Below are 57,671 nucleotides of genomic sequence, written 5' to 3' on the forward strand. Positions count from 1 at the left end.
TCGTCATGAAAAAGAGCAGCTCATGCACCAAATATAGCTATAACCGCGAGGCACAAAAAAGCGCCGCTATTATATATAGCGACGCTTTAGATACCCTAGGCTCTGCTAGCGCGGTCGGCGATCGCCTTCCAGAAAATTCGCCGTAAACACCGCCTTACCATAGGTCTCAAACGACCACCTCATGACCTCGCTCAAGGCAGCCATTACCGCATCGAACTCACCAAATACCTGCGTGCTCATACGGTTGGGGTATACCTCCAACCCCGTTGCTTCAAGGCGCTTGACCACGTCTTTTACCAGCGGTTTAACATCATTGCCCAGCGGGTAGTAGCTAAGCTGTACAGAAAGATACATAACGCCTCCTTACGCTGAGTGGGAAGGCTGCCCGGCTTTGGCTAAACGCTGCCAGGCCGCCAGAATAGCGGCACGCGTTTCATCTGGATGTTCCATAGGGAACATGTGCGTTCCGGGAACGCTGCTCACTGCCAAACCCTTGCGTTTCAAGCGTCTTATACGCGTTGGGGTCAGCAAATCCGATTCCTGCCCGGCAATGAGCGCCAGCGGCACGCCTACCCGGCGCGGCAAGCGCGAAAGGTGATCCGGCAGGTGGCGGAAAATTTCCACCTCGATACGCGGATCAAACGTCAATTCGGCGCTGCCATCCTCTAAAAGCCGGGTACCTGCTTCAATGTAGTCGTTAAGCGCCGTGGGGGTAAAGCGGCGAAACAGCCCGCGCTGTCGTAACGATTTGGCCATGACGTCACGGCTTGGCCATACGCTTCGCCGGCCTTGGGTTTTACCAGCAGGTGTTACCCGGTCAACAAACCCAAAGCGTTTGGCCGCCTTCATCGCCCAGGCGTCCCACCCAAGCATGAGGGGTGGGTCGAGCATAATCACCCCGCAAAAACGCTCGGGCTGCTTATCGGCCGCCATGGCCATCAGGACCCCACCCAGTGAATGCCCCACGCCCAGCAGCGGCCCCTGGGTATCCGGCAGGTAGCTTAATAGCTCATCGACCAGATTGGCCCAATTGTGGTTAACCGGGTAGTTCGGATGATGGCCCAATCGATCCAGTGGGTGAACCTCAAACGTCTGCGCCAGCGGTTCCAGCAGACTCTTGTAGCTTAACCCGGGAAACCCATTGGCATGGGCAAACACCAGACGGGGTCGTGAAGCGGTTATTGTTGTCATGAGGAAACTCTTGCGCCTTTAATGCAGCTAATGCAGCCGTTGTGATCGCCAGTGCAAATGGCAATACCTCTATCATACGTCTGTTTTAACGTGCGTATTGAAACGCGTCAATCGACATAGGTATTAACAGGCTAACGAAATGGCCGTGAAGCGTTTTTTAAAAACGGTAGCTTCAAAACGCCGGTTTTAAAACATTGGCTTCAAAACAGGGAGAGCTGCTCGGCAGGCGCGGCTTCTGCCAGGCGGTAGCCCACGCCCAGCAGCCGTACCGGACGCTTGCCGCGCGCCCAGCCGACGTTCAACAACGTTTCAAACTGCTCAAGATTGGGCGCCGGGTCAGCGTGCTCTACGGTGGTTTGGGTAAAATCATTGAATTTCACTTTGACCATTAACCCTCTCACCCCAGGCGGGGGGTCAAGGCGGGCATAGCGGCGCTCCAGATCCTCCAGGAGAGCGGGCAGTTCCTTCCGGCACGTCTCAAGCGTGGGTAGGTCCTTGGCATAGGTCTGCTCGGTACTCACCGATTTACGTTCACGGTGGGTTTTAACCGGCCGCTCGTCATGGCCAAAGCTCAGCTCATGCAAGCGCTTGCCAAAGCGGCCAAAGTGCTCCACCAATTCAGTCAGCGGGCGGGTGCGCAAATCCGCACAGGTATGAATATCCAGTCGTGCCATTTTTTCGGCAGTGCGTGGGCCCACCCCATGAATCTTCTTGACCGACAGCGCCTGCACAAAGTGCTCGACCTCGCCGGGGGTAATCACGCATAGGCCGTCGGGCTTGTTCCAGTCACTGGCGATCTTGGCGAGAAACTTGTTGGGTGCGACACCCGCCGATACGGTGATGCCCACCTCCCGACTGACCCGCTCACGAATCGCCTGGGCCATGCGCGTGGCGCTGCCCTGGTAGAGGGAGACATTCGAGACATCCAGAAAGGCTTCATCCAGCGACAACGGCTCGATCAGATCCGTCACCTCGCGATAGATTGCAAACACCTGGCGCGCCACGACCTTGTACTTGGCCATATCGCCACGAATAAGGGTTAGATGCGGGCAGCGCTTGAGCGCCTGGGCCATGGGCATCGCCGAGTGAATGCCGTATTCGCGAGCGGGATAGTTGCAGGTGGCGACCACCCCGCGCTGCTCGACACTCCCACCAATGGCGATGGGAATATCCTTGAGCGCCGGGTTGTCGCGCATTTCTACTGCCGCATAAAAGCAGTCACAGTCGCAGTGAATAATTTTGCGCACTGACCACCCTTCTCCACCTGTAAAAAACCACAGCTTATCACAGGCAATGAATCATCAGGTGCCGCAAAAGGTTCTCAGCACCTGTTCGCTGCTGGTCGCCGGCGCCGCCAGGCGGCGCGCATCAACTGAGTCGTCGTAGGGGTGTGTGACGACCTCTAGTAGGGTATGAAAAGGCGCATAATTACCCCCATAGGCGGCCTCGATAGCCTCCTGAACGCGGTGGTTGCGCGGAATGATGGCAGGGTTAGCCCGGCGCATGGCGTCAAGGCGCGCGCTATCCTTTCCGGCGGCCATCTCAGCCTGCCAGGTTTCCAGCCAGGTGGTTAATGTATCGGGTTGGCTTGTCAACGAAAGCAAGGCATCACGGTGCTGGGCATCACATGACGCTGCATACTGCGTCAACGCATCAAAGGTGGCGGTCATGTCCATGCCGCCTCGCGCCATCTGGGTCTCCAGCCCTTCCATCAAGCGACTGGCCTGCTCACTATTGGCGGCAAGGCCCAGCTTATCGGCCTGAAGCGTGCGCTGCTCGGTGGCAAAGATGTCGCTGAATTTACGGATCGCATCTGTCGCCTGCTCTACGGCTTCCTCGCCCTCGACCTTCATTAACGGCAACAGCGTTTCCGCAAAACGGGCCAGGTTCCACTGGGCGATGCCCGGCTGGTTTTCAAACGCGTAGCGCCCGCCCTGGTCGATAGAGCTAAACACTTTGCGAGGATCAAACTGCTCCATAAACGCGCAAGGGCCATAATCGATGGTATCGCCCGCCACGCTGGTATTATCGGTATTCATCACGCCGTGGATAAAGCCTATGCTCATCCAACGCGCAATCAGCGCCGCCTGGCGAGCTACCACCGCTTCAAGCAGCGCCAGATAAGGATCATCCGCACTGGCAGCGTCAGGGTAGTGGCGCTTGATGACATAATCCGCCAAGGCTTTCAGGATCTGTTCGTCTTGTCTCGCGGCGGCAAACTGAAAGGTGCCCACGCGCACGTGGCTGCTGGCTACTCGGGTAAAAACGGCACCCGGTTCAAGTAATTGGCGCCGAACCTGCTCGCCACTGGCAACCGCCGCCAGCGCGCGCGTGGTGGGTACGCCAATAGCAGCCATAAATTCACTGACCAGATACTCACGTAATACTGGCCCCAAGGGCGAGCGGCCATCACCCCCGCGTGAAAACGGCGTGCGCCCGCTGCCCTTGAGCTGAATATCCCGGCGCTTGCCCTGCCGGTCGATTACCTCACCCAGTAAAAGCGCACGGCCATCGCCCAGCTGGGGTACAAAGTTGCCGAACTGGTGCCCCGCATAGCCAAGGGCCACAGGCTCAGCCCCCGGTGGCAGCGTATTGCCGCCAAACCACTGGGCCAGCGTGTCGTCATCGGGTATATCGTCTGCGCCCAAGGTATGGGCCAGCGGCTGATTGAAGGCAATCAGGGTGGGTGTTTCAACCGGCGTTGGCCGACAGGCGACCCACAGCGGCTCCGGCAATGTCTTGTAGTCGTGCTCGAAGGTCAACATGGCGATCTCCCCTTTCATTCAGTGTCGTCTACCCATACCCTAGCAGTTCATCCAAGTAGTCAGCGAAATAATGTCATTACTGCCTGAACTATCCCTGCAGGAACTTTCCTTGCAAGAATTATCCTTGCCTCCCCTTTCCCGTGACTTTTATCAGCGCGATACCGTAGCCGTTGCCAACGACCTGCTGGGCTGCTGGCTCGTTCGCGAGGTAAACGGCACCTTGATGGGGGCACGTATTGTTGAAACCGAGGCGTATTGCGGCGCTCACGATACAGCCTGCCATGCGCATCGCGGGCTAACGCCTAGAACGGCAGCCATGTTCGGCGCACCGGGGCATGCTTACGTGTACTTGGTGTACGGAATGCACTGGTTGCTCAATATTGTGACCGAACCCGAGGGTTCGCCCTGTGCGGTATTAATTCGCGCCGTTGAGCCCGTGCTCAATGAACAGGCCATGCGCGAGCGGCGCAGCATGGTGGGCAAACAGCTTTGCAATGGGCCAGGCAAGCTCACCCGGGCTCTTGGGGTAGACAAGACACTCTACGGTCATGACATGACCCGCACCGAGCACTTATGGGTATCGGCAGGTAGCCATAACACACCGATTGCCAGCGGACCACGCGTGGGGATCGACTACGCAGAACCCGAGGACCGCGACGCGCCCTGGCGGTTTTGGCTGGAAGGCAACTCCTGGGTATCCAAGGTGCGATGAAGGGCTGCCAACTGCTCGACGGCATGGGTTAGCACGGGCGTTAAGGGCGCTCGCCACTGGTGGGTAAGTAATGCATCCGCCCGCGTTACCCCCAATGATAACGAGCCGATGGGCAAGCCCATGGCATGGGCCTCACGACAGAAACGGTAGCCCGAAAACACCATCAACGAGGTGCCAACGGCCAATACCGCCTGGGCATTTTTAAGCCCCACCTCAGCCGCCAACCGGCGCGGCGGCGGCACCACATCGCCGTAATAGACCACGTCGGGTTTAAGAATGCCGCCACAGCGCGGGCAATCAAATACTCGAAACGCGCTGAAATCGGCTTCCAGATCGGCATCACCGTCCGGGGCGTGGGAGGCATCCATCGCGGCAAAGGCCGGGTTCATACGCGCCATCTCGCTGTGCATGGCATGGCGCATCATTTGATAATCACAGCTCATGCACTTCACAAGATCAGCCCGGCCATGCAGGTCAATCACCCGGCGCGACCCTGCCCGCTGGTGAAGGCGATCCACATTCTGGGTTACCAACAGTTCGATAAAACCCATGGCTTCCAGCGCCGCCAGCGCTTTATGAGCGCCGCTCGGCTGGGCCTCACGCAAGGCCTTGAACCCGACCAGCGCACGCGCCCAGTAGCGCTTTCGCACCTGTTGGGATGCCATAAACTCGCCGTGCTGCACCGGCGGCGACCGCTTCCACTGGCCGCTTGCATCACGGTAATCGGGAATGCCGCTGTCAGTACTCACGCCCGCGCCGGTAATTACCCACAGCTTGGGGTGCTGCTCGATAAAGTGGGCCAGCTCAGCGCCCGCCTGAGCCACACTTTTTTGCATTTCCACGGCCTGCGTCACTTGTTCACCCTAGGCAAGTTTCCCCTATCTCGACGATACTGTAGGACATTCAGGGCACATGCAACGGTTAATGCCATGCATGACAGCGGTGCCCAACAAGCATTCAAGGAGCGCCTCATGCAGAAAGATCACGATATCATCATTGTTGGCGGTGGCATGGTGGGCGCCGCCCTGGCTGCCCGCCTGGGCAATGCGGGCTTCTCAATCGGGCTGATTGAGCGCGGCGACGCGCCTAAAGCGCCCAGCGGCGACTATGACCTGCGCATCTCCTCACTGAATGCGCGTTCGCTGGCATTTATCAAGCTAAGCGGCACCGAACTGCCCAAGGAGCGTTGTTGCCCGTTTCGGCATATCGACGTCTCCAACCAGGACGGCACCGGCCACAGCGTCTTCTCAGCGGCCGACAGCGACATGAAAGACTTTGGCCTGTTTATCGAAAACCGTACACTTCAGCACGCCCTGTGGGAGCGCTTGAAGGAGCTTCCCAGCGTCACGTGCTACACCCAAAGTGCGCCAGTCAGCACGGTGGCAGCAGGCGAAGCGCGACTGGTCGAGCTGGACGATGGCAAGATGTTGAGCACCCGGCTGGTGGTGGGCGCCGACGGCGCCCGTTCGACACTGCGCCAGCTGGCCGGTATCGAGGTGACCAGCCACGACTACCACCAGCGGGCCATGATTATCAACGTGGAAACCGAGCTTCCCCAGCAGGATGTTAGCTGGCAGGTATTCACCCCCACCGGCCCGATGGCCATGCTGCCGCTACCCGGCCATCGCGCTTCCCTGGTGTGGTATGACAGCGACAAGGCCACCAAAGCGCGCGAGGCGATGGAAGACGACATGCTGAAAATCGCTATCGAAGCGGCCTTCCCGAAGCGCCTGGGCAACCTTACCCGGGTTGTTTCCCGCGCCAGCTTCCCGATCAAGCGCCAGCATGCCCGCCGTTATATCGGCAAGCGCCTGGCTTTAATTGGCGACGCCGCTCACGTGGTGCATCCACTGGCCGGGCAAGGCCTGAACATCGGCCTGCACGACGCCGACACCCTGGCGGATATGGTCATCAAGGGGCGCGACCCAGGCGATTACCTTAACCTGCTTCGTTTTGAGTGCCAGCGCCGGGCGGCCAACCAGGCAATGATCGCCGCCACCGACAGCTTCCACCACCTGTTTACCGGCGCCAAACCGCTGCGCCAGCTGGGCGATTTAAGCCTGCACCTGGCCGAACGCTTCCCCTTCGCCAAGCGCATGATGATGCAGCAGGCCAATGGGAGGAATCCGTTCAGGATGTGGTAGTGACTGATACAACCAATTTGGTCGGTGAATAGCCGCCTGCGTATAAGAACGATCAAAACGCAGGCAGCTATTCGCTCGCCACTTCAGAAAAGTGGCCCGATTTATCTAGGGTAAATTCGAGAAAGTCCCGCGCCAGATAAAGCGAGCCCGAATAAGCGCTCTGGGCCTCTTTGCGGATATCCTCGATGGAAGGCGACGCCTGGGGGTTGAGCTGATAACGCGGGCTAAAGTGCGTCAGCACTAGGTTGGGTAGCTGTACGGTTTCGGCAAAATCAGCGACAAGCTTGGCGTAGCTATGCCCCACTTCAATCGCCTTCTGGGCCATCTCTTGGGTATAGGTGGCTTCATGCACCAGCACTTGAGCACCCGCGCATGCCTCAATCAACAACTCAGGCCGGTCATTGTCTCCCGCGATCACCACTTTCCTGGGCTTGTTCTTGAAGATCAAGAACTCATGGCTTTTTAACAGCTCCCCCGCGAACTCAATATCAAGCCCTTGCTTCAACTGCCCCCACAACGGCCCTCTCGGGATGCCCTTTTGAGTTAGCTTTTCGATATTTAAGGCGGCGTCGACGTTTTTCTCCGTAAACGTATAGGCGTAGCACGCCACCCGATGGGAAAGCGCAAACGTAGCAACCGCCACGTTTTCAAACTCAACGCTTGGCAGGTCGTCTGAGGCGATAAATTCCAGGACGAAAGGTAAGCCTAGCTGCGTAGCCTCGTAGGTAGCCTCCAACCACGCCTTGATGCCTGTGGGCGCCACAATGGTAAGCGGCGCTTTCCGGCCGTTCATTCCCGCACTCGCCAGTATGCCCGGCAGCCCATAGCAGTGGTCGCCGTGCACGTGGGTAATCAAGATGGCTTTCAATGAAGTAAACGACAGCTTCGTGCGCAAGACCTGATGCTGAGTGCCCTCTCCGCAATCGATCAGATACCAGCCCTTCCCCTTACTCTCACGCAAGGCAATGCCGGTGACGTTTCGGGCTTTGGTAGGCACGCCAGCGGAGGTTCCAAGGAATAGTAGGTTCATATCTTGTTCTCTTTTATGCACTTGCTTTGGAAGCTAGGCTACAGATTCGCTGAATAAATGGGTAATCCAGTAGCTGCGGCTTTAAGCGCAAACTTGCTGGGCGCGTACCCGTTACCAAGCGCATGATGCAGCAAGCTAGCAGATGAAATGCGTTCAAAATACGCGAGCGCTGACTATGCTGAGTAGGGTCGCAATCAGCAGCTAATAACAATCACAACCACCAGCAAAGGAAGCCCCATGCGTCGCACACAACTATCCTCTTTCATACAACAGTCCCCTTTCATGATAGCGGGCCTTGGCCTACTCATATCCTCCCCACTATGGGCGTGGGACGGCGTCGTTGAGAAGCAAACCTTTGAGATCGACAGCTTCACGACTCAAAACGGCGAGACGATTCCCAACGTGACAGTAGGCTGGGAATCCTACGGCGAACTCAACGAAGCCCGTGATAACGCCATTCTGATCACCCACTTTTTCTCCGGCACCAGCCACGCAGCGGGCCGCTACAATGCTGACGGTAAACCCACTGGCTACTGGGATGCCATCATCGGTCCCGGCAAAGCATTGGATACCGATGAGTACTACATCATCTCCTCGGATACGCTGGTGAACCTCAATGCCAATGATCCTAATGTCACTACCACCGGGCCTGCCTCAATCAACCCAGATACCGGCGAGCCGTGGGGCATGGATTTCCCCGTGGTAACCATTCGGGACTTTGTCGAAGTACAGCGCGAACTACTGGAAAGCCAAGGCATTGAATCGCTGCATGCGGTGATGGGCGCTTCCATGGGGGCCCTGCAAGCGATTGAGTGGGCCAGCGCCTACCCTGACCGGGTTGAGCGTTTGATTCCTGTTATCGGCGGCGGCGTTGCCGACCCATGGCTACTGGCAACGTTGAGCTCCTGGGCTGCGCCAATTCGCGTGGACGCCAATTGGAACGAAGGTAACTACTATGACGGCGAACCGCCTACCGATGGATTAAAAGAAGCGCTGAAACTCGTCACGCTTAATGCCAACCACTGGCAGTGGGCCAACGAAACCTTTAACCGCGACTGGGCCGATGAAGAGCGCGACCCTGCCCAGGATATCAGCGCCCGCTACGCCATTGAGCAAACGCTGGATGATATTGCCGCCGCCCGTGCGGAGCTTTCCGATGCCAACCACCTGCTCTACCTGGTACGCGCCAACCAAACCTTTATGGCGGGCCACGGCGATTCGTTAGAGGAAGGACTGGCCGCCATCGAAGCGCCCACACTGATGCTGTATAGCGAAAACGACCTGGTATTCGCCCCCCAAGGCGTGCGCCGCACCGCCGAATTGATTGAAGCGGACGGCACTGAAGTGACGCTGGAAACCCTGGAAGGCAATCGCGGCCACTTGGATGGCGTGCTATCCATTGACCAAGCGAGTGATACGTTGCGGGCGTTTTTGCAGTAAGGGATTGAGCGCTGGTTTCTCTGGGAGCCAGCGCTTGCTCTTCTAGCACCGCTCTGAGGCCTGCCTATTTCGCCACATTCTGACGATGATCAACATAACGGCAAATACGTCGAACCACCGCAAGTGCGAACGCTGCGCGAGTGACTACACTGGTGTGGCCACCCACGCTATTAGGACATAACCGTTATGCCAGTAACCAACGAGAAAGTCTTTATCAGCCCCGGCCGCTACGTGCAGGGGGAAGGCGTTACCGCACGTGCCGGTCACTATGTCTCGGCACTTGGGAAAACCGCGCTGCTTATCGCCGACGATGTGGTCTGGAAAATTGCGGGCGAGCAGCTCAGCGCTAGCCTGGAAGGTGAAGGCGTCAGTTTCGAGCGTGCGGTGTTCGAGGGGGAAGCTTCTAACCGCGAAATCGACCGCCTCGTTGAGCTCGGCCGCAAGCAGCAGGCAGACGTTATTATCGGCTTCGGCGGTGGTAAAGCTATCGACACCGCCAAGGGTGTGGCCGAAAAACTCGAAGCGGCCTGTGCCATATTGCCCACGACCGCTTCTACCGATGCGCCTACCAGCGCCCTGTCGGTCATCTACAGTGACGATGGCGAGTTCGAGTCCTACCGTTTCTACAGCAAGAACCCCGACCTGGTGCTGGTTGATACCGGCATCATCTGCAAGGCGCCGCCGCGTTTTCTGGCCTCGGGCATTGCCGATGCGCTGGCCACTTGGGTTGAGGCTCGCGCCGCCATTCGTGCTAACGCCAACAACATGGCGGGCGGTAAAGCCACGTTGCTAGGCGCGACCATTGGCGAGAAATGTGAAGACATCCTCTTCGAGCACGCCATGCTGGCCTATCAGGCCAACGAGGCGCAGATCGTCACACCCTCGTTTGAAGCCGTGGTCGAAGCCAACACACTGCTCAGCGGCTTGGGCTTTGAAAGCGGCGGCCTGGCGGCAGCGCACGCCATCCATAACGGTTTTACCGCCCTACACGGCGAGATTCACAACCTGACCCACGGCGAAAAAGTGGCGTACGGCACGGTCGCGCAGCTAATTCTCGATCAAACGCCGCAAGCAGAGCTGGAAGAGTATCTGGACCTCTACATAGCGCTGGGACTGCCGGTCACGCTGAAAGCGCTCAAGCTCGACCAGGCAAGCGAAGAAGACCTCTACCGCGTAGCCGAAGCGGCGCTTAAAGAGGGCGAATCGAGCCATAACCTGGCTTATGAGCTGACGCCCAAGCAGGTCGTTCATGCTATTAAGGCGGTGGATGCGCATGCGCGTGCGTTTATGGCTAAGGTTGGCCTGGGCGAGTAAGACCCGCCAGGCACATGGCGCCACGTGCGTGGCGCCATGTTGATCGACCAGCCCTCGCTTCAGGCCGGCGCCTCCAGGCCATTAGCGGTTAGCGTTCTCTTCAGCCAACTGACAAAGCGCATCGACCAGCACCTCGGCAGGCTGGGCGCCGGAAATCAGGTAACGGCCGTCGAGGATGATCCCCGGCACCGCATTCATCCCGGCTTCCATGAATCGCTGCTCTGCCGCACGAACGTCATTCGCGTACTGATCAGAGCGGGCGATGGCCTCAGCGGCGTCGCCATAAAGCCCTACCTCAATGGCCTTCTCACGTAGTACCTGTGGGTGGGCGGGATTTTTCGCCTCACCGAAGTAGGCATCAAACAGTGCCAGTTGCAGGGGCGTTTCTCGGTTCTGCGTGGCCGCCCAGGCCAGCACCCGGTGGGCTGCGAAGGTATTGTTTGCCCGTCGCTCAACGGCCCCCCGGAAATTCAATCCAAGTTCTTCGGCCACATGGACTTTCAAGCCGAAGGCTTCCAGCATTTGGGCAACAGGGCTGCAAACCGGGCATCCCGCAAAGAGCATTATCAAACAACTTAATGCGGCTTACGCCCAAAACAGGTAAAGCAATCGCGGCCAGTGGGACGTGCTATCCATCGACCAAGCTAGTGATGCGCTCCAGTCGTTTTGCCGAAAGTGAGAAAGCCGACAAGGAATTAACAGGTAGCGCTTTTCAAGATGGAAAAACCACCACGTCATCCCCCTCTTGCCATGGATGAAACTTGGTCATGGCCTGCAGAAAAAACGCGTGCTCCAACCAGTGCTGTAGCCACCGCTGCAGGTGCGGGTAAGGTAGGCTATAAAAAACATCGCGATCTACATGGGCGAATTGGCGGATAAAAGGCATGATGCCAATATCAGCAATGGTCGCGTTATCTCCCAGAAGATAAGGCTTTTGAGTCAGCTTCTCCTCTAAAACCTGTAAAAAAGCTTCACCCCGCTGCCGGTACTCTGCCTGGGTCATTTCGAGATGTCGGTCGGCGTATTTATAGCGATCCAACCAATGTTTAAATTCATTATCGTTTTGCTCGATCAGGGCATTGGCCTGAGTCCTAACCTTCGCATCTAACAGCCCTTGCGGATCTTGTTGCTCAAGCGCCCACACCATTATTTCTCGGCTCTCTTCGATCACAGTACCATCAAAAAGCTGTAAAACAGGCACAGTGCCTTTCGGGCTAATCGCTAGCATCTGGGCCGGTTTGTTCTTCAATGTGATCTCGCGCAGCTCCACCGGTAACTCAGCAAACAATAAGCCGAGCCGGGCACGCATGGCATAGGGGCAGCGACGAAAAGAGTAAAGGCGATGAAGTGATGACGTCATGGGCATTTTTCACAGTTGAATTGAAGTCAGTAGACTCGGCGTCTCTGGTTTCAGTGGTTACTTCATTTTACGGTTAATCTCTGTTTAAGATTACCGATCAATGGGTCGGAACATGGACCGGCGTAGAAGGGCTATTTTTGGATCTCAGCAAAAACGAGTCGGCTCGGTGACCACTAAGGCGAGACGTTAGCCGTTCGCGTTTTCTTCCGCCACCTGACGCAGCGCATCGACCAGCACGTCAGCGGGCTGGGCGCCAGAAATCAGGTAGCGGCCGTCGAGGATGAATCCCGGTACAGCGCTCACTCCTGCCTCCATAAATCGCTGTTGTGCCGCTCGAACCTCGTCCGCGTACTGATCAGACCGAGCAATGGCTTCGGCAGCGTCACCGTCAAGCCCAACCTCAATGGCCTTCTCGCGTAGAACCTCTGGGTCTGAAGGGTTTTTCGCCTCACCGAAGTAGGCATCAAACAATGCCAATTGTAGGGGCGTTTCCAGGTTCTGCGTTGCGGCCCACGCAAGCACGCGGTGGGCATCGAAGGTGTTGTTCGCCCGACGCTCCTGGGCGCCACGGAAATTTAATCCAAGCCCTTCGGCCACCTTCATAATCTCGCGCTGGGACTGCTCCATGCTGGCAGCATCCTTACCGTATTTGCGGCATAAATGCTCCAGGATCGGCTCGCCCTCGGGCGGCATGTCTCGGTTGAGCTCAAAGGGCTGCCAAAAGAGTTCGACGTCGATCTCACCATCAAGGGTTTCTAGTGCTTGTTCCAAGCGTCGGTAGCCGATCGCGCACCACGGGCAGGCAACATCGGACACCAGGTCAATTCTCAACGTCTGCATTGGGTAAACCCTCATTCGGTCAAACTGAAGAAAGCATGGTACGCGCCTATAGGGAGTAACGGCAGTACCGTCATTTAAAGGATCAAGGCGTTACTCGATAGCGGGTTCCGGTAAAACCGGCGGAGTACTGTCCATATAAGTCAGAAAATCTTGCCAGACATCGTGCGTTCGCTGTTTCGTTAACCGGGTACGGCACGTAATGCCCATGACGCCTCGAATGGTCCCGTCGCGCCACTGCGTATAGACAGAGCCGCAATGGGCAGAGGCATACGCCTGCCACTGCTTTTGAGCCACCTTGATAGCATCGACTAACACAGGGTCAACCGCGTTATGTTCAATGCTCGTTTCCAGATAGTGGGTAAGTACATCCTCGGCGGCCTCTAACTCGATAGCCGCGCACCGATTGGTATCGAGCGTGTTCCTTATGTTATTGCAATCAAGCTCCGCGTCGTCAGCAACGGCTGACAACGACAGCGTAGCGAGCGCTATGAATAGCCAATTTTTCATTTTTTCCCCAAGCGCACATAAGGTGCTGGCCAAGCGGGCACAACCGCCATGTTCTCACACTCGACGCCAAGAAGATCATCTAAACGTTGAACGACCCTGCCCGCGCATTCATGGCCCGCATGGGTGTGAGCGAATAAAGCTTAAAAGGCAAAATGCTGCGGCGGCCCGCCTTTACTTGCGCCGATAACGACAATGAGAACATCATTTGCCCTACTACTGATGGGCAGTGGCTAAGGCTTGTAGCACGTCAACGCAATGCCGCACGCGATCAGCCCGGGAACATGTGTTTGTTATAGCCCGCAGCCAATTTTATTTGGTTCTTCTGGGCATGGCGTGCTTTTCCCTGGAGTAAGAATGACGTTGTATTGGGGCTGAAAATCTTGACCACTACTCCACACTGTAGAGTGTGTTTCAAAACCTGCTTTTACTACGCACCAATTCCAAAAAAACACGTTTGAGCCTTGAATCATTAGCGATTCAGTGCGCCACTCCTTCATTTCTGGAAAGCTTGCCTCACCTCTATAACTGGTTTTATCTACCCTCCTCGTTTGTTCAAAGCCATAAGGGTATGAGCTCGATATTAAATACACCCAAGCATCCTGGATGGGGTTTCCTTCCACATCGGTTACGAGAATTTCAGCATCTGGCTGAAGCGTCTTGTTGATGGGATAAATAACGCAGCCTGATAGCAACAGAGTCATCGTTAGTATGAGCAGTTTCATGTGTGGTTCGCTATAACGCTTTGAATAAGCCGCCAATTTGGAGTGGCAGCGGAAAATTAGTCGGCTTGATTCATTCGTTATCCTAGATTTTCCGGAGTAATAAACACCGTTGAGATCCCTTGAGGATCATCGCTAACGGGAATCTCTCCGTCAAAGCCTCCATTCAAACTACCTGGGTAATCCATATTACGAGAATCGAGATATAAGTAGGTATGCTGCTTCTTGCCCCTAGCGGTCCCCCCTGAAGAGGCCAAAGTATCGTTTATTAGCACGGTTATTAACCGATCCCAGTCATTAGACATGTTGCCAAGAGCAAAATGCTTTCCCATTGCATTAATAGGTTGAGTAATCATACCGAGGATTGCTTCACCATATGTCTCTGGGTGTGAATTCGGTGGCCACATTGTTTGCCATGAAGGAATTATTGTAGGCCAGCGTTTAGCTTTAGCATCCTTGATCTGAAGGAAAGTACAGTGCTGAAGTCGTGAGGTTCCGTATGAAGGAAGCTGGAACTCGCAGTTGACCTTTGGATTTAACGGATACGGACTTCTGCCGGACGCAACAGATGTTTGACTACTGAGTAAAAACTTAGAAGCGCCACTTAGGAGCTGAAGCTCTTTTTTTGTTGATTTATTAGAAACTGAAATTCGGTTATGGCTCTTACCTTTCTTTGCTTGAACAAGGAGCGCCCTGCCAGCTTTCCTTCTGTGGTCGTCCCAGGTAACGATCAATAGATCCGCCAGTTCACAACTTGGTTTGTGCCAAGCTCCTTTTTTCTGTGTATACCAACACTGCGGAGTATGGTCGACCCACACAGATGCCACCGAAACAGCTGGATAACCTAAACGCAGAAGCTCAAGATTTAAACTAGTAGCCCACACATATAGCCCGGATGGATGATGGACCGCCCGTAAGTAGTCTCTTTCGCTGGGGGAAGAGCCGCTAAAATGCGGAGCAATGTGCCATATATATTCAAATGCAGACTCTAACGGCATATCTCTCCTTAAGGATAACGCCCCACTCACCGAAATTTTGGGAGCGCAGCGAGTAAAATTTCCGCGTTAAGTGACTTGTTATGCATACAGTTACACTTCCGTCGACAAGTATCTAAGCGATTCCTTATCAAGATCATTTTTTAGCACTGTAATTATTGATTCATAGATGTCTACAAGGCTTGCACAAAAACCAATCCAGTCGTTATAATTCTCATGAAGCATAGGTTTATTCTTGATTAATTTATAAGTCACTTCTTTATGGACCAACTCTATGTCATTACCTTTGTGCACTCCACCATTATGCACTGTGTTTCTAGCCGCTCTGATGAAATCAACTATATCTTTATCGATTCTTAAGTCACGAGGATAATTTTTTTCGCCTGCTTTGTTCATTACAAAATTAAATTTGTCAGGAAAAGATATAAAATTTCCAGGAACCGATCTCAATCTAGAAAGGTGTTTATTTTTTTCTTCTTCGCTTGAAGCTTTTTCATAGTCGTCAAGATGCTTGCTACATTTCCTTAACCTACTCAATGTATATCTTTCAGTCATTTCATTCCCATAGTTTTCAGATATTTTCGAAATCCAATATTCAAACGCAGAGAATATGCTGACTTGAAAGTCTAGAATATGTGATCCGACCGTCTGATCATATCTATTGACAAACAAATCATTCAAACAATTGAGAGAATCTGAAAGTGAATCTCCAGATAGTGTATACGGTTTTCCTTGGATAATAATTTTTTTACCGTAGTGCCCTTCGTTGAGTATTTGAGTTAACAAGGCTGCTAGAGGTCGAGCCTGCACAGAATTTGATATTTCAGAACAAGTAAAAAACATCAATGACTGCTCACACACAGTCTTAACATGCCCAAAAAAGCTACTTATTGTTACAGGATTTTTAGGATAACCAGACTCTTCAAGATCGCTTAAAAAATGTTTGCTTTCGTAATAACTACATACATCTTTTAAGGACAGAAACGCTCCTATTCTATGCTTGTTTCCCACCTGATACTCTAATTCGTCGCAATATTTACCTATTGCATCTAATAAAGATTCACCATCTACAACTTCCATATGCTACCTATAACTATTCGATCTGCATAACAGTGATTATACGGAAGGCTGCATAACCCCAATAAACGTCCCCGCTCATTCATTAAGGTTATGTAGCCAGCTCATTTGACTCTACCCCATTGTTTCTATTGTGGGCAAAGAAAAATTTGGCTGCATATCCAAAATTCGCGTGCCTAAGCATTTTGCCGGTTTCACTCATGCGGACACCCAGTATTACGCATGCGGGGCCTGGTTTATAGGGTATAGCCTCACGACCAATAGATACGTACTCACACCTGCCCACTAAACCACTGCGGCTTAAGCCCCCGCTGCTTATCCAACAGCAGTATTAAGTATTCATGCATTGGATGAGCAGAGGGCAGCGTAGCAAGGTGTTTGCGCAGCCTGCGCTGGTAGGGAAACGGCTCAGCAGGCACGTGTAGTGGCGTTGCTATCCATCGTTTGGCTTACCCCGTTGGGATCGAAATCGCCAACGTAGATATATAGCCGCTGGGTTTTGCGCCACGCCTCGGCCAGCAAGGAGAAATCACCGCCGTATTGGCTATCGCCAAGGTAGACGACCAGCGGGTTTGAGTAGCCGCTTAGCGTTGGTAAAGCGGCCGTTCAGCTCATCGACCTCCTACCGGCTGGCTTTGCGGCGGTCCATCGCTGCGGCAATGTCCTCTTCGTGCGCTTCACCCCAGCTGCAAAGCGGCTCCATGGCCCGTACCAGGCTTACCCCGAAGGGCGTCAGCGAGTAGTCGACGCGCAGCGGGATCTCCCCATAGTCGGTTCGCCGGACGATGCCGTCGGACTCAAGCTCTTTCAGCTGCTGGATCAACATTTTGTCACTCACGCCCCGGACGCTTCGCTTGAGCTCGCCGTAACGCGTCGGCCCCTTGTTTAAAAAGAACAGAATTAACGGCTTCCACTTCCCGGTGATCACGTGCAGCGTCGCATGCAGGCCGCAAATGAAACGTGGGTTTTCTGAGTTTTCTTTCGCCATAACGATACTTACCAAAAGGTGCATACTTGAACATTTGTAAGTGGGTTATATATCGTTAAAGCGAATCGAGTCAACACACACGGAGACCCAAACATGAATCGGCTAAACGGTAAAATCGTACTCATCACAGGCGGAGCCAGTGGCATCGGTCTGGCCTCGGCCCAACGCCTCATCGACGAAGGCGCCTTCGTCTTCATTGTCGGACGGCGCCAGGATGTCCTCGACAACGCGGCGGTGGCACTGGGACCCAACGCCCGGGGTCTCCAGGCCGATGTGACGAAGCCAGAGGATCTCGACCGCGTATTCGAGACAGTCCAGAAAGAGAAAGGGCACCTGGACGTACTGGTGGCCAACGCGGGCGTCGGCGAATTCGCAAGCCTGGGGCAGATCACCTCCGAGCACTATGACTACATCTTCGACATCAACGTCAAAGGCACCCTCTTCACCGTCCAGAAGGCTCTGCCCCTGATGAAAAATGGCGGCTCCATCATCCTCACCGGTTCTACGGTGGGCAGCATGGGCACCCCGGCCATGAGCATCTACAGTGCCTCCAAGGCGGCCGTGCGCAATTTGGCGCGCAGCTGGGCGCATGACCTCAGGGGAACGGGCATTCGCGTGAACGTCATGTCGCCAGGCCCGACCCAAACAGACAAGGTGATGGAACTACTCCCACCCGAAGCCCTGAGCGAGATGAACCGGGCCATACCGCTTGAGCGCTTTGGCGACCCCAAGGAAACCGCAGCCGCAGTGGCGTTCCTGGCGTCCGACGATAGCAGCTTTATGACCGGGAGCGAGGTGTTCGTTGACGGGGGCTACGCTCAGGTTTAGGGCTAACTGGGAACCGGGAGGCAATGCACTAGAAGTGGTCAGTTTGGTTAAGAACGAATCGATCTGACCCTTTTTATATCTGAGATGAGACATCTACATGCACAATATTAAATTCAATGAGGCCATTGCCATGGTGAGTCCACGATGTCACCCCCTCAAAGGTAGCCTCCAGCTATGCCTTGATACCGGCAGGCGCATAAGGGTCAGCGGCGCTTTCCGGCCACCCATTCCCGCACTCGCCAATATACCCGGCAACCCATAGCAGTGGTCGCCGTGCACGTGGGTAATCAAGATAGCTTTCAATGAATAGAACGACAGCTTTGTATGCAAGACCTGATGCTGAGCGCCCTCACCACAATCAATCAGGTACCAGCCTTTCCCCTTGCTCTCTCGTAAAGCGATTCCAGAAACGTTGCGTTGCTTGGTGGGTACACCAGTGGAGGTGCTGAGAAAGAGTAGGTTCATAACCCTCCATAGTATTTATTTTTTTACTAGTGGAACTGTCGCCAAACATCTTTAGAGATACACTTTTTGATCACTTAAGCTATTATCAATGATTGATACGTCACGCAGCGAGTCATATAAATAATAAGGATAATATACCAAGCCAATCTTAAGAATGCTAAAAATATAGCTTGACCGAGTTTTCTTCGTTAAGGCTTTAACCTCTGATGAATTAAAATTTATTCGGCTTTATTATGTACGCATTGCTGACTACCATCGTCACCACGACCTGAAAAGAATCAAACATTAGACTTTAGAAATGCATCACTAGCACTACTCATTAGGAGCTGAAGGGCAAACAGAACCTTAACTAGTGCTATCTATAAAAAGCACAAAATAAGTTATAAAAAAACCTCATCAAACCAACAGCTACTCTTGCGTCATAAAAAACTATACTAAGAGGACAAGCTTTTTAAAAAAAGACGCCACAACGCACTAAGATTCGGCAATAAAAAATATTAATTAAAACAAAAAAACTTTTAGCTTTGGAAGAATTAAACTAGAACGGAGAGGTGCCTTAGAGCACCTCTTACACTTATGCTATTACATTAGATACTTAATCTTCCTGCTTTAACCAGTCGCTTAAACACTTCTTTTTGGATACCGGAGAAGACGAGCGCTCACGCCATTTTGAGAGAATAATTTGCATTCTACGGCTCATAATGTAGTTATCCCTATATAAGTCAATAAGCCTTCCTAGCAATGTTGCAGACTTATCATTATTTGGTAAAAGCTTTTTCTCCGCAAATCTTAGCATTGATAATATTAACCATTCTGGAGATTCTGAATCTAAAAGATCAAAGAATAAATCATCAATATTTTGCTTAAAAAATTGCTCTTCTGTCACTCCATTAACCGCACTACCAATAACTAAAAAGCAAGAAATAGAAGCTTGTCGAAAAAGCCTTTCCTCATTTGGATTCGCAAATATTTCAAATAAACCAGAGCTAGTGATCCCAAATATAGAGTAAGGATCAGCTTGCATATCATTGCTATACTCGCGCTTACTAAATCTTGGAAGCTCATTAATAGAATTTCTTATGGTAACTAATGCGGATGCAAATAATGGTAACAACTTTTTCTCATTAATCAAATCTATGTTGAATGGGCTTATTTCAACTTCAAAGCGTTCAGAAACAAAATTTTCAACCTGTACTTCTGATAATCTGTCCAAAAATATTTCCCTTAACTCTTGCTCTCTAGAACCAGCAAGCTTGAATAAATTACCCCAATGCAATATGTGAGGGGCATATTCTTCAGGTTGAGAAAAAACATGCTCAATTAAATCAGCTGGTTCTAAATCTTCAAAAAATTCTAAATCACCATCAGTTTCCCAATGAATTAAAATGCTAGCAGCAAGATTCGAGTAATCTCGACAAATGGCTTTCCAGCTAGCTTTTGAAAAACCACCATGTATTGCAACCATATCAGCATAAGGACGAATATTACGTCCATCAAGCTTTCCAGTCTTAATAAGCTTGTCGTAACTTGATCTATCAAGAAAAGAAAGCTTTTTTATAAACTCTAAATTATCATGTCTCAAAGAATCTAATGGAAGCATCGCACATATATAACTCGGAGCTAGCTTCTCGAAACCAACTATCCTAGTCGAAAACGAATAATAATTCTGAAAATCCTCATAGCTTTTAGTTTTAGCTAGAACAATTGTTGATGCACAATATTGAAAAAAGGGACTAAGCTCATTATAACATTCAATTTCAAAATCAATTGAGGATGGTATAGAGCCAGACTGCCAATTATCTTTAAAAACTTGAAATTCAAGCCCTTTATATTTCCACCTAGGGGTTATAATATTTTTCTCTTTACTAGGCACATCTTTTATAAACAAACTAAGCAATTTTTTCTTAAAATTAGAAAGCTTAGCAAACTCAGAACATTGCAAACTTGTCTTTAGGTTATCAATTAAGACACCTAGCAATAGTGAATAGTCAAGTCCTACTCTAATTTCATCCTCGTTAAGAATGGAAATCAACCCACCAATAAACCATTCCTGAACATTATCATTTCTTTCTTCATAACGGGCAAATCTAGAAATATTTCTTTTATGAACTGTTAGTATTGCATTAATATAGCATGAAGATGATTTCATTATTCTATTGAGAACGCGCAAATACTGATCACTTTCTATACTAAGAGATTTAGTAAGTACACTTGCAGCACCAACTTGCTCTTCCTCACTAGCTTCAAACAAGTACTCAATCATACAACCTTGCAGCCATATCCTTGTATTAGAGTGACTTACATCAGCCATTAAACCTATAAGCGCGCTATCTAATGTACTATACAAAGGTGTCAATACACTTTTAAAATTTTGTCGTACTCGACGGTCTTGTTCTAAAACTCCCTCAGTTATTAACCTAAGCGCTAGAATCGCTCCAATAGCTAATCTTTTTCTAAAAATTTGCTTAAAATGACACCCCTCCCAATTATCAGTAGAAGAAAGCACATCCGCAGACATAGCCAACTCGGAAATTCTTCCATTAACTACAAGAGAGCTTAGCAAAAAGTGCATAACCTCTCGCCAATGAGCATCTGCACATATAACATCTATACGATCACGCATTGTAATAGCTGTCACGTCTGTGTAAATAAACTCACCTGCAAAAAACTCTTGTAGCTGCCGAATATCGAATCTTACATAATCACTATTATCAGGAGTATTAACAAAGACTAAACGCTCAGTTGTCGCCTCCATTAGAGCATTCAAAGTTTCATCTATGTTAGTTTCAGACAATATTGTTACCGTTTCTTTAGAAAGCTTTTCAAATTCTTTTTTCTCAAGAGTAGCTTCAGCTCCGTCACTAATTTCTGCTTTTGCATGCAATGCAATTCCAAGCCTAGCATGGATTGCTTTTAAGAGTTTATCTTCTCGTAAAAGAATATTGATTCTAGGATCTTTAAAGTTTTTCTGGCTTTCCCTTTTTTTCATAACTCGATAAAAGTTTTCAAACAGCTCCCATCGTTTTTCCGGTGGCCTTCCTCCATCTCGGACAACAACCGCCATAATATGCGATTGAAGAGGAGTCGTCATTAACTCGCGAACTTGTGCAGAATGCATTGCATTTGAAAGAGTTTCAACAGAATCATCACCTTCCGATTCAGTACGACCAAATCTAACTACTGCAGTTGCGCAAAGTAGAGCTATATGTGTTGGTAAGTGTGAAAGAACTGCTGTACTAGCATCTAATTTTTCAAATTGTCCGGAATATCCTTGTGGTCTGGTAGTGCACAAAATCAGTGCATCTGAATCAATAGAAGGTAAAACCTCATCAGTGAATTTTATTATTTCATTAGCGATGTTGTCTTTTACATCATTTGGTACTTCATCAAGCCCATCAAAATTAAAAAACCAGCTTTTAGTGCTGATCACCCTTTTAAGAGTGCCGGGTAAAACTTGCTGCTCTGTTTTTGCCTCAATTCTTTCAGCCAAATAACTAAGCATACCTTTTGATTCTTTATCATCTCTTCCTCCATACCAAGTAGCGAAATCTTTAAGCTCTACCTGAACAGGAATACGTGGCACATTAGTCCACAGCCCTAGCTGCTCTGCGACTAATTTCAATTCGCTAGCGGTTTCTTCTACTGCGGGAAGAACGTTAGGCCCCCCTTTATTCAATATAAATGACGCTCTTTGAATTTGACTATAAAATTGACCTAAAGTTGATTTACCTTGCCCTGGACCACCCTTTAATATAAACACACGAGAACGTTTTAAAGCTTTACCATAGTTTCTTCCTCGAATTGACTCATTACTCCAGCAAGAAACTTTGTGATTACATGCTGCACTAGATGAAAGCGTATCTAAAAAATTTTCATATTGACAACTATCTACAGCAAAAGGCAAATCAACAAACAACTGATGAATTTTTGGCCTCGCATCAGAAGATGAACCGGCTTGTTCTAACTTAGTATAAGCTTGCTCATTAAACTGATTAACTATTAAATGATCAATTATCGCTTTAGCTTGAGCATATTTATCATTTATGCTTTCATACAAACTAGATAACACATTACCCGGTGTCAAAAAATGCCCATAGTGCCTAGCAACTTCAAGATCTTTGCCTAAAAAATCTAATATTTTCCTCCCACCCCATATATCAAATTTTATTTTATCAGATAGCTCAGAGTGTACTAATTTTTTTATCTTATCGTAGCTGCCAGTATTTTTAACCGCAGTAGGTTCAATATTAGTAGCTATAATCCATATATCAGGAACTGGCCGGCTGCGTTTGTGAAATAAATTAATTTCATTGCGAACTTGTTCATATAACCATTTTTGCTGATTTTTACTTAAATTCGGCTTATGGAACTTAGATTGTATATACCACACTCCTGACCATGAATTCTTAACAGTAGGATAAGGAGCTGCACCTTCCAAATAACCATCTCTTCCTCCGTCAGCCCCATCAGCAAATCCAGTAACACCATTCCCAAGCACACGCATAGCCAAGTAATTAACCATACTCTCAAACGAGTGACTATCTAACTGACTCAATTCATATGATGACATTATGTTCTATTCCCTAATAAAAATAAATTATAATTAATTTTAAAAATTTAACTTTATATCGAAAACTCAATAGAGTTGAATAGTTCCGAAAACATTGTAGTTAACTGAGTAACCTGCCAGGCAATCAAAACATAACTACCGTAATTTCGCTATCCCTTCAATAACACTATATCAGTCCTGATTAAATTTTATGAGTAACGCCAGAGTGACGCCTTTGCCGTCACAGTAACCTATGTAGATATGTGTTCGGCGGGTTTTGCGCCACACCTCGGCCAGTAAGGCAAAGCCACCACCGTAGTGGTTATCGCTACGGTAGACGACCAGCGGATTTATGTATCCCCTTAGCGCTGAAATATCCGGCGAAGACTCATAGAAGCTGTCCAGGTTTTCAACCTGAATCAAGGCGCTAAACGTGCTCAGCTTTAGCGCCTGCACATCCACATCACGAATTGTGTGCGGCTCACTGGAAAGCCCTGCTATTGGCTGAGGCGGAAAGCTTACGAGCACCCGCCGTGCGCGGGGGCTTTCGCGGTTGGTTTTATCCTCTTCTAGCCCCTCTTTGGCCTGGGCGCTGCTGGTCAGGCTACTGAGTGAACGGCCTAGCGGCGCTATTCGGGCGCTGTCTAATACATCGTTGATCTGTGCGAGCAACGCGGGGTCAAAGCGCAGTGCTCTACTGTTGATTCGCGAGGCCAGGTCAATGTCGTGCTGGTGGCACCAGGCGACCACGTCGTCTACCCATTGGCGGCGGGGCTTTTCCACCGTGGGCTGGCGGAGCAGTTCGCGGGCGACGCCGTTAAGCCCATTGTGTGCGCGGCTGGGTAGGTTCATACGGCCAGCTGCAGTTCAACGTCGTGGATCAGGCGCAGGTGATTGAAGGCACTCGCTTGAGTCTCCTGTTGTTTAAGGCGAAATGCGCGCTGGTCGTTGCGCGGCAGGCCCTGGTACTCGGCAATCACCTGGAACAGCCAGATTTCATCGGGCCACTCCAGTGGGCTTTCGTGCAGGTACTCAAGGGCGCTGACTGGTTCTGCCTGGGGCTGATCGATCACACTTAAATAGAAGTGTTCAACATCCTGCTTAAGTGCCTGTTGGCGGGCGGCGGCCAAGCTACTTTCCTGCGCTTGAGCAGGTGCCGCTGCTTCCACCGTTTGTGTGGTGTGGCGCGGCTGAGGCAGTTGATGCAGCAGGTCGGCGAGTACCTGGCACTCCAGGTTGCGGTCTAGCGCTGGGGCGGCCGCCGCGTTTAGCGGGGCGGCTTGATTGACCAGCGCGGGCACCTCGCTGCGCCGGGCGTAGTTGCTGGGCATAAAACCTGGGTGCTCGCGCATAAACGCAGCCATACCGCTGATCAGGCGGCTGCGCGCCTGCTGCTTACGAAAGCGCGCCATCAGTTCGATCAAGCGCCGCTGCACTTCGCGCAGGCCGGTGTAGTGGTGGCTTAACTGCTGTTGAAGCTGGCTGATCAATAGCTTGCGCAGGCTGCCATCGCTGCCTACCAGCTCTATCAACTCGTCAAAGTTAATCAGCGCCAGGCCATCCAGAAGCCTGGCGATCTGTTTCTGGGCGCGGTCGTTTTCACGGATTTTGTCGTTGAGCTGGCTGACGAAGCCAAAATCGCTATTCAGCCGCTGCCAGAGGCTGTCGATGGCATCGGCGAAGCGGCCATTCAGGTCGTCGACTTCCTGACGCAGGCGCATTAGTTGCTGCTCTAGCCGCCAGTGTTCGCCCCGGCTGCGCGCCTCGCGGTAGCTGTGCACCAGGGCACGAATCAGCTCCAAGGTTTCGGCCACATCGGCATTCACATGGCGGCGGGTCTCGTCGGCGAGCATTTCGGCGATCAGTTCACGCACCTTGGGCGCCAGCTTCACGCCGCTGTGCTCATCCGGCCGCCACAAAATACGCGCCGCCAGTAGCTTGCGCAGGGCGCTATCGCTGAGCGACTCCAGCGGCACTTCATCGCGGGTGTAGGCCTGCATGAGAACATCGGAATGCTTGCCCAGCAGCGCCAGCCGTTCGCTGCCGGTTTTCAGCAGGCGGCTTTCCAGCTCGTTCACACTGCTATTCATACTCTTGCTCACAAGAGGACCTCCTGCTTGCCCTCTTCACCTTCGGCATCAATCGGCAGGTTCTCTTCATCGCGGATAAAGCGCACCAGGTCTACCAGGTAGTCGATCTTGCCGGTCACCACGAACACCTGCCGCTCTGAATGCGGCTGAAGCAGGTAGCCGTGCTCCTTCAGGCGCTTGAAGACCTGCTTTGCCTGGGCATCCAGCTGATCGCTCTGCGAGCCGAAAAAGCTGTCGGTGGCCAGGCGTTCCAGGCGTTCGCGCAGGCTTTGGTTGTCTTCACACTTGGCGCTGAATTCGGCCGGTTTGAGTACATCGCCGGGGGCCGCCAGGGTATCGCGGCCCAGCGCTTCTTGAACCAGCTGTAGCCACTCTAGCAGCGGCAGCAGGCTGTTGAGTGTCTCACCCAGCTGGCGTGAAAGCTGATCCCGAGCGCTGTCATTCAGCTGTCGCCAGGCCAGGAAATACACGCTGCCGTCTTCATTGCTGGCCAGCCGCCGATTAAGCGGCCGCAGGTAGATGTCGATCTCCTCGCGGGTCTCTGCATTGCTCAAGTGGCGATAGCCGCTTTCATCACTCACCGGGCAGATAAATTCCCCGGCGAGTAACCGCTCAAGCAGTGGGCCATGTTCGATCATACCGTCACCTCCTGCTGACGTTCCTGGAGCCGCTCAGCCAAGCGGCTCAGGCGCGGTTCAATACGTTTTAATACCCGCTTGCTGGGGTTGGCATCAGCGCGATCAATCAGGTAGCGATTAGCAAACAGCAGTAGCACGTCGGATTCAGGGTTGGGGAACGCGCCGACGATATGAATACGGTTGCTGTCGCAGGCGTCGAAGAGTTTTTCGACGTTGTGGTAGGCCAGCGTGCCGATCTCATCGATGGGCCAGTGGATGGCGATGTCCGCATCACCGCGCAGCAGGCGGGTAAACGCGAGCAGGAATTTGCATAGAATCAGGTACGCCATGCCGTGGCTTGACGACTCCAGCAGCTGGCGGTCGTTCTTAATCACCAGGTCCGTGCCGCCTTCATTCAAGCGCAGTTCCAGGCGCAACAGGCTTTCAAAGCTGTACTGCTGGTCGCTGCGCAGTAAATCGACCACGTCCGCCAGGGTGTTCAAGTAGTCGTCGCTGGGTAGCGTCTGGCCGGATTCACGCCACTCTTTATAGCGCTGGGCAAACAGCTTCAACGGCTCCCAGAAGCCCAGCTCATCAATGGTGGACTGAATACGCACTTCGGCCTTGCTGATGCCTTCCAGGCGCAGGTCGTCGGCGACTTCTTCAGAAAGCCGACGGCTCTGGGCGCTGATGCGTCGGTTCAAATCGCGGAAAACGGTAAAGAACTTGTCCAGGTCGTCACTCAGGTTGCGGCCTTCCTGAATCAACTGCTGCTGTTGGTCTTCGAGCAGTTTGAGCATGTCGCGCAGTAGCGGCAGCTGCAGGCGCGGGTTGTCGCTTTGCAGCTTGCTGCGCTCGCTCTCCAGCGCTTCGGCAAAGCTGCTACTGGCGTCCTTGATCAGTTGACTTTCAACATCCAGGCAGCCACGGCGCAGCTGTTCGATTAACTGGTGGCGATTGCCCAACGCCTGGCGGGCGCGCTCAATGCGCTCGTCCACATCGCCCAGCGGCGCAGCCGGGGCCTGTCCGACAGGCTCAATGGCGAGGCCTTCCAACTGTGTCAGCAGTGGCTTTAAGGCTTCCAGGCTGGCGTGTTCGCTTTCGCGCTGAGTTTTAAGCGTGCTGACGGTGCTTTGGTGGGTTTTGCGCGCCGTCTGAAAGTCGTTTTTCAAACGCTCTTTATCGCGTTGAAGCTGTTGCTCGGCTTGCTCCAACTCGGCTTCTTGGGTGACTAGCTGCGGCTTGTGCTGCCCCCACTCAACGCGCATAAAGCGGGTGTATTCGGTAAGTTCATCCTGACGCGCGGCGGTAACGCGGATGCGCTCCTCCTGGCTTGCTAGGCGCTCTTTAGTGGCTTTTAGCTTGGCGGGGTCAACGCCCTGCTCGGCCAGTTCCTGGCTGAAGGCCTCTTCCAGTTCCGCTCGCTGACGCTGGTGCTCGGTGTTGGCATCGCTCAGCTGCTGCTTGTACTGGCGCAGCTGGGCATCCAGGCTATCCAGCTGGCTTTGGCCGTCGGCTTTTAATTCCAGCAGTTGGCTTTGATGGGTTTCACCCAGCGCTTTGAGGGCTTGCTGTTTCTCTTCACGCAGCTCAGCTTGTGCCTGCTCCTGGCGAGCTAACGCGGCTTGATGAGTGGCACGGCGCTCCTGTTGATGCTTGGTGTGGCGCTCTTGCTGCTGGCGGCGCGCTTCCAAAGCAAACTCAACTTCCTGCTCGGCACGCTTATGGGCCATACGGCCTTGGTCTTGAGCTTCATCGGCCTGCTGGACGCGCTCGTTATGCTGTTTAAGCGCTTTCTCGGCCGCTTGGCACTCTGCCTGAACGCGCCGTTTGGCGCTATCTGCTTCTTCGATGGCGGCGAACAGCGTGGCTTCGTCCTGAGCGTAATCGGGCAAGGCAATGGCCGAGAGGTCCAGCGCCAGCCCAAACAGATCATCGCTGCCGCCGTCGGCTAATCGAGGCGCTAAATCGCGCCGCTCCAACAGCTCTGGGGCAATGACTTTGCCTAACTGCTGCTCCCAGCCGGGGCGGTGATAGCGCAGAAAATGGCGCAGGCTGCCCTGTTCGGGGTCACGCTGCTGATAGAGCGCGTAGCTGCGCTGCTCGGCGCGCTCAAGCTGCTGGCGAAGCTGCACTAGCTGCTGCTCGGCGTCATCCCGGGCGCGGCGGCAGCTTTCAAACTCGCGACGCAGGTTGTCTAGCGTGGCGGCCGATGCGTTACGCTCCTGCTGGGCCTGATCCAGGCGCGCCTGGGCCAGCTCCGCCTCGTTGGCTTCTTCGGCGGTTTGTGTTGAAAGTGAGAGCTGTGCTTTTAGCTCGGCCAACTGCTCAACGCCCAGCTCAAGCTGGGCCTGATATTCGCCTTCCAGGCGTTGGCGCTCTTGCTGGTAGCGTTCATTAAGCTGCTGCTCGGCCTCCCACTGCTGCTCACGGCGCAGGGCTTTCTCTTCCACCAAGGCGTCGATCAGCTCTTGGGCTTCGCCGGTCTGGCGGGCTAGGGCTTCGGAAAGTTCACGCAGGCGACCGTCGAGCCGTGCCTGGCTCTCTTTTACCGCATCCTGCATCACGTTCAGGTGGGCACGCAGCTGATCGCGCTGCTCGCGCCACTGGGGCAGCGCATTGATGTCCCGCTCCAGGGCGGGCATATCCGCCTCAAAATAGCGCTCGTACTGGGTTTGCAGATCATTAAGGCGGCGCTGGGTCTGCTGTAAATCGCTGACCACTTCGCTGTGGCGATCGTTAAGCTCGTCCCACGCTTGGGCGTAGTCGCTTTCCCGCTGTTGGAAGTCACGCTGATGGCGAGCGAGTTCGGCATCCACATCGGCCATGCGCCGCTCAGCCTGCTGGCGGTCGTCTTCAAGCTGGGGCTTAAGCTGCCAGAGGGTGGCATCAAGATGGGCAAGCTCGCGATCAATCCCGGCAAGCCGGGCGAGCGACGCCTGAAGGGGTTCCAGGCGCATGGATTGACGCATCTGAGCGATCCACTCCCGCGCCTTGGTGTTACGAATTCGCGTCACCGGTAGCTCAACGCCATCCTCTTCGAAAATCGCCGCCAGCATGGTTTTAAGGGTATCCATCTTGCCCTCTTTCGCATGCACCGCTGACACCAGCTTTTCGATATGGCGAATGCGCCGCTCGGGTTTGACCAGGCTGAACTGCGCGGCGATCTGGCGCAGCTTGAGTCCGTCACGGCTATTGCCGTGCAGCTGGGTAAAGTCGTTCTGGATCACCGAGCGAAATTCAGAGGTAGCACCGAGCTTGGGCGATACCGGCGTGCCGCTTCGGCGCAGGCCACTCGCCCACTGGGTGTAGTCGAGTGCGGCTACGCCTTGTTCGCTTTCGACCAGATAATCTTCGGCCTGATAAGGGGCGCCGACAAAGCGATACTCCACCCCACCCTCTTGCTTACGAGTCAGCACCGCCTGGCAGATATTGCCCGCTTCGCGGCGGTATTCGTACACCAGGTAGCTGTTGCGATGCGGCAGGTAGAACGCATCGAACTTCATGCGGGTTTTGGGCACTACCTTATTGGGCAGCTCGCCGTAAAACACCGGCACTAAGCGCTGAAGCGTGGTTTTTCCCGAAGCGTTGGTGCCGCAAATATTGGTGTGGCCGTCCACACTGAGTTCAACCACGCCTTCAAGGTGGCCGTGAATCATCACGATGCGTAGCAGGTGGGCCATGCCGTGTCCTTGATCGATAGAAATTCGAAAGCGGCTATCTTGCCAGACACCTGAATGGCTTGTCCTACTCTTCTCACACGCTTGGCGGCTAGCGTTGCTGTATATCCAGCATACCTTCGAAGAAACTCACCGCATTAGCCTCTAGCCCTTCTAGGTAGTAACCGCCCTCCTGTACCACCAGCGTGGGTAAATTCAAACCTGCTATCCGGCGGCCAAGCTCCGCAAACCCTGGGGTGGAGACGGCTACTTTGGCCTGTGGATCGCGCTCGTAAATATCAAACCCCAGCGCCAATACGATCGCATCAGGCTCAAACAGCCGAATGGCCTGGCAGGCCTCGTCCAAGCGTTCGAAAAATACCGATTCCTTTGATCCATGGGGCATCGGTAAGTTGAGGTTATAGCCCAGCCCGGCACCCTCGCCGCGTTCGTTCTCAAAACCAGTGACTGCCGGGTAGAAGTTGGTGGTATCGCCGTGGACCGAGATGTAGAGTACATCGTCACGCTGGTAGAAAATCTCTTGAATTCCCTGGCCGTGGTGCATGTCAGGGTCGAGCACGACGATACGCGGAAAGCGCGAGGTAAGATGCTGGGCCGCAATGGCCGCATTGTTAAGAAAGCAAAAGCCACCCGCAGAGTCGATGCCCGCATGATGACCAGGCGGGCGCGATAGCGCGTAGGCAAACCGCTCACCCGCTAATAACGCCTCGGCACCGGCGACCGCGCTCTGGGCTGACCAGTAGGCGGATTGCCAGGTATAGCAGCCCACCGGCGCGCTGCCGTCTACCAAGTAGCGCGCGGCCTCTGCCAAAATACCGCGTAGGGCGTTAGGTGAGCGTACGAAGATATTAGAGATCACTTCTTCGCCCCAATCTTCTCCTAGGGCGTGCCAGCGGGAATAGGCGCTCTCCAAGAAGCGAAGATAAGCCAGCGAGTGCACGGCTCTCAGCGGCGCCACGCCATAATCCATCGGTGGCTGCACAACAAACCCCAGCCGCTTGGCCGCCGCAAGCAAGTGCACGGCACGTTCAGGTACCTCCTGGGGCGTACGCATCTTCCCCCGCGAGAAATAGGTCTGTGGCTGATGAAGCGCTTGTTCGGCGTGGTAGAAGGTCTTCATCGCTTACTCTCCTGGCTCCCCAGCTCTTTTGGCTCCCCACCACCGCGTACAACGAACTTCCGTGCTACACCGATATGGTAGTCAATCGCCTCCCGGCAGGCAGCAGGGCTGCCGCTTGCCAGCGCTTCAAGCAGTTTGAAATGGCTGGTAGCAATTGTGTCCGGCGCGTCGTGGGTCTTGGTTATCAGGGCAATACATAGGCGAAGCTCGTGAGTTAGCCCATCAAATGCCTTTAGCAAGCGTTCGTTGCCCGCGTAGTGCAGCATTAAGCGATGAAACTGCAGATCTTCTTCGATCCGACGCGTCTCATCATTGCCAAGAGCGGCTTCACACAATATCTCTACCTGCTGCTCCAGGGCGCGCTGAGCCTCAACGCTATAGCGTTCGGTGAGGCGCTGGATGGCGTGACGCTCAAGGCACAGGCGTAGATCGAAAACATCCTCCAGTTCAACGGCATTCAACGCCCTGACAAAGAAACCGCGGCGCGGTTTTGAGATCAACAGCCCCCGGCTTTCAAGCAATCTAGCCGCCTCGCGCACCGGTGCCCGGCTAACACCCAAATCTCGAGAAAGCTGTACTTCCGAAAGGCGCTCACCAGGTAAAAAGTGTTGCTGAATAATCGCTTGGGTCAAATAGCCAGCGACTTGTTCAACTAGGTTCTGATGGTGGATAAAGGCCTTTGGCGCCACGGGTGATAAGGCCATCAATATTACTCATTAACATTATTGTGTATTTCAGTATGACGCAAAAAAGCATTCTGTCGATGAACGACTGCCGACTGTCGACAGCTTTAAAAACCGGTGCTATGGTCAAAAAAGCCCCAATAACCAATACAACCGGGCTTTAACACTATGCTTTAGCGCTTAGTTTTAATACTACGCTTAAGCACTACGACGCCTCGCTCGCCTAACGATAACGTAATTTTAATTACGTACTAATAACCGAGGAGCAGGAACAATGAGAGACCCTTTGGCTTTGGCAATTTCCGCTGCAGCACTCGCTTTTACGACCACCGCACTAGCCGATGACCCTAAACAGGGCGGCACCGTTAATACCATCGTTCAGCCAGAGCCGCCTGGCTTGGTACTGGGCATGATTCAAAACGCCCCAACCCGTGTCGTGGCCGGTAATATTTACGAAGGCCTGCTGCGCTACACCACCGACTTGGAACCTATTCCCCAACTGGCCGAGTCCTGGGATGTCAGCGACGATGGCCGCACTTATACGTTCCACCTTCGCGAAAATGTTGCGTGGCATGACGGTGAGCCGTTCACTGCTGACGACGTCGTATTCTCTGCTGATGTTTTCCACCGCGAACTAAACCCCAGTGCGCGGGCTGTTTTACAGCATGTGGAAAGCATTGAAGCCACCGATGAACATACGGTGGTGTTCACTCTGACCGAGCCTTTCGGCCCGTTCCTGCTCTCTTTTGAAGCGGGCACCTTCACCATGGTGCCGGAACACCTTTACGCAGGCACCGACTTCCGCAACAACGAACATAATGACCATCCTATCGGCACTGGCCCCTTTAAGTTTGCCAACTGGGAGCGGGGCACAGTGATTAAGCTGGTTAAAAACGACGACTACTACGAAGAGGGCCTGCCTTATCTTGATGGCGTCAACTGGCATGTTATTCCCGACGGTGGTTCACGTGCGGTGGCCTTTGAAAATGGCACGATTGATGTATTGCCAAGCGGCACCGTTGAAAACTTTGATATTCCGCGCTTATCCGAGATGGATAACGTCTGTGTGACTGAAGAGGGCCATGAGTACTTCAGCCCCTACTCCATGCTATGGATGAACAATCGCGAAGGCCCCACTGCCGACAAACGCTTCCGCCAGGCGGTGATGTACGCCATGGATCGTGAGTTTGCCCGTAATGTTCTGTGGAATGGTTTAGGCAAAGTGCCTCTCTCGGCTTTCGGCTCCAATGCCCGTTTTCAGGATGACACGCTAGAACCTTACGACTATAACCCTGAGCGCGCCCGTGAGCTGTTGGAGGAAATGGGCTACGACGGCGAAGAAGTCACTATCCTGCCGTTGCCCTACGGAGAAACCTGGACCCGCTGGGCCGAGGCCGTTCAGCAAAACCTGCGCGAAGTAGGTATCAACGTTCGCACGCAAGCCACCGATGTAGGCGGCTGGAATCAGCGTCTGGGCGACTGGGATTACGACCTCGCCTTTACCTACCTGTACCAGTATGGCGACCCAGCGCTGGGGATTTCACGCACTTACCTTTCCGACAACATCGCCAAGGGGTCGCCCTGGAATAATGTGGAAGGGTATGAAAACGCGCGTGTTGATGAACTTTTCAACGAAGCCGCTACCGCTTATCCGGATTCAGAGCGAGAAGCACTCTATAAAGAAGTGCAAGAGATCCTGCATGAAGATGTGCCCGTTGGCTGGCTGATGGAACTGGGCTTTCCGACCCTCTACCGCTGCGATGTGAAAGACCTCGTCAACTCTAGCGTAGGGCTGAACGAAGGCTTCAGGGATGCCTGGCTAGACCGCTAAGCCAAGCTCGTCCAGGTAGCGCAAGCTGCCTGGGCGCTCTATTGCTGTCAGGAAAATACTCATGCTTTATGCCCGCTTAATTATCATGCGGCTTTTCAAAGCCGTAATAGTGCTGTTCTTAATCGTGATTCTTAATTTTTTGCTCATCCAACTGGCCCCTGGCGACCCCGCAGCAATTCTGGCCGGTGAAGCGGGTGCTGCCGACCAGGAGTTTCTCAACCAGCTGCGCGAACGCTTCGGGCTTGACCAGCCCATGTATGTTCAGCTGTGGCGCTATGTCTCGGGTATCGCGATGCTCGATTTCGGCTACTCGTATCGGCTTGGCGTCCCGGTATTTGATCTGATCATGGCGCGGCTACCTGCGACTTTACTGCTCACCGGCACGGCTTTTCTAATCTCGCTGGTATTGGGCATTATTGCGGGCTCGATGGCCGCAGCACGGGTTAAAAAGCCCTCCGGCTCGATTATTATGGCGCTAGCACTAGTGTTCTACGCCACGCCGCTGTTCTGGGTCGCTTTGATGTCGGTGTTAGTGTTTTCCGTCTATCTAGACTGGCTACCGGCCTACGGCTTTTATACGGTTGGCGCTGGTTACACCGGTTTTGCCCTGATACTGGATGTCGCAAAACATCTGATACTCCCCGCCACAACCCTCGCGCTGTTTTTTATGGCGATCTACACCCGGATGACTCGTACGTCCATGCTGGACGCCGCCCAGCAGGACTACGTTAAAACCGCCCGAGCAAAAGGTTTAAAACCCAGCATTATTCAGCGTCGCCACGTGCTGCGAAATGCCCTGCTTCCCATTATTACTCTGGCAGGCTTACAGGCCGGGCAAATGGTGGGCGGTGCGATTCTGACGGAAACCGTATTTGCCTGGCCGGGCATCGGCCGGCTGATGTTCGAGGCGCTTCAACAGCGCGATTACAACCTGCTGCTAGGCATTTTCTTCTTCTCTGCTGCACTGGTCATTGTCTTCAATATTATTACCGACCTGGTGTACCGCTTGGCTGATCCGCGTATCAAGGGGGCCTCATGAGCTTTTTCGCACGCTTTGCGCAGAACCGTGGTGCCCTGGTGGGGCTGATTATCCTGCTGATGATTATCGCTATGGCGATTCTTGCCCCGCTGCTGTTTCCTGAATCTCCCTGGCGCATGGTGCAACGTCCCTTCCTGCCCCCCTTATCTCAGGAAGGTTTTCCTCTAGGCACCGATACCATGGGCCGCAACGTGGCCGCAGGCCTAATGCATGGCGCCTGGGTATCGCTGCTGATTGGCCTGGTATCTACCAGCGTGGCGCTGTTGATTGGCGTACCGCTAGGCGCCATTGCAGGCTATTACGGCGGGCTGATTGATGACATTCTGATGCGCTTCACCGAGTTCTTTCAGACTATTCCTAACTTTGCCCTGGCCATTGTGCTGGTCGCCATTATGCAGCCCAGCGTTACCTCCATTGTACTGGCCATCGCCTTGGTGAGTTGGCCTCCCGTGGCTCGCCTGGTGCGCGCTGAATTTATGTCTCTGCGCAACCGCGAGTATGTGGAGGCTGCCCGCTTAGTGGGGCAAACCAACACCACTATTATATTGCGCCAAATCCTGCCCAATACGCTTTCCCCGATTATTGTGCTGGCATCACTGATGGTGGCCACCGCGATTTTGCTCGAATCCTCTCTGTCGTTTCTCGGCCTGGGCGACCCTAACGTGATGTCCTGGGGCTATATGATTGGTGCGGCCCGCACCGTGATCCGTCAGGCGTGGTGGCTAAGCTTCTTCCCCGGTGTGGCCATTCTTCTGACCGTACTGGCGCTTAACCTAGTGGGCGAAGGCTTGGATGATGCCCTGAATCCCAAACTTTCCCGCGAGCGCTAGGAGCTTTTCATGTCTGATATAGCGACAGAGACCGTACTGAGTATCCGTCAACTTAGCGTAGCGTTACCCAAGGGCGCCGACCGGGCTTTAGCGGTTGAAAACATCAGTTACGACGTTAACCGCGGCGAAATCATGTGCGTGGTCGGTGAGTCTGGTTCGGGCAAGTCCATGGCCGCCAATACGGTAATGGGGCTGCTGCCCAAGGGCGTTCGACCCATTCAGGGCGAGGTTATTTTCGAGGGGCAGAACCTAATCACCTTGACCGAAAAGCAGCATATGGCGCTGCGCGGTCTCAAGATCGGCATGATTTTTCAGGAGCCGATGACAGCGCTCAACCCGCTTATGCGCGTTGGGGCGCAAATTGCCGAGGTCTTCGAGGCCCACGGCAAGCTCACGCCTAAACAGCGTCAGGCACGCGCTCTGGAGCTTTTAATTGAAGTGGGGATTCCTCAACCGGAAAAGGCGATCAGCGCCTACCCTTTTGAACTTTCCGGCGGGCAGCGTCAGCGGGTAGTTATTGCCATGGCACTGGCGTTAGAGCCGGTGCTGTTGATTGCTGATGAGCCAACCACAGCGCTGGATGTCACCACCCAAGCGCAGATTCTTGAGTTAATTCGTGACCTGCAACGCCGCAGGGGCATGGCGGTAATGTTTATTACCCACGATTTTGGCGTGGTGGCCGAGATAGCCAACCGTGTTTGCGTGATGCGCCACGGCCAGATTGTTGAAATCGGCGAAGCTAGCGAGGTTCTTGATCATCCTCAGAACGAGTACACCCAAGCGCTGATTGCCGCGATTCCCAGCAACGCTATGCCACCCCACCGAGAGACGAACACCACCGCCCCGCTGCTCGACATCAAACGGCTTAATAAAGTCTTCCGCTCCCGCGGGGGCTGGTTTAAACCGTCTCGCGAAGTGCGTGCTCTCGATGATGTTTCCCTCACTCTGGCCCGGGGTGAAACGGTTGGCATTGTGGGGGAATCCGGCTCGGGCAAGTCGACGCTTGGGCGCTGCGTGGTGCGATTGGAACATCCGGATGACGGCGAGCTACTGCTGGATGGTGTTAACCTTTCACAGCTTAAAGGCGATGCCCTGCGTCGTGAACGTCATCGGGTGCAGATGATTTTCCAGGACCCTTACGCCTCGCTCAACCCTCGCACTCGGGTGGGCATGGCGATTGCCCAGGGGCCGATCGCCAACGGTACGCCTAAAGCACAGGCCCTTAAGCAGGCGGGCGAGCTGTTAGACATGGTTGGCCTGGGTGCAAGCGCCGTTGAGCGCTACCCTCACGAATTTTCCGGTGGCCAACGCCAGCGGATCGGCATTGCACGCGCCTTGGCTCTTAACCCCGAATTGATCGTTGCCGATGAAGCCGTCTCGGCGCTAGACGTATCGATCCAGGCTCAGGTGCTGGAACTGCTTGAAGAGCTTAAGCAACGTCTGTCGCTATCGCTTTTGTTTATCACTCACGATTTACGCGTAGCCGCTCAGATTTGTGATCGTATCGTGGTGATGCAGCATGGCCGCATTGTTGAGCAGGGAAGCGCCGAGCAGATATTTTTACATCCTCGCGAGGCCTATACTCGCTCGCTGCTGGAGGCAATTCCCGGCCGCGGCGCATCGGTTGCCGTGACCGCTTAGCGGAAAGGCCCATTAATTCTTAAGGATAATCAGTGCAAATAAGTCTAGAAACACTGCGCAACATAGTGGGCGCTGCCCATGTTATCACCGGCGATGATGTGGCTAATCGCCAGGAAGACTGGATGACCGGTGCGCTTTGCCATGCCGGTGCCATTGTACGCCCTGCCGATACCGGCCAGTTATCGGCCGTTATGCGTGCCTGCTTTGAACTCAAGCAACCCGTCGTCACTCACGGCGGGCTCACCGGCTTGGTGCATGGCGCTGAAACCAGCCCCGATGAGCTGGTGATCTCTCTTGAACGCATGACCGCCATTGAGGAGATAGACCGAGTCGGCGGCACGCTGACGGTACAGGCAGGCGCCCCGCTGCAACGGGTACAGGAAGCGGCAAGCGAGGCAGGACTGCAGTTCCCACTGGACCTTGGCGCGCGGGGCAGCTGTACCATCGGCGGCAATATTGCCACCAACGCAGGAGGTGTTCGGGTTATTCGCTACGGCATGATGCGCCAACAGGTTTTAGGTCTTGAAGCCGTAATGGCCGATGGCCGCGTGGTTAGCTCCATGAATCGCATGCTGAAAAACAACGCTGGATTTGATCTTAAGCAGCTGTTTATCGGCAGCGAAGGCACCCTGGGGATTGTGACCCGCGCCGTGCTGCGTTTGCAGCCGCCCATGCCCATTGAGCAGACAGCGCTGGTCGCCTGCCCGTCGTTTGATGCACTTACCGAGCTGCTCGGCCATATGGGTAAAACACTGGGCGGCAGCCTCGGCGCCTTTGAAGTCATGTGGCAGAACCACTACCGCCTACTCACCGAGACAACGGGACGCCACGCCCCACCGATCCCTACTGACCACCCTTTTTACGTGATCATCGAAGGGGTAGGCAGTGATGAAGCCCGCCTTGAAGCACAGTTTAGTGAAGCGCTGGAGCAGGCGCTGGAACGTGAATTGATCGTCGATGCCGTGATTGCCCAGTCGGACACACAGCGCGCTGGCCTTTGGGCTATCCGTGAGGATATTGAGGGGCTGGTCAAAGGATTAGCGCCGGTACTAACCTTTGACGTCAGCCTGCCGATTGTTGATATGCAGCACTACACCGATACGCTGGAAACGCAGTTGTTGCAGCGCTGGCCAAATGGCCGCTTAGTCGTGTTTGGCCATTTGGGCGATGGTAACCTGCATATCTCCATCAGCGTCGGTAGCCATGACCCTGACGTGCGCCGCGCCGTCGAAGCGCTGGTTTATGAACCGCTTCAGGCCCTGGGCGGGTCCGTTTCAGCAGAACACGGTATCGGGATTGAAAAGCGCGCCTGGCTTAGCACCTGCCGGACCAGCGCTGAAATTGAGCTAATGCAGACGCTCAAACAGGCACTTGACCCCCACTGCCTGCTGAATCGCGGTAAAGTCTTGGCTTAACTATTAGTTTTGTTTTTAGGATATCAACATGCCTCGCTACCCCGACCACCTTACAGGTGTTGGCCCGGTTAATCCTTTTCCGGGTATTAAAGTGCTTGAGCGCCGCCTTGGCCGAGAGATCCCACATCAGCTGGGTTCAAACGAAGGCCTGGATATGCCCCACCGGGCGCTGCGCGAGCATTTTGGTGATGCCCTGGCTAAACACGCTTACGGCTACGGCGATGCCGAAGCCTTGGGTGTGCGCCAGCGGCTGAGCGCGCAGCAGGGCATTCTCCTTGATCATATGCTGGTGGATGCCGGGGCTGACAGCCTGATTGCACTGGCCGTGCGCACTACCTGTGAGCCCGGCGCCATGGTCGTGTGTACGGCGGGCACCTACCCCACCTTTGGCTATTTTGCCAAGGGGCAAGGCTGTCGGCTGGTTGAACCTAGCTACCATGAAGCGCCGGGCGTGTTGGCACCTGACCTGGAAGCGCTGGCCACAGCGGCGCATCAGGAAAACGCGCGCCTGGTGTATCTTGCTAATCCGGATAACCCCAGCGGCCATCTGCATAGCGATAGCGCAATTCTCAAGCTGCGCGAGGCGCTGCCGGACACCTGCTGGCTGTTGCTGGACGAAGCGTATGGGGATTTTCGTGATGACGCGGGAAGCGAGTTTGCGGCCAAAGCGCTGCCCGGCGTGATTCGCCTGCGCACGCTCTCGAAAGCCCACGGCTTAGCGGGGCTGCGCATTGGCTACGCGATTGCAGAACCTGCCGTGCTTGCCATGATGATGAAGGTGCGTATTCACTATGCAGTGTCGACACTGACGCTGGCCGCGGCTGAAGTAGTGCTCGACCACCCTGAAGAAGTAAATCAGCACGTCGCTGATGTAAAAGCGCGCCGCGAGCAGTTGGCCGAGCACTTTCGCGCCCTGGGAGCCGATGTGCTGCCGAGTGCCACCAACTTTATTGGCATCCGCCTGCAAAGCGCAGACATTGCCGCAACGGTGCATCAACAACTACTGGCAGAAGGCGTGCTGGTTGCACGACTGGCGCACCCAGAACTTTCCAACGTAATACGCATTACCGCCGTGGCGGATGCTCTAACGCCTGGGCGGCTGGCGATTCTTGAACAGGCCATTAAAGCGCACGCTTGATCCGCTAACTTTCTTAACCCCGGCTTAAGCCGGGGTTAACCAGTGCTTGAACTCCTCCAGTTCACCGCGTACTGCCTGGCGATATAAGCCCTGCAGCTGGGCCGTCACGCTGTCTTGGCTAATCGGTTCGCGGGCAGGCGGCGCGCCTGCGCGAACACCTATCCGACGTCCATCAAGCTCTCTAAGTGGGAGTATTTCCGCGGCGGTACCGGTTAAAAAAGCCTCATCGGCGGTATACAGCTCATCGCGGGTAATTCTGCGCTCGCGTACTTCAATCCCCAGCACCTGTTGCGCTAGCTGAATCACGCTATCCCGGGTAATTCCCTGCAGGCACGAGGTCACCTCGGGCGTGTGCAGTACGCCATCGCGAAGCAGAAAGACATTAGCTGCCGAGGCTTCGGCCACATAGCCCTCGGGGTCGAGCATGATGGTTTCATCAAAACCAGCTTTCACGGCGGTGTTGAGCGCCAGCATCGAGTTGACGTAGTGGCCGCTGGTCTTGGCGCGACACAGGCTGATATTCACATGATGGCGTGCCCAGGAAGACGTTAGCGCACGCAGCCCGTGGGTGGCGGCCTGGGGTGAGATATATGGCCCCAAATCCCAAGCGGCCACCATCACATGGGTCGTCAGCCCCTGGGCGCGTAGCCCCAGGCCTTCTGCGCCTAAAAACACGGTGGGCTTTAAGTAGGCATTGCTCAGGCCGTTTTTACTCAGGCACTCGCGCTGGGCAGTTATGATTTCAGCCTCGCTAAACGGCAGCGGGACATCCAGCGCATGGGCGCTTTCCGCCAAGCGACGCGTGTGTTCTGCTACCCGAAAAAGATGTGTGCCAGTAGCGCCAGCGTAGGCGCGTACACCCTCAAAACAGCCCATGCCGTAATGCAGGGTATGGGTAAACAGATGCACCTTGGCCTCGCGCCATTCGCGCCATTCACCGTCCTGCCAAATCCAGCCATCGCGATCATAAAGCGGTGTCATGCATGCTCTCCCATTGTTGGCGCCAGCCATCAATCAGAACCTGCTGGTGCGGCTGCAAGGCCTGATATCCCCAGGCAGCGATTTCATCATTCTGCGGGTCGGGTACGCCAAGCGCGCTGCCCGCCAGAGTTTGGATAACGGCGTGGCCGCATAACGGAACGTAGCCTTCTGAATAGCCGCCTTCGTGCACAAAGACGAGCTTACCTGCGCAGCAGCGCTCAGCCAGCGCTTTAAGCTGGGCCGTCATGCGCGCGAAGGCGGCGCTGTTGAGCAGCATTTTGCCCAGCGGGTCCTTGGCGCAGGCGTCATAGCCACACGCCACTGCGATTAAATCCGGCGCGAAGGCTTTAAGCGCTGGCAAAATAAGCGTTTCCATCGCGTATTCATAAGCCCCCAAACCACAGCCGGGAGGCAGCGGCAGGTTGAGGTTGGCACCCACACCGGCCCCTTCGCCCTGCTCCGCAAAGTGCCCGGTTTCCAGCGGATAATTGGCCGCCTGATGCACCGAGACTGTCAACACGTCAGGCTCGGCGTAAAACGCCGCCTGTTGGCCATTGCCGTGATGAACATCCCAGTCGAGAATTGCCACCCGCTTCGCCTGGCCCAGGGCACGTACGCGCATGACTGCAACAGGAATATTGCCTAATAAGCAGAACCCCCGCCCCTGATCTGCTTCCGCGTGATGCCCCGGCGGGCGGCACAGGGCATAGGCATTGTTGACCTGCCCCAGCGCCACGGCTTCTACCGCCGCGATAGCCAGCCCCGCCGATTGGCGAGCGGCGGCCCAACTGCCTGGCATAAACGGGGCACAGTCGCCGCCGTTACCGCCCAGCGCCTGGTCGCCTGCCTGCAGCGCCTCTAAATAGCGCGGGGTGTGAAAACGGAGCAGATCATCCAGGCTGGCCGCCGGCGGTTTGGCCACGTGGAGTTCGTCGATCAAACCGCTAACTTCCAGAATGTTTTTAAGCCGCCGCTTGCTTTCAGGGCTTTCCGAGGCGGCCTGGGGCTGCAAAAACTCGCCAGGGGCAGAAAACACCCCTATCGCGCCCTGATCATGCCAAAAGCAGCGCTCGTGCCAGTAAAAGCCGGTTGTGTTCATGACGCAAAGCCCTGCATAAAGGCAGCCAAGTTGGCGCTGAGATGCTTGGTCGGATAGCCACCTTCCTGGATAATTACCGTGGGCAGCGCCAACGCCGCCAAGCGCCTGCCGACGTCGATAAACGCTCCAGTCTCCACATTCAGGCCCGCTAGCGGGTCATCCTTATGGGCATCCAGGCCTAGCGCGACGACCACGGCTTCGGGCTCATAGCGCTGCAGGTGATCAATCAAGACCGCCAGTGCGTCTAAATACACCTCGCCATTGCTACCAACTGGCAGGGGCAAGTTAACGTTGGTATCCAGGCCTTCACCACAGCCCTCTTCATCGGCACCACCCCAGAAAAACGGGTAGAAGTCGCTGGGGTCGGCGTGTAGCGAACCGGTCCAGACATCGCTTCTTGAGTAAAAGATATCCTGGGTGCCGTTTCCGTGGTGGAGATCCACATCAATGATGGCCACTTTGGCATAGCGCTCGCGAAGTACGGTGGCGGCAAGCCCTGCATTGTTTAGCAGGCAAAAACCACCTGCGCGCTCCGGCCCCGCGTGATGACCCGGCGGGCGACACAGCGCATACGCGCTGGGCGCGCCGTTCAACACCTCTTCTGCTGCTGCTTCGGCCGTGGCTGCCGAGGCCAGCGCCCCACGAAAACTGGTTGCGCTCAATGGGCAGGCCATATCATGCAGATGCCACCCGGCCTGGCCAATAGGGTGGCGTGGGTAGTGATGACCACCCCCGCAAGGATGGATATTGGGGGCGACGAACTCAGCAGCATTGGGGAGTTCCTGCCAGCGCTTGTAGATAGTCTCGAGAAAGCGCAGATAGCGCGGGGTATGGATCCGTTCCAAGCGCTTGCGCAGCGTGGGTGAATCGGCTTCTAAAGGTTCATTCAGCGTAAGTCCTGCGCTGGCCAAGCCCTGGGTAAGCAGCTCGGCACGCACCGGGCCTTCTGGCGATGGTGCAGGCTGGCCGCGAAGCAGAAAGGTCGGCGGCGCGTGGTAGGCTTGATCGGGGTGGTAAAAACATTTCATGGTCAAGTTCGCAATCCTTGGCAGCCCGTTAGAGTAAAGAAGGAATCCAGGTGGATAACGCCGGGAAAGCGGCAAGCAGCACAATCACCACAATAAACGACACATAAAACGGCAGCGACGCCACAATAGCCCGCTCATAAGGTACTTCGGCTATTCGCGCAGCGGTCATCAGGGTCATGCCTACCGGCGGCGTCACGTTGGAGATATTGAGTACCACGATCATTAGAATTGCGAAATGCAGTGGGTCAAAACCAAGCTGCATCATGGCGGGTACTAGTACCGGCGCAATGACTACCAGTGCGGGCAGCACATCCATCACCGTGCCAATCAACAAGAGTAGCAGGCAGACCAGCATCAGCTGCACAAAGGCCACATCGCTAAAGGTGGTAATCATGCTGGCCGCGTCTCTGGCAATCCCTGAGCGGGTGACGAACCAGCCCAGCACTGCCGAGGTCGCGAGTAGAAAAAACACCACGCCGGAGAAGCGCACCGTGGTCACCAGGGCGTCCCATATCTTGCGCCAGGTAAGATTGCGGTAGAACACCACGCCAATCACGATGGCATACACCGCCGCAAAGCCGGATGCCTCGGTAATTGTGGTTAGGCCCGAAAGAATGCCGCCAAGAATAATCAACGGCACCACCATCGCTGGCAGCGCGACCAGCAGCGCAACCATCGCTGCCTTAAAAGGCGTGGGCGCCTGTTTGGGATAGCAGCGCTTCCAGGCCAGGAAAAAGCTCACTCCAAGCAGGGCCAACGCCATCAGCAGACCAGGAATAATTCCGCCCGCAAACAGGTCGATCACTGATATATCGCGCAGCAGCGTGGCGTAAACCACCATGACCACACTCGGCGGAATGATTGGCCCGATAATTGATGAACATGCAGTAACCGCCGCGGCATACTCGGCGTCGTAGCCTTGCTTTTTCATCTCGGGGATCATGATTTTGCCGATGGCGACGGTATCAGTTACTGCCGCGCCCGTGAGGCCTGCAAAAAACACCGATACCGAAATATTGACGTGGGAAAGCGACCCACGCACCCGGCCAAACAATGCATTGTTAAACGCGATCAGCTTATGGGTTAGCCCGCCTTGGTTCATCAGCTCAGCAGTAAAGATAAAATAGGGCACGGCAATCAGCAGAAAGCCGGAAACACCGGAGAACATACGATCCGCGATAATCCCCAGCATGCGCTCGCCACCCAGCGCAAAACCACCCGCCAAGCCCGACATCGCCATGACCACCGCCACCGGCGCACCAATAAACAACAGCAGTACGAAGACTAAAATTGCAGGGGTCATGAGCGGCTCTCCCCGTCATTGGTGTCAATGAGCTCATCAACCATGTCGCGCTCATCTATAAAGTGCTCCAACAAGGCAAAGCCGTGCACCAGGTGCAACAGCATAATAACGCCGCTGACAGGCACCACTACGGCGGTGAATTTACTGGGAATGCGAATCTGATCTGAGACCATGTACACCTGGGTCGCGTTGGTGAAGTAGCCCCAGCCATACCAGATCAACATCAGCCCAAACAGCCCAATTACTGCTAGGCAGAAGCCCGCAGCCACCTGCACCATTAATTTAGGCAGGCTGCGTACCAGCAGGGTCATGGCCACGTGTTCGCCATAGCGCAGCGAAATAGTCATTGATAGAAAACCAATCCACGGTAAAAACAGCCGCGCCAGCGAGTATGTCCAGCTCAGCGTGCTGCCGGTGAATAGCTTGTAAAGAAATGCGGTAAAAGAGATGCTCAGCATGACTAGAATGCAGCCAATGCACAGCACGATCGCCACCTGATTGACGCTATCGCTTAGGCGGCGCAAGGCATGTAAAATGCTCATGATGATTCCTCACGCTGGGGCATGCCTGCTCCCCAGCGTTTATACGTCACGAAATCTTATTGCCCGTAAATGCGTAGGTCATCGTCTGCTAACTGCTGACCTACCCGCTCTACTTCGTCGAGCAGGCCTTGCACACGAGCTTCATCCATGCCGAAGTCATCAACGATCCACGCTTGCCAAGCCGGGCGGGCAATCTCGGCCATACGTTCGCGTTCGGCATCGGGCATGAGGTAACAGGCTTCAAAGCGCTCGCAGGATTCCACCCAACTGGTCGTCGCCAAGGCACCCGACATCCCATGGCTTAGTTGAATTGCTTCGCGGGCCGAACTAATCAGCGCCTGTTGGTGGCTTTCCGGCAACGACTGATACCAGGATTCGCTGACCATCCAGGGCGCGCTGTTATACACATGCCCGGTGAGTGTGGTGTAGTCCGTCACGGCATCAAAGTTGAAGGTGGTGTTGAGCACAGGTGCGTTGAACTGACCATCGGCAAGGCCGGTTTCCAGTGCGGTAATCAGTTCGCCCCAGGGCAAGGGCGTTGCAGAAGCGCCTAGTGAGTGCATGATTGCCACGTGGGCGGGGTTCTCTTCGGTGCGGATATTAAGCCCTTCCAGGTCCTCAAGCGTCTCGATCAAATGGATGTTGTTGGTAAACGCGACGAAGCCGCCGCCGTCATCAAAGGTGCCCAGGTAGCGCATATTGGCTTCTTCGACGGTGCCAGACATAAAGTCGGCAAACCATTCGCTATCAAAGAAGGTCCATGCCTGCCGCCAGCTGGTAAACAAAAATGGCGCGGTAACCGCTTGGTAATCGCCATAAAAAGAGGACATGGCACCGGATGACATGATGGTTGACTGAAGCGTACGACCGCCCTGCACTTCAGAGCCGTTTTCTACTTCAGAACCCAGCTGCCCACCGCCAAAGATGGTGACTTCCAGATCGCCGTCGGTACGTGCTTCGATCAAATTTTTGAAGTGCACAAGCGCCGGGTAGACTTCGTTGTTGCTCATGTCTTCGGGTAGTTGGGTAGCAATCACCATTTCATAGGACTGGGCTTGGACGCTAGCACTGGCAATCGCCAACGGAAGTACTGACAGCGCAGCAAAGAGCGAAGATTGATTAGCGTTCATAACACACCTCGTTTTGATTATTCGTTGGTCTTCGTTATGAGTGACGTCTTAGGTTATTTTCGTGGCGATGGCGTGATTGTATTTATTCTTACCATTTCTGCTTGCCCTCCTTCTTACCCTGCCTGGCCAGGCAGCGATTCCCACACCTCAATAGCGGCAGCCAGGTCTTCAAGCGATGCGCCGACCGATTTAAACAGCGTGATGGTGTCATCGGCGATTCGGCCAGGCTTAGCGCCAGAGAGCACCTCGGCTAACTCAGCCTGAATATCTTCAAAGCGGAAGGCCCCTTCATCAATGGCCTGAAGAATATCGCCCGCTTCGCCCTGGGCACCGGCGTAGGTATCCACAAACACCTCCGCGCGGCGCAGGCATTCGGCATCGGTTTCGCGCATTTGCGGCCGGAAGGCGCCAATCAAATCCAGATGCGTGCCGGGAGTTAGCCATTCGCCTTTAATCAGTGGCTGGGTTGAAAGCGTCACGCAGCTGACGATATCGGCTTGCGCAACCGCTACGGCCAAGTCATCGACCACTTCGGTGGTAAAGCGCGTGGCGTACGCCTGGGCGATTGCCTCGGCCTTGCTGGCGTTGCGCCCCCAGATCATCACCCGCTTAATAGGCCTGACGCTAGCATGGGCTTCGATCACCATGGGCGCCAGCTTGCCCGTGCCCACGACCAGCAGTGTTTCGGCAGACTCTTTGGCTAACGCCTGAGCCGCTAGTGCGGAAGCAGCCGCCGTACGCCGTCGCGTGAGCTCGCTGCCATCAATACAGGCAAGCGGCTGGCCGTGTTTGCCTTCGCTTAGAAGATAAAGCCCTGAAATCGCCGGTACGCCATGGTCTGCGTTTTGCGGAAACACATTGACCATTTTGACGCCAATATAGCCTGCAGCTTCCCAAGCAGGCATCAGCAGCATGGTGGCTTCGCCATCGGGCCGGTGCATGGCGTGATGATGGCGCGGCGGTGACTCAACGCCATTCACAAACGTTGCATGCAGCCGGCTGATCAACCCTTCCCAAGAGAGGTGGCAAGCCACCTCTTCAGCAGAAATAACCCGCATATCAAGCCTCCGGCAGTGCGGCGACCACCATGATTTCGACTTTCCATTCAGGCTTGGCAAGCTTTGCCTCAAGCGCGGCACGCACGGGCGGGCGCCCTGGCACGATCCAGGCATCCCAGGCAGCATTCATTTGGTCAAATTCCGCCATGCTGGTGACCCAGACTTGCGCTGAAATAAGGTGCTCCTTAGAAGTGCCCGCCTGCTCCAGCAGCTGATCAATGCGCGTTAGCACCTGTTCAGTTTGGCCACGCATATCAGCGCTGGTATCGCCCGGTACCTGGCCTGCCAGATACACAGTACCGTTATGGATAGCCACTTGGCTCATACGCGCATTGCTGTCTTGATAGGTAACGCTCATAGGGTCTCTCCAAGAAATAATAGATTCCTTTTGAGACTACGATGTTGCCAGGTAACTCGCTTGCCCCAAACTTCGGCAGTTTTGCCCGTAAATCAGGTAAGTCATGAAGGGTGATAAAGAGGGGATAAAAGAGAGGAAAACAAAGCCTAGCGGTCTGATGAAGGGGCAATGTCAAAGTGGCGTCGATAAGCGCGAGAAAAACTGCCTTGATCACGAAAGCCCACCAGCATTGCGATGTGGCCCAGGCTCAAGGCACTGTGCCTGGCCAGGGTGCGGGCATGCTCCAAACGCCGGCGTTGCACGTAGGCCAAGGGCGTAACACCAGTCAGCTCGCGAAAGCAGGCATGAAAATGCCCAGGGCTAAGCGCACACAGGCCGGCCAGCTGTTCTACCCGTATGTCATCGGCTAGATGTTGGTCCAGCCAGACGTCAAGGCGCTCCAAATCAAGTCGTTCACTGACACACCGCGTGCCCAACTGGGTAACGGTTGAGGCGGGTTCATCCTGCAAATACATGGTCAGCGCGCGCAGTAGCAAAATGGCGATTTCATTTTGCAGCCCAGGGCACTGTTCAAGCTGATTTGCTAGCGCGTGGGTAAGCTGGTTTAAGGCCGGCGGGATGGTAAAAAAGCGCGGTTTATCAAATAGCCGCTCGATATCATCGCCCTTTTCAAGACTGGCTAATTGGGCAGTCGGAATATCCAGCACCAGCGTGCGATTACTGCCATCGCCTTCATATTCATGATGACGTGAAGAGGGAATCAAACAGCCACGGCGTGCGGTAACACGTTCTCTCTGCCCCTCCATGGCAAGCTCTGTCACCCCGCTGGTTGCCAGAATCAGCTGATGAAAGTCATGCGAGTGAGCCACATGCTCAGATGCCAAATTTCGGCTCTGCAGCTCAAAACGGGTCATGGCAATAGCCTTTCTTATTGGAGTCTATCTTTGCACTATAAAACGACCTGTAGCAAAAAAGCGAGCAAGCGGAAATGACGCTAGATGGGAACACTGGACCATTGAGGCCGTCTTTGCCTAACCACTAAACCCCACATGCCAGATCACGAAAGGCACCGCTGCCAGAAATAGCGTAGAGATCATCGCCAGCAGCCCATCCCTAGTTAAGAGCCCCGCCGCGAAGCAGGCGATGGCGGCCGAGGCTATCGAACCGGATGTGGGGATGACCTCCATGAACGGCATGAAGGGAGTGACGGCCAAAATAACGGCGAGTGGCAGGTATAACCAAGGCGGCTTGACAAAAAACACCAGACGCGGCTTGAGAAAACGCTCGACGAAATGCACCGGCTTACGCAGCCAGTTAATTCCTTTGCAAAGCTTGCTGGTCGACAGGTTTTTACATGAAACGAAACTTGGCAGCCAGAGGCAATCCCGCCCCAGGATCATCTGTGCGACGAGAATGAACTCGATGACCGCAACAATCGCGGTAACGCCGGGTATCGAACTTGCTGGAGAGGTCGAAATGAGGGCAAACATTAGCATCAGTGATGCAAAGGAGTGTGGGCCGAGTTCTTCCACAAGCGACCCGATCGTTACTTTTTGCCCTTGAACCGAGTGTTCTAGGTAATCAAGCACCTCGCTGAGCGCCCGCGTTGTGTTTTCGGCCATTATTTGAGCTCCCTGCTCGCTATAAAGCCTTTCAGGCAATAAAAAGAAGCACCTGTATCCATGGCATTTGAATAGCCGCCTGAAACACCTGTGCCGACACTGTCGAGTGTAGTCCAGATTGGTGTATCAAATGTTGAGTGCCGCACTAATGCTAATGCGAGCCAATATCGCAAAGCGCTATGGAGACGTTGGGAATGCAAAAAACAAAAAAGGGCCTAGCGATAAACGCTAAGCCCTAAAATTTGGTGCCGGTGGCCAGACTCGAACTGGCACACCCGTAAAGGCGGCGGATTTTGAATCCGCTTCGGCAATTTTAGCGGGCCGCGCTTGCACAAGGCTTTGCTGACAAATCAATCTCTTACCGCTTTACTATGCTTACACACAGCACATTGTTTACACACAGGCTGCGGCCAAACTGCGACCACATCAGCTGCGGGCTTTTTATAGGCACAAAAAAACGCCCCAGAAATGGGGCGTTTTATCTATTTGTGCCTTCCCTGGTTTGTGCCGCTCATCCTGAGCGCGACTTCCCGTTACCGACACTTCCCACCCTAGATGCCAGTTAATCAATGTGCAAATTCTTACAAGACGATATAGTCATATGCTTAAACTTTCGTTTAATGCAGGCACAAAAAAAACCGCTCGATGGCGGCCGCCTGTTGCCCTTTATGCTTTACCAGGTAATACCGTCTAACGCTTCTTGCGTCGTCACTTCCCGCACCTGCTTGACCAACCTTTGCCGCTTGCCGGTGAGCTGCTGCGCCCGGGTAAACATATCGGCGTTTTCCAGCACCGCCAGGCTCAGCTCCTGCAGCGTTTCGCTTCCGCCATCGCCATTACGGCCCAGCAGAATGTTATCGAGTACTGGCGTGGCCGGGGTGTGGCCTTCTTGATCGGCGTGCCATGCCATGTAAGCGCGGGCCTCAGATTCCTGGGCGATCCATGTGGCTTGCTCAATCTCGGGGTAGTCTTTGATTAGCGGTTGTACTTGTTCGGTGTACGCGGCATTGATCTGCTCGATCTTCGCGGCCTGGGCGTCGGCTAGTTTTTCGGCGGCGGTTTTAGGTGGAGTAAACCACGCCGGCTGGGCTTCGTTCATGCTACTGACTCCTGCTCTACCATTTCAATTGCGCGCACCGTCCAAGCACCGTCTACCGAGTCGCGCCAATATTCAGCTTTGCCGCTTTCCAGCAGTGCCAGCGCTTGCGGGTTCGTTGCAGCGACATAGCGGGCTTGCGGGTCATAGTCAGCGGCATTTATCCAACCGGCATCACGCGCCGCCCATGGCATATCTGACGTTTTGGTCGGTTGGGCCAGCACTACATGCCGCTCGCCACCTTTCCAAAACATATCGAAAATGCCTGCCGCATGTGTCTGCTCGTTGCCCACGAATTGTGCGCCTTCAACAAACAGTGACGTGTCGATACCTTCAATCATGCTGCCTTCAATGTTGTAACTGGCTGGGCCAGCACCTGCTAAAAATTTAAGTCTCATAGTTGTCATCTCTCTTAGTACCAACGACCGTGGACAGTTAAATGAAGTACCAAAATAAGGCCTGTTTGAGCTCTTCCACATAAAAACCGATAACTATCAAAAGGCCTGGTAGTACTACCACCCCCCGCTGAGCTACCCCAAACGTCTGTAGTATTCGCCGCTCGATAATCCGTGGAAACTTTAGGTCTAATGTCTACAAAACCAGGAGGAAGGTCTGGCGGTATAAATGATTCTGTTCTGTATATGTTCCCTGAAGGCACATTGATGGAAGCATCAGGGTGTCTAAACTCTGCGTAGGCAATCATGGTTCCATCAGCCAGCTTTACCCAACGCCAAAAACTATTGCTGTCAGATTCAATAACAGCGCCAGTGGGAATGCCGCCGGATTGGGATACAGTGCCGACGATGTTGTTAGAGTGGCATATCTCGAAAAATGCAGACCAAGGGCCGGCTGTTCTACTTCTGTAAAAAATGGCAGGTGCTGTAAGACTATCGCGCTGCCAAAGCTGCGTTTCACCGCCACCCGACGCACGTTTTTGATGCAAAATATTAAAATTGCCTCCGCCTTTGGGTAATCCCCCGTCTGAATAGTCGTTATTGTTGACGTACAATCCAGTGGCTATATCCCGAGCATTACTTGTTATTGGAATGCCGCCTCCTGACACCCCTACACCATACGCGCCTCGTGACATCAAAGGGCCACTGCCACCTACAACATCACAGTAAGCCGCGTCCTTTAGTTTCGTTTTCTGCTCGTACTGCGTGTGGGGGTCGTCCTTATCAACGTGAGTTTGAACCGCTGCGCTTGCCGCGCTTTGGCTTTCACCCGCTGCGGTTTCCGCTGCTGTTTGCGCACTTTCCGCGCCTTCTCGGGCGGTGACTGCTAATCCCCGCTCCTCGGCCGCCGTGGTGGCTGCCTGTTGGGCTGCTGTCTTAGCAGCGTCTACGGCAGACAGGTCACCATAAAGCGCCTGGGCATCGCTCTTGGCTTGAATAGAGGCGTCGGCAGCGGTACTGGCATCGCTTGCGGCCTGTGTCGCCGTAGCCGTGTCAGTGGCCACGGCTTGGCGATCGGTGGCCACCTGCTGGGCGTGGCCTTCCACTTGCCCGGCGGTGGTATCAATCGCGCTTTTTTGCTGGTCAACGTGGGTGCGGTCACTCGCCACCGCCTGCTTATCGAGCGCGACCTGGGCGGCGTCCGTGCTTGCTGCCGTTGCCGCCTGCTGCGTCGCGGCTTTCTGCCCCTCCATGGTTTCAAGGTCAACGTTAATACTGTCGGTCATCGCTTTAAGCGAATTACCAAACTGTTCTAGTGCAGCGTTTACGCCGTTTTGCTTTGTGATTACCGCTGCTCGGTCGTCAACGACAAAGTTAAACTGGCTAAAATTGGGTACTGTTGGAGCCGTGGCCATGCGTTATACCTCTATCATCTTTTGCTGGGTTTTCCAGTTGTTGAAATAATCGTGCGTATGGCCATAACTTCCATCCCGCCGGGCGACGAAGGCATGCTCCGCTTCCAGCGCGCCGCCTTTTTCAGGGTAGAGATTGATATAAATGTCCTGCCGTTTACCGACTTTCAGTAGCTCGCGGCTTAGCTCCCCCAAGCCCTCCCGCTCCAGATAATCCAGATCGAAAGTCAGTACCCGCGCCATGCCGTCACCTATCGTGCGCAGTGAATTACCCTCTGTGCGCTTATGCTCAGCGAAGTCCTGCCATTCCAAACTCACACCGTAGCTGGCATTCATTTTTGGCGAGTAAGCAAGCCCTGCGATGATGCGCGACACCTCTACATAGCCATCAGGATTGTTGCTGTCGCTAATCGTGATACGGTAATCGGTCGCCAGCGTGGCCACCGTCCAAACAACATGATGAGTGTTGGGAAACTCGGTTAAATCCTGCGCCCCCCATGGATCAACGCCAGCCCTCCACACGCCCAATGGAATAAGAGACGATGCGAAAATAACGCCTGAGTCATAAACCACGTCACCCTGTAGTAGGTACTCAATGCGTATCGTGCCGGCGGACGTCAGGTTGTGGTTGTAAACCACCACTGCTGAAAGGAAATCAGGGTCGGGTAATGCGCAGTCAATCACCTGCGGCGCGGTATCCACAGAGCGCCAGACTTTAGAGCGCCCGCTACGCTGCGTGTACTCAATCGGTAGCGCTCCGCTGGTGGCCGTGAGCGTCGCCGTATCGTGAAAATTGTTAATGATCATTCTCAGATTGCTCAAAGCCATATCTCCAGATTCGTGGTGCCCCGGGTGGGTGAGCGGCTAACGCTGGCAACCCTCCCCACCCGGCCCGCTAACCGGGGGTGATCGACGGTGATGGCCATGCTGACGCGCACCGGCGGTAAAAACGCTTTGATGCTCCACGTCTCCCGGCGTTGAGCGCGCAGCGCTAGCAAGCGGTCACGCTCTGATGCGGCGTCCGCTGCGTTTTGGATCACACTGTTTAACTCTTCATGTCGGGCTAGCGGGTAGTCGTCCACTGCTTGCGTTTTACGGCTTTCTCGCCATTCCTTGCGTAGCCGTGATGCCTCCCCGGGGCTGCTTTCCTCAATAGCCCCCGCAATGATGGATAGCGGGGAGTAGTTGCGCCCCCAGCGCAGCGTTAAGCCACTCCAGGGGGGTTCGGTGGACGCTAAGCGGATCTGATCATATTCAATGTCATCACCGTCTAGCGTGATGTCTGCCGCCGTGGGCAATACCCGCTGGCGTACGGTTAGCGCCCCCAGCGCATCGCGGTACCAATACGCGCCTAGCCCTTGGCAAAGCTCTTCGAGGATCTGCGCACCGGTCACGTCGCCGTTGTAGTACAGCCCCACCCGGTAGTTGGGCAGCTGAACATCACCCAGCGGCACGCCGTAATAATCGGCTACCCACTCCACTACTTTTTTAGGCGTGTTGTGGGCTTCTTCAATATCCACGGTGAGCGTGCCTATTAGCCCGCTGCTCAGCACAAACGCGCCGCTAGAAAGCTCGTTTGTGTGGGTTACGGGGTTGCCATTGTCCTTTGGGTTTAGCGCCGTCACGGGCAAATAAGACGCTTTAAAGCGGTAAGGGTCTGGGGTTAGCAAGTACGCCGGGGCGTTGTAAACGCTACCCAGCGCTAGCGGCACCGGGCCTGCATCGTCCGGTAGTTGTCCTGTGTCGATGCGTTCATCGAACACACTGCTTTCGTCTTCCATGACGAACGACAGCACGCCCCGGCGGGCATCTGATATGCCGCCGTTACGCCCTTCGGCCAGCTTCCGAAAGTCGTCACGGGGCCAATCGGGCGCCCCCAGAAAAAGCTTAATAGGGTGGCCCTGCCAAGCATTGGCTGCCCAGTGGGTAATGCTGCCATCATCAAGTAGCGACACTTCCCCAAACCCAATCAGGCCATCAATCCGCGTGGAAATATCAACGGCAGCGGTTAGGCAATCGTCGTACACGCGATTGGGGTCTGAATCGGTGGGGCGTGAGATAAACGGGCCGGTGGCCACGTACTCAACGCCCCCGGCATGGTGCAGCTCGGCAAGCAGCACCCGGCTAGCGGTTAGATCCGCCAGCCATCTTTCATACTGCTGTTCGGTCATACCGTACGCCCCTTCAATCGTGCGGCGCGTGTCGCGGCGCGCTGTTCTTCCAGTTGATCACGCCGTTGCTGCTCGGCGCGGCTGGCACTGCTGGCCACGGCGTTAGCGGTATTGCTGGTATTGGTTTTAACATCACCCAACAGCCGATTAATGTCCGCTCGTAGCTGCTTGTTTTCGCTTCGCAGGTCTTGCAGCACCTGCACCACGTCCCTGTTATCCAGCGCGGGAAATTGCGGCATGGGAACGTTGGGCATGGGTAACTCAAGCGGGCCATCGGGCAGCTGCATTAGGCCGGTGGCGTCGATACCCAAACGCCCGCCCGCACCGCGTGATAGCGGCACAATCGCCTCCGGCCCCGCTTCGCCCATCCATCCTAAATCGAACGCGGTAGGCTCATGCACGACAGAGTTAGTAAACACGCCGCCTTTGGCGAACATGCGCCCTTCGTTTTTACCCCACCGGTTATAGTGATACTCGCCCCACGCCTCTGGCGTCGTTTGCCCATACGATGCCCCGGTGGCTAACGCCTTTTGCAGATCTGCATAACGCTCAACGTAAAGCCGCGCCCGTTCGGCCGTGGAAAGCGAGTTCAGGTACTCTTGATCACCTAGGTAGCCGAAATTAACGCTGCCGGAATAACTACCACCCGACAGCGCAGCGGCATTACCCATTTGCTGGTGGTATTGGCTTTCAGCAAACGCTGCCTTCGCTGATCGATTAAAAAACGCTCTATCACGTTGCGACCACTGTTCTTGGCTCTGAGAGTGGGCCAACGCCCGCTGTAACTCTTCCGCAGACAACATCTGGTCATTGCCCGCAAAGCGCTTTAGTACCCCTGTCAGGTCATCTACACGCCGTTGGCTCAGCGTTTGATTAGGCGTATTACCCAGCACTGTTGCCTGTGCCTGCCGCTGCCACTCTTGCATATCAGCTAGCGATTGCTGGGCATCGGTTTCTAGCGATGCAACGCGGGCTGCTTGTTCGCGCTCACGCTGGATGCGCTCACGCTCGGCTTGTTCTGCGGCGGCCCGCTCGCGCTCAATCCGCGCCACCTCTTCCTGGGCAACACCCAGGGCGTTGATGGAATCGCGCAGGCTTACGATGTTGCTGTTAAGCCCCACGAATTGATCGGTCGTGCGGGACATTTCACCCACCAGCCCACCGAGCGAATCCAACTGATCCCGGGCGCGCTCTTCCAAGGTTTTGGTGTTGTCTTCGGTGCCCTCGCTGGTACGCCCCAACGCCTCTAGCCGGCTAATCGTGCCGCTGCCGTCAGCATCCAATTTGGCGAAGATCCGGCGTAGTTCTTCATCGCTGGCCATGCCTGCAAAGACGCTGTAGAACTCGTCCCAATCAATCAGGCCGCTGGCATCTAAATCAATCGCATCGAACATTGGATGCAATGATTCAGCGATGCCGCCAGGCAGCTGGCTAACCGCCTCCTGCAGCGCGTCGCGGATCTCCTGAGCCAGATACTCCTCTGCGCTGATCTGGTCGGGTAGATCCTGCAGCGCGTCGAGAACGTCTTGCTGAATACGCTGAAATGCCCCGCCGCTGGCGTACATCGCTTCGCCGGCGGTTAGGTATTGGTCAGCGTATTGAGTGATGGACTGCAGCGCGGACCGGTCGCCCGACTGGGCAAGAATCAACTGGCGAGCGAACTGGTCGCCCGCTTCTGTTAGATTCAGCCCTGGCGTGCCGCTAGTGGCATTGCGTTGGTCAATCCATTGATTGATATTACCCAACGTATTGGCCAGCTGATCACGCACGCGGGCCAGCTCGTTGACATAACGCTGCGCGGCCTGCGCGGCACCGTTCTTCGCCTGAGTTTCGTCTTCAATCGACCAGATAACACGCTGGGTTTCATGCAGCAGGGGGTCGATGCTGAGCAATTCGCGTTCACGCTGTAGCGCTAACGCGGCTTGGCTATCGCCTACGCTTTCCAGCAGCGTGATTTGCTGTTTAAACGACTGATTCTCAAATGCCTGCCACGCGCTGAGCGCTTGCTGCTCGGCACTCCCCAGCGCACTTTCGGCTTCGGTGAGCATGTCCGCAAAGCGATCACGCACACGCTCAAGCCCTTGCTCTACTTCCACCAGGGCCGGGGCCAGCTGCATCGCGGCGGCGTACAACTCGCGGCCCGCTTCGCTGTTGCGGTCGATACCGTCTACCAGGTCGCGTAGCTGGTCGGTCGTCGTGACAATCTCACCGGTACGGGCGGTAAACGCGCCCATGGCTTTAGCGGCTTGCGTCATTGCCGCTTCTTGCCGTTCCGCCTCGGTGTAGAAATTCTGATAGTAGAACTCAGCGCGTTGCGCGAACTGCTCCATACCACCGCTTAGCGCCACCAGACTGGCCGCCGCATCCCCACCTGCTAGCGACGCCTCGTAGGCACTGCCGTGCAGCTGTTCTAACAGCGGGTTAACGCCTGTCAGCGCGGTGGCCAGCCTGTTGAGGGTTTCAACCGTGGTTTCCCCCGCCAGCGCGTACTCTGCCGGGTCTACCACGCTTTGGGCAGCGCGGTTAACGATGTTTTGCAGCCAGTCCTGTACGGCCTGCTCTACCTCGGCCTCGCTTTTCCCCTTGGTGCTGATTTTGGTCAGCCCGGTGCTAAACGCGTTCAATGAGCTGGACTGTTGCCCCAGCACGTCCAACGTTATCGCTAGTGATGCCTCTTGGGCGCTGTAGGCCTGCTGTAATGCGGATTCAAATTCGCTATCAAGGGCGCTGGTTTGCGTGCGGTAGCTGGACCCTTTAAACAAGCCGCCACTTTTGCGTTGATACTCGTATTGGTTGCCGGTTATGTCGCCGCCGCTGACTCCGAGATTTAGCCCGCCGTCTTTGGTTTGCCAGCTTCCGCCGAACAGGCCTTTGGAGATGCTGGCCCCAATAGTCCCGCCGATAGCCGCGCCCAGCGGGCCTCCCAGCAGGAAACCACCCACGGCACCTAAGCCACCGGCAGCATTGCCGTATTTGGCATCCGGGGCTAGCTGGTTGCCCAACTGCATGCCCATGTAACCGGCGCCCAGACCTCCTGCGATGCCGCTTATACCGCCCATCGACGCAAACATGCCGGGGTTAGCTGCACCAGCGGCAGCGCTGCCCGCCCAACCGGTATAGGTGCCTGTTGCTGCTTGGGCGCCGAAGCCACTGGCATAGCCAATTGGCGCAGTGCCCGCAGCTGCTGCTGAACTACCACCAAACCAGCCACTAACGGTATTCCAGCCGTTTTGCAGTGAGCCTATAGAATTTAGGTTGAAGCCACCGGCACCACTAGCCCCAGGCATGCCGGTTGTGTCCAGGCCCATCATGCCCGCCACATGGAACGTTAAGCGCTGAGTCGTCAACATGTGGGCAATTTCAGCAAGCGTTTGCTGAAAGCCTCGCTTGACGGCATCCAGCGCGCTTTCGGATCCATCAATGAAGCCCAGCCATAAATCTTTGCCTGTATCATCTACGCGGCGAAGAGTGTTATCGGCCACGGTTTCCCAGCTAAGAAAACTGTTAGCAATTCGCTGGCTGGCATCTTCCGATGTCTTCGCGGTTTTGTCTGTCTCACGCTGCGCGGCCTGAAAAGATTCCTGCAGCTGCCCCATGGCCTGCATGTACTGCACGGTATTCATGCGGCCGGTGGCCAGCGCCAGATTAAGCACACCGACATCTTGCGCGTACTGGCGGGCGGCACGGCGGTTGGGCTGGATGCGGTCTAGGAGGTTTTCGTAGGCGTTGGCTAGGGTGGTAGTTTCTTTGGCTGCTTCGCGGGTGGCTTTGCTCGCCGCGCCAGTCGTTTCTCCTAGCTCTACCGTTGAGGCAGTCGCTTCTCTGGTTGTACGCTCAAGTTGCTCGAGCTTTTCATCAATCTCGGTAACCGAGCCGCCAGCAGCTTCAATCGCCTTACGCGTATCCAGAAGTTCTAAACGCAGGTCATGAAGCTTCTGCTGGGCCTCACTGCGTTGCCCCATGCCAAAAGCTTGCTGCCCACCAACCCTATCCCATTGCTCCTGTTCGGCGGAAACGACCTGCTGTTGACGCTCGACGTCCATGGCAAGCTTCGTTTGACGGAACCTTTGGAATTGCTGCTCGGCCTCTAGCATGGCTCGGGCATTCTTGAGCGCAGCTTCTGAGTTCGCGTCGAGCGCGCTTGTCATGTCGTCTACGCGCTCAGTGGCCGTCTGAATCTTTGGCGCGACCAGGCCCAGCTCTTCGCGAAAATAGTAAATGGCCCCACCCGCCAGCACAGCCGCACCCAACGGCCCGCCGACCAAAGCCAGCGCCGCCGCGCCAGCGCGTGACGCTCCTGCCATCGCTTGGGCGGCAACCGTGCCACGCGCCATGGCGGCAGAGTTAGCATTAACGGCGGCGGTGTGGGCCGCCTCAGCGGCGATAGCGCGCTGATTCGCTGCGGCCATTTGAGTGATGGCACGGGTGCGTAGCGTGGTATTGCCTGTAGCAGCGGCGATGGCCCGAG

At 54.7% G+C, this 57,671-nt stretch carries 48 protein-coding genes and 1 pseudogene (1 of these 49 cut by a window edge); 11 read left to right on the forward strand and 38 right to left on the reverse strand.

Features of this window, described 5'->3' with window-relative positions; translation table 11 throughout:
- Positions 1–105: 105 nt before the first annotated feature.
- The 4 genes from ELY38_RS02200 to ELY38_RS02215 form a co-directional block, all read right to left on the reverse strand.
- On the reverse strand, positions 106–354 hold the full coding sequence (locus tag ELY38_RS02200; RefSeq protein ID WP_127059873.1) for a thiamine-binding protein: 249 nt from the start codon (positions 352–354) through the stop codon (positions 106–108).
- Positions 355–363: 9 nt separating this feature from the next.
- Positions 364–1,191, reverse strand: coding sequence for an alpha/beta fold hydrolase (locus ELY38_RS02205; protein WP_127059874.1), 828 nt, complete (start codon positions 1,189–1,191; stop codon positions 364–366).
- A 200-nt stretch (positions 1,192–1,391) separates the two neighbouring features.
- Positions 1,392–2,438, reverse strand: a complete 1,047-nt coding sequence (gene dinB / locus ELY38_RS02210; protein ID WP_127059875.1) for a DNA polymerase IV — start codon at positions 2,436–2,438, stop codon at positions 1,392–1,394.
- A 54-nt stretch (positions 2,439–2,492) separates the two neighbouring features.
- The gene (locus ELY38_RS02215) at positions 2,493–3,956 is read right to left on the reverse strand and encodes a protein adenylyltransferase SelO (RefSeq protein ID WP_127059876.1); all 1,464 of its coding nucleotides are present in this window, start codon (positions 3,954–3,956) and stop codon (positions 2,493–2,495) included.
- 109 nt (positions 3,957–4,065) lie between these two features.
- Here ELY38_RS02215 and ELY38_RS02220 point away from each other — a divergent pair, with 109 nt between their 5' ends.
- Positions 4,066–4,668, forward strand: coding sequence for a DNA-3-methyladenine glycosylase (locus ELY38_RS02220; protein WP_246009049.1), 603 nt, complete (start codon positions 4,066–4,068; stop codon positions 4,666–4,668).
- Here ELY38_RS02220 and ELY38_RS02225 read toward each other — a convergent pair.
- Positions 4,590–5,504 (reverse strand): NAD-dependent protein deacetylase, encoded by a 915-nt coding sequence (locus ELY38_RS02225; protein ID WP_127060141.1) that lies wholly within the window; start codon positions 5,502–5,504, stop codon positions 4,590–4,592. The genes ELY38_RS02220 and ELY38_RS02225 overlap by 79 nt on opposite strands.
- Before the next feature lie 135 nt (positions 5,505–5,639).
- Between ELY38_RS02225 and ELY38_RS02230 the strand changes: the two genes are divergently transcribed.
- Positions 5,640–6,812, forward strand: coding sequence for a UbiH/UbiF/VisC/COQ6 family ubiquinone biosynthesis hydroxylase (locus tag ELY38_RS02230; protein WP_127059878.1), 1,173 nt, complete (start codon positions 5,640–5,642; stop codon positions 6,810–6,812).
- A gap of 67 nt (positions 6,813–6,879) precedes the next feature.
- Here the strand turns inward: ELY38_RS02230 and ELY38_RS02235 are convergent, their stop codons facing one another.
- Entirely contained in the window at positions 6,880–7,842 is a 963-nt protein-coding gene (locus ELY38_RS02235; protein ID WP_127059879.1) for a ribonuclease Z, read from the reverse strand.
- 237 nt (positions 7,843–8,079) lie between these two features.
- On the opposite strand from ELY38_RS02235, the gene ELY38_RS02240 reads away from it, so the two are divergent.
- Entirely contained in the window at positions 8,080–9,282 is a 1,203-nt protein-coding gene (locus tag ELY38_RS02240; RefSeq protein WP_222845101.1) for an E22 family MetX-like putative esterase, read from the forward strand.
- Between the two features lie 186 nt (positions 9,283–9,468).
- Positions 9,469–10,596 carry a glycerol dehydrogenase gene (locus ELY38_RS02245; RefSeq protein WP_127059880.1) on the forward strand — a complete coding sequence of 376 codons (1,128 nt, stop codon included), beginning with the start codon at positions 9,469–9,471 and terminating at the stop codon, positions 10,594–10,596.
- Positions 10,597–10,677: 81 nt separating this feature from the next.
- Here ELY38_RS02245 and ELY38_RS02250 read toward each other — a convergent pair.
- From ELY38_RS02250 to ELY38_RS02290, 8 genes and pseudogenes are all read right to left on the reverse strand, one after another.
- Positions 10,678–11,085 (reverse strand): annotated as a pseudogene (locus ELY38_RS02250) (DsbA family oxidoreductase); the annotation flags it as partial.
- A gap of 223 nt (positions 11,086–11,308) precedes the next feature.
- Entirely contained in the window at positions 11,309–11,956 is a 648-nt protein-coding gene (locus ELY38_RS02255) for a glutathione S-transferase (RefSeq protein WP_127059881.1), read from the reverse strand.
- Between the two features lie 186 nt (positions 11,957–12,142).
- Complete coding sequence (locus ELY38_RS02260) at positions 12,143–12,796, reverse strand: DsbA family oxidoreductase (protein WP_127059882.1); 654 nt, start codon at positions 12,794–12,796, stop codon at positions 12,143–12,145.
- A 90-nt stretch (positions 12,797–12,886) separates the two neighbouring features.
- Complete coding sequence (locus ELY38_RS02265) at positions 12,887–13,303, reverse strand: lysozyme inhibitor LprI family protein (RefSeq protein WP_127059883.1); 417 nt, start codon at positions 13,301–13,303, stop codon at positions 12,887–12,889.
- A 290-nt stretch (positions 13,304–13,593) separates the two neighbouring features.
- Positions 13,594–14,025 carry a carboxypeptidase regulatory-like domain-containing protein gene (locus tag ELY38_RS02270; protein ID WP_127059884.1) on the reverse strand — a complete coding sequence of 144 codons (432 nt, stop codon included), beginning with the start codon at positions 14,023–14,025 and terminating at the stop codon, positions 13,594–13,596.
- A 77-nt stretch (positions 14,026–14,102) separates the two neighbouring features.
- Positions 14,103–15,020 (reverse strand): hypothetical protein, encoded by a 918-nt coding sequence (locus ELY38_RS02275; RefSeq protein ID WP_127059885.1) that lies wholly within the window; start codon positions 15,018–15,020, stop codon positions 14,103–14,105.
- Positions 15,021–15,110: 90 nt separating this feature from the next.
- Complete coding sequence (locus ELY38_RS02280) at positions 15,111–16,097, reverse strand: hypothetical protein (protein ID WP_127059886.1); 987 nt, start codon at positions 16,095–16,097, stop codon at positions 15,111–15,113.
- A 619-nt stretch (positions 16,098–16,716) separates the two neighbouring features.
- A complete protein-coding gene (locus tag ELY38_RS02290; protein WP_127059887.1) occupies positions 16,717–17,082 on the reverse strand; it encodes a winged helix-turn-helix transcriptional regulator in 366 nt (121 codons plus the stop codon).
- Between the two features lie 93 nt (positions 17,083–17,175).
- On the opposite strand from ELY38_RS02290, the gene ELY38_RS02295 reads away from it, so the two are divergent.
- Positions 17,176–17,910, forward strand: coding sequence for an SDR family NAD(P)-dependent oxidoreductase (locus ELY38_RS02295; protein WP_127059888.1), 735 nt, complete (start codon positions 17,176–17,178; stop codon positions 17,908–17,910).
- 147 nt (positions 17,911–18,057) lie between these two features.
- Here the strand turns inward: ELY38_RS02295 and ELY38_RS02300 are convergent, their stop codons facing one another.
- The 8 genes from ELY38_RS02300 to ELY38_RS02335 form a co-directional block, all read right to left on the reverse strand.
- A complete protein-coding gene (locus ELY38_RS02300; protein WP_246009051.1) occupies positions 18,058–18,375 on the reverse strand; it encodes an MBL fold metallo-hydrolase in 318 nt (105 codons plus the stop codon).
- Between the two features lie 595 nt (positions 18,376–18,970).
- On the reverse strand, positions 18,971–22,945 hold the full coding sequence (locus ELY38_RS02305; RefSeq protein ID WP_127059889.1) for an NACHT domain-containing protein: 3,975 nt from the start codon (positions 22,943–22,945) through the stop codon (positions 18,971–18,973).
- Positions 22,946–23,116: 171 nt separating this feature from the next.
- Complete coding sequence (locus ELY38_RS02310; RefSeq protein WP_246009052.1) at positions 23,117–23,776, reverse strand: hypothetical protein; 660 nt, start codon at positions 23,774–23,776, stop codon at positions 23,117–23,119.
- Entirely contained in the window at positions 23,773–25,014 is a 1,242-nt protein-coding gene (locus ELY38_RS02315; protein WP_127060143.1) for a hypothetical protein, read from the reverse strand. The genes ELY38_RS02310 and ELY38_RS02315 overlap by 4 nt, the downstream gene beginning before the upstream one ends.
- 8 nt (positions 25,015–25,022) lie before the next feature.
- Positions 25,023–25,652: a condensin complex protein MksE gene (locus ELY38_RS02320; protein WP_127059890.1), complete on the reverse strand. Its 630-nt coding sequence runs from the start codon at positions 25,650–25,652 to the stop codon at positions 25,023–25,025.
- Positions 25,649–29,314: an ATP-binding protein gene (locus tag ELY38_RS02325; protein ID WP_127059891.1), complete on the reverse strand. Its 3,666-nt coding sequence runs from the start codon at positions 29,312–29,314 to the stop codon at positions 25,649–25,651. The genes ELY38_RS02320 and ELY38_RS02325 overlap by 4 nt, the downstream gene beginning before the upstream one ends.
- 88 nt (positions 29,315–29,402) lie before the next feature.
- On the reverse strand, positions 29,403–30,431 hold the full coding sequence (locus ELY38_RS02330) for a histone deacetylase family protein (protein ID WP_127059892.1): 1,029 nt from the start codon (positions 30,429–30,431) through the stop codon (positions 29,403–29,405).
- Positions 30,428–31,135 carry a GntR family transcriptional regulator gene (locus tag ELY38_RS02335; RefSeq protein WP_127059893.1) on the reverse strand — a complete coding sequence of 236 codons (708 nt, stop codon included), beginning with the start codon at positions 31,133–31,135 and terminating at the stop codon, positions 30,428–30,430. Before ELY38_RS02335 ends, ELY38_RS02330 begins: the two co-directional genes overlap by 4 nt.
- A 253-nt stretch (positions 31,136–31,388) precedes the next feature.
- Between ELY38_RS02335 and ELY38_RS02340 the strand changes: the two genes are divergently transcribed.
- From ELY38_RS02340 to ELY38_RS02365, 6 genes are all read left to right on the forward strand, one after another.
- Positions 31,389–32,945, forward strand: coding sequence for an ABC transporter substrate-binding protein (locus tag ELY38_RS02340; protein ID WP_127059894.1), 1,557 nt, complete (start codon positions 31,389–31,391; stop codon positions 32,943–32,945).
- A gap of 61 nt (positions 32,946–33,006) precedes the next feature.
- On the forward strand, positions 33,007–33,984 hold the full coding sequence (locus ELY38_RS02345) for an ABC transporter permease (RefSeq protein ID WP_127059895.1): 978 nt from the start codon (positions 33,007–33,009) through the stop codon (positions 33,982–33,984).
- Positions 33,981–34,814, forward strand: coding sequence for an ABC transporter permease (locus ELY38_RS02350; protein ID WP_127059896.1), 834 nt, complete (start codon positions 33,981–33,983; stop codon positions 34,812–34,814). The genes ELY38_RS02345 and ELY38_RS02350 overlap by 4 nt, the downstream gene beginning before the upstream one ends.
- Positions 34,815–34,823: 9 nt before the next feature.
- Positions 34,824–36,455, forward strand: coding sequence for an ABC transporter ATP-binding protein (locus ELY38_RS02355; RefSeq protein WP_127059897.1), 1,632 nt, complete (start codon positions 34,824–34,826; stop codon positions 36,453–36,455).
- A gap of 32 nt (positions 36,456–36,487) precedes the next feature.
- The gene (locus tag ELY38_RS02360; RefSeq protein ID WP_127059898.1) at positions 36,488–37,870 is read left to right on the forward strand and encodes an FAD-binding oxidoreductase; all 1,383 of its coding nucleotides are present in this window, start codon (positions 36,488–36,490) and stop codon (positions 37,868–37,870) included.
- 28 nt (positions 37,871–37,898) lie between these two features.
- On the forward strand, positions 37,899–39,008 hold the full coding sequence (locus tag ELY38_RS02365; protein WP_127059899.1) for a pyridoxal phosphate-dependent aminotransferase: 1,110 nt from the start codon (positions 37,899–37,901) through the stop codon (positions 39,006–39,008).
- Positions 39,009–39,032: 24 nt separating this feature from the next.
- Here the strand turns inward: ELY38_RS02365 and ELY38_RS02370 are convergent, their stop codons facing one another.
- From ELY38_RS02370 to ELY38_RS02445, 16 genes are all read right to left on the reverse strand, one after another.
- A complete protein-coding gene (locus tag ELY38_RS02370; protein ID WP_127059900.1) occupies positions 39,033–39,989 on the reverse strand; it encodes a branched-chain amino acid transaminase in 957 nt (318 codons plus the stop codon).
- Positions 39,973–41,088 carry a class II histone deacetylase gene (locus ELY38_RS02375; protein ID WP_127059901.1) on the reverse strand — a complete coding sequence of 372 codons (1,116 nt, stop codon included), beginning with the start codon at positions 41,086–41,088 and terminating at the stop codon, positions 39,973–39,975. Before ELY38_RS02375 ends, ELY38_RS02370 begins: the two co-directional genes overlap by 17 nt.
- Positions 41,085–42,116, reverse strand: a complete 1,032-nt coding sequence (locus tag ELY38_RS02380; RefSeq protein ID WP_127060144.1) for a histone deacetylase family protein — start codon at positions 42,114–42,116, stop codon at positions 41,085–41,087. The genes ELY38_RS02375 and ELY38_RS02380 overlap by 4 nt, the downstream gene beginning before the upstream one ends.
- 28 nt (positions 42,117–42,144) lie before the next feature.
- Complete coding sequence (locus ELY38_RS02385) at positions 42,145–43,419, reverse strand: TRAP transporter large permease (RefSeq protein WP_127059902.1); 1,275 nt, start codon at positions 43,417–43,419, stop codon at positions 42,145–42,147.
- Complete coding sequence (locus ELY38_RS02390; RefSeq protein ID WP_127059903.1) at positions 43,416–43,961, reverse strand: TRAP transporter small permease; 546 nt, start codon at positions 43,959–43,961, stop codon at positions 43,416–43,418. The genes ELY38_RS02385 and ELY38_RS02390 overlap by 4 nt, the downstream gene beginning before the upstream one ends.
- 56 nt (positions 43,962–44,017) lie before the next feature.
- On the reverse strand, positions 44,018–45,091 hold the full coding sequence (gene dctP / locus ELY38_RS02395; RefSeq protein WP_127059904.1) for a TRAP transporter substrate-binding protein DctP: 1,074 nt from the start codon (positions 45,089–45,091) through the stop codon (positions 44,018–44,020).
- A 113-nt stretch (positions 45,092–45,204) separates the two neighbouring features.
- The gene (gene lhpI, locus ELY38_RS02400) at positions 45,205–46,149 is read right to left on the reverse strand and encodes a bifunctional Delta(1)-pyrroline-2-carboxylate/Delta(1)-piperideine-2-carboxylate reductase (RefSeq protein WP_127059905.1); all 945 of its coding nucleotides are present in this window, start codon (positions 46,147–46,149) and stop codon (positions 45,205–45,207) included.
- Between the two features lies 1 nt (position 46,150).
- Positions 46,151–46,507 carry a RidA family protein gene (locus ELY38_RS02405; protein ID WP_127059906.1) on the reverse strand — a complete coding sequence of 119 codons (357 nt, stop codon included), beginning with the start codon at positions 46,505–46,507 and terminating at the stop codon, positions 46,151–46,153.
- Positions 46,508–46,653: 146 nt separating this feature from the next.
- Positions 46,654–47,421 carry a helix-turn-helix transcriptional regulator gene (locus tag ELY38_RS02410; protein ID WP_127059907.1) on the reverse strand — a complete coding sequence of 256 codons (768 nt, stop codon included), beginning with the start codon at positions 47,419–47,421 and terminating at the stop codon, positions 46,654–46,656.
- 117 nt (positions 47,422–47,538) lie between these two features.
- Entirely contained in the window at positions 47,539–48,129 is a 591-nt protein-coding gene (locus tag ELY38_RS02415) for an exopolysaccharide biosynthesis protein (protein WP_127059908.1), read from the reverse strand.
- 673 nt (positions 48,130–48,802) lie between these two features.
- On the reverse strand, positions 48,803–49,228 hold the full coding sequence (locus tag ELY38_RS02420) for a hypothetical protein (protein WP_127059909.1): 426 nt from the start codon (positions 49,226–49,228) through the stop codon (positions 48,803–48,805).
- The gene (locus tag ELY38_RS02425) at positions 49,225–49,623 is read right to left on the reverse strand and encodes a hypothetical protein (protein ID WP_127059910.1); all 399 of its coding nucleotides are present in this window, start codon (positions 49,621–49,623) and stop codon (positions 49,225–49,227) included. Before ELY38_RS02425 ends, ELY38_RS02420 begins: the two co-directional genes overlap by 4 nt.
- Before the next feature lie 14 nt (positions 49,624–49,637).
- A complete protein-coding gene (locus ELY38_RS02430; protein ID WP_127059911.1) occupies positions 49,638–51,035 on the reverse strand; it encodes a hypothetical protein in 1,398 nt (465 codons plus the stop codon).
- 3 nt (positions 51,036–51,038) lie between these two features.
- Positions 51,039–51,839 (reverse strand): hypothetical protein, encoded by an 801-nt coding sequence (locus ELY38_RS02435; RefSeq protein ID WP_127059912.1) that lies wholly within the window; start codon positions 51,837–51,839, stop codon positions 51,039–51,041.
- Positions 51,840–51,850: 11 nt separating this feature from the next.
- A complete protein-coding gene (locus tag ELY38_RS02440) occupies positions 51,851–53,203 on the reverse strand; it encodes a hypothetical protein (RefSeq protein ID WP_127059913.1) in 1,353 nt (450 codons plus the stop codon).
- Positions 53,200–57,671, reverse strand: the 3' portion of a protein-coding gene (locus ELY38_RS02445; RefSeq protein ID WP_127059914.1) for an EF-hand domain-containing protein. Its footprint extends 1,102 nt past the window's final position; 4,472 of the gene's 5,574 nt are visible here — the last part of the coding sequence; its start codon lies off the right edge, out of view; the stop codon is at positions 53,200–53,202. Before ELY38_RS02445 ends, ELY38_RS02440 begins: the two co-directional genes overlap by 4 nt.

The sequence above is a fragment of the Vreelandella nanhaiensis genome (genome assembly GCF_003990185.1).
Lineage (GTDB): Bacteria > Pseudomonadota > Gammaproteobacteria > Pseudomonadales > Halomonadaceae > Vreelandella > Vreelandella nanhaiensis.

What these genes read in the sequence shown, in the direction of transcription:
- ELY38_RS02200 (WP_127059873.1), bottom strand. Translation starts at nt 354, where the DNA reads ATGTATCTTTCTGTACAGCTTAGCTACTACCCGCTGGGCAATGATGTT.
- ELY38_RS02205 (WP_127059874.1), bottom strand. Translation starts at nt 1,191, where the DNA reads ATGACAACAATAACCGCTTCACGACCCCGTCTGGTGTTTGCCCATGCC.
- ELY38_RS02215 (WP_127059876.1), bottom strand. Translation starts at nt 3,956, where the DNA reads ATGTTGACCTTCGAGCACGACTACAAGACATTGCCGGAGCCGCTGTGG.
- ELY38_RS02225 (WP_127060141.1), bottom strand. Translation starts at nt 5,504, where the DNA reads ATGCAAAAAAGTGTGGCTCAGGCGGGCGCTGAGCTGGCCCACTTTATC.
- ELY38_RS02230 (WP_127059878.1), top strand. Translation starts at nt 5,640, where the DNA reads ATGCAGAAAGATCACGATATCATCATTGTTGGCGGTGGCATGGTGGGC.
- ELY38_RS02235 (WP_127059879.1), bottom strand. Translation starts at nt 7,842, where the DNA reads ATGAACCTACTATTCCTTGGAACCTCCGCTGGCGTGCCTACCAAAGCC.
- ELY38_RS02240 (WP_222845101.1), top strand. Translation starts at nt 8,080, where the DNA reads ATGCGTCGCACACAACTATCCTCTTTCATACAACAGTCCCCTTTCATG.
- ELY38_RS02245 (WP_127059880.1), top strand. Translation starts at nt 9,469, where the DNA reads ATGCCAGTAACCAACGAGAAAGTCTTTATCAGCCCCGGCCGCTACGTG.
- ELY38_RS02255 (WP_127059881.1), bottom strand. Translation starts at nt 11,956, where the DNA reads ATGACGTCATCACTTCATCGCCTTTACTCTTTTCGTCGCTGCCCCTAT.
- ELY38_RS02260 (WP_127059882.1), bottom strand. Translation starts at nt 12,796, where the DNA reads ATGCAGACGTTGAGAATTGACCTGGTGTCCGATGTTGCCTGCCCGTGG.
- ELY38_RS02265 (WP_127059883.1), bottom strand. Translation starts at nt 13,303, where the DNA reads ATGAAAAATTGGCTATTCATAGCGCTCGCTACGCTGTCGTTGTCAGCC.
- ELY38_RS02270 (WP_127059884.1), bottom strand. Translation starts at nt 14,025, where the DNA reads ATGAAACTGCTCATACTAACGATGACTCTGTTGCTATCAGGCTGCGTT.
- ELY38_RS02275 (WP_127059885.1), bottom strand. Translation starts at nt 15,020, where the DNA reads ATGCCGTTAGAGTCTGCATTTGAATATATATGGCACATTGCTCCGCAT.
- ELY38_RS02280 (WP_127059886.1), bottom strand. Translation starts at nt 16,097, where the DNA reads ATGGAAGTTGTAGATGGTGAATCTTTATTAGATGCAATAGGTAAATAT.
- ELY38_RS02290 (WP_127059887.1), bottom strand. Translation starts at nt 17,082, where the DNA reads ATGGCGAAAGAAAACTCAGAAAACCCACGTTTCATTTGCGGCCTGCAT.
- ELY38_RS02295 (WP_127059888.1), top strand. Translation starts at nt 17,176, where the DNA reads ATGAATCGGCTAAACGGTAAAATCGTACTCATCACAGGCGGAGCCAGT.
- ELY38_RS02300 (WP_246009051.1), bottom strand. Translation starts at nt 18,375, where the DNA reads ATGAACCTACTCTTTCTCAGCACCTCCACTGGTGTACCCACCAAGCAA.
- ELY38_RS02305 (WP_127059889.1), bottom strand. Translation starts at nt 22,945, where the DNA reads ATGTCATCATATGAATTGAGTCAGTTAGATAGTCACTCGTTTGAGAGT.
- ELY38_RS02310 (WP_246009052.1), bottom strand. Translation starts at nt 23,776, where the DNA reads ATGAACCTACCCAGCCGCGCACACAATGGGCTTAACGGCGTCGCCCGC.
- ELY38_RS02315 (WP_127060143.1), bottom strand. Translation starts at nt 25,014, where the DNA reads ATGAATAGCAGTGTGAACGAGCTGGAAAGCCGCCTGCTGAAAACCGGC.
- ELY38_RS02320 (WP_127059890.1), bottom strand. Translation starts at nt 25,652, where the DNA reads ATGATCGAACATGGCCCACTGCTTGAGCGGTTACTCGCCGGGGAATTT.
- ELY38_RS02325 (WP_127059891.1), bottom strand. Translation starts at nt 29,314, where the DNA reads ATGGCCCACCTGCTACGCATCGTGATGATTCACGGCCACCTTGAAGGC.
- ELY38_RS02330 (WP_127059892.1), bottom strand. Translation starts at nt 30,431, where the DNA reads ATGAAGACCTTCTACCACGCCGAACAAGCGCTTCATCAGCCACAGACC.
- ELY38_RS02335 (WP_127059893.1), bottom strand. Translation starts at nt 31,135, where the DNA reads ATGGCCTTATCACCCGTGGCGCCAAAGGCCTTTATCCACCATCAGAAC.
- ELY38_RS02340 (WP_127059894.1), top strand. Translation starts at nt 31,389, where the DNA reads ATGAGAGACCCTTTGGCTTTGGCAATTTCCGCTGCAGCACTCGCTTTT.
- ELY38_RS02345 (WP_127059895.1), top strand. Translation starts at nt 33,007, where the DNA reads ATGCTTTATGCCCGCTTAATTATCATGCGGCTTTTCAAAGCCGTAATA.
- ELY38_RS02350 (WP_127059896.1), top strand. Translation starts at nt 33,981, where the DNA reads ATGAGCTTTTTCGCACGCTTTGCGCAGAACCGTGGTGCCCTGGTGGGG.
- ELY38_RS02355 (WP_127059897.1), top strand. Translation starts at nt 34,824, where the DNA reads ATGTCTGATATAGCGACAGAGACCGTACTGAGTATCCGTCAACTTAGC.
- ELY38_RS02365 (WP_127059899.1), top strand. Translation starts at nt 37,899, where the DNA reads ATGCCTCGCTACCCCGACCACCTTACAGGTGTTGGCCCGGTTAATCCT.
- ELY38_RS02370 (WP_127059900.1), bottom strand. Translation starts at nt 39,989, where the DNA reads ATGACACCGCTTTATGATCGCGATGGCTGGATTTGGCAGGACGGTGAA.
- ELY38_RS02375 (WP_127059901.1), bottom strand. Translation starts at nt 41,088, where the DNA reads ATGAACACAACCGGCTTTTACTGGCACGAGCGCTGCTTTTGGCATGAT.
- ELY38_RS02380 (WP_127060144.1), bottom strand. Translation starts at nt 42,116, where the DNA reads ATGAAATGTTTTTACCACCCCGATCAAGCCTACCACGCGCCGCCGACC.
- ELY38_RS02385 (WP_127059902.1), bottom strand. Translation starts at nt 43,419, where the DNA reads ATGACCCCTGCAATTTTAGTCTTCGTACTGCTGTTGTTTATTGGTGCG.
- ELY38_RS02390 (WP_127059903.1), bottom strand. Translation starts at nt 43,961, where the DNA reads ATGAGCATTTTACATGCCTTGCGCCGCCTAAGCGATAGCGTCAATCAG.
- dctP (WP_127059904.1), bottom strand. Translation starts at nt 45,091, where the DNA reads ATGAACGCTAATCAATCTTCGCTCTTTGCTGCGCTGTCAGTACTTCCG.
- lhpI (WP_127059905.1), bottom strand. Translation starts at nt 46,149, where the DNA reads ATGCGGGTTATTTCTGCTGAAGAGGTGGCTTGCCACCTCTCTTGGGAA.
- ELY38_RS02405 (WP_127059906.1), bottom strand. Translation starts at nt 46,507, where the DNA reads ATGAGCGTTACCTATCAAGACAGCAATGCGCGTATGAGCCAAGTGGCT.
- ELY38_RS02410 (WP_127059907.1), bottom strand. Translation starts at nt 47,421, where the DNA reads ATGACCCGTTTTGAGCTGCAGAGCCGAAATTTGGCATCTGAGCATGTG.
- ELY38_RS02415 (WP_127059908.1), bottom strand. Translation starts at nt 48,129, where the DNA reads ATGGCCGAAAACACAACGCGGGCGCTCAGCGAGGTGCTTGATTACCTA.
- ELY38_RS02420 (WP_127059909.1), bottom strand. Translation starts at nt 49,228, where the DNA reads ATGAACGAAGCCCAGCCGGCGTGGTTTACTCCACCTAAAACCGCCGCC.
- ELY38_RS02425 (WP_127059910.1), bottom strand. Translation starts at nt 49,623, where the DNA reads ATGAGACTTAAATTTTTAGCAGGTGCTGGCCCAGCCAGTTACAACATT.
- ELY38_RS02430 (WP_127059911.1), bottom strand. Translation starts at nt 51,035, where the DNA reads ATGGCCACGGCTCCAACAGTACCCAATTTTAGCCAGTTTAACTTTGTC.
- ELY38_RS02435 (WP_127059912.1), bottom strand. Translation starts at nt 51,839, where the DNA reads ATGATCATTAACAATTTTCACGATACGGCGACGCTCACGGCCACCAGC.
- ELY38_RS02440 (WP_127059913.1), bottom strand. Translation starts at nt 53,203, where the DNA reads ATGACCGAACAGCAGTATGAAAGATGGCTGGCGGATCTAACCGCTAGC.